Raw genomic sequence first — 56,151 nt, 5'->3', positions numbered from 1 at the left:
GGACCGTGACGCTGCTTGCCGATGATGACCTCGGCCTTGCCGTGGACCTGGTCCATCTCCGCCTGCCACTTGAAGTATTCCTCGGTGCCGGGCTTCGGCTCCTTGTTCTTCAGGTAGTACTCTTCGCGGTAGACGAACATGACCACGTCGGCGTCCTGCTCGATGGAGCCCGATTCACGAAGATCGGAGAGTTGCGGGCGCTTGTCGTCGCGCGATTCCACCTGACGCGAGAGCTGGGAGAGCGCGACGATCGGAACCGCGAGTTCCTTGGCGAGCGCCTTCAGGCCCGTGGTGATTTCGGTCAACTCCTGCACGCGGTTCTCGCCCTTCTTGGCCGAGGCGGAGAGAAGCTGCAGGTAGTCGACCACTAGAATATCGAGGCCGCGCTGACGCTTGAGGCGGCGCGCGCGCGCGGCAAGCTGCGCGATGGAGATGCCGCCGGTCTGGTCGATGTAGAAGGGGATCGACTGCATTTCCCGGGCGGCTTCGGTGATCTTGTAGAAATCGTCCTCGCGCATGTCGCCGCGGCGGATCTTGTAGGACGCGACGCCCGATTGCTCGGCGATGATACGGGTCGCCAATTGCTCCGCCGACATTTCGAGGGAGAAGAAGCCGACGATGCCGCCGTTGACGGTCTTCACCGTGCCGTCCGGCTGCTTCTCGCCCTGGTAGGCCTTGGCGATGTTGAAGGCGATGTTGGTCGCAAGCGAGGTCTTACCCATCGCGGGACGGCCGGCGAGGATCACAAGATCGGACGATTGCAGGCCGCCGAGGGTGCGGTCCATGTCGATCAGGCCGGTGGAAATGCCCGACAGCTTGCCTTCGCGCTTGTAGGCGGCGGCGGCCATGTCGATGGCATCCGTCAGCGCATCCGAAAACCGCTGGAAGCCACCGTCATAGCGGCCTGTCTCGGCCAATTCGTAGAGACGCCGCTCCGCTTCCTCGATCTGATCGCGCGGAGAGGTTTCGACCGGGGCGTCATAGGCGACGTTCACGAGATCTTCGCCGATGCCGATGAGGTTGCGGCGGATGGCGAGGTCGTAGATCGTCCGGCCATAATCCTCGGCATTGATGACGGTCGTCGCTTCCGCCGCCAGGCGCGCGAGATATTGCGAGACGGTGACGCCGCCGAGATCCTGATCGCCCAGAAAGGTCTTGAGGGTGATCGGCGTTGCGACCTTGCCCGCCTTGATGAGGCTCGTCGCGACCTCATAGACCCGGCGGTGCAGGTCCTCCATGAAATGCGCGGCCTCCAGGAAGTCGGAGACCCGATAATAGGCGTCGTTGTTGACGAGGACGGCGCCGAGAAGAGCCTGCTCCGCATCGATGTTGCTCGGCGCGGCCCGATATTGCGGCTCGGACGTTTCGAGACGGGCAATCAGGGCATTGGCGGTGGCCATCAGGCGCTCCGGAAACAGAGGGAGAAGGTGTGAGCTCTCCTTAAGACAGGACGGCGATTCGGTGGTGGCTCAAGGACCACAGAAGGAAATTCCCATTCATTCGCGCCGACCTTTCCTCACTGTCCCTCTTATTCACACCGCCGACATTTTGGCGGCGAAGGAACTTGACACCAGGTCGCTTCTAAGACCCGCGCTGCGGTTGTGGCACCGGGCCGCTGAACTTCCGGTGGCGGCCTTGCCGTCAGGGCGAATCGCGGGAAGGCATTGTGAACAAAATAGGAACGCAAGGCAAGCGGGCGCGTGCGGCGGTAGAGAAAGGAACCAGGCCAGGAAAACAACACGCCGCCCATCGGAAACCGATGAGCGGCGTGTTTGTCGAAGAAGCGGGGCCGAAACCCCGGTCCTGCAAGTATTAAAGTTCCACGTCGCCGGCGTCGGCGAGAGCGGCGCCGACCTCGAGGCCGAGGTCGTCGAGGTTGGTTTCTTCGCGGGTGGTGACGCTCTCACCGCGCGCCTGACGCTCCGCTTCCTCGGGGCTGCGGGCGATGTTGATCGTCACCTCGACCTCGACCTCCGGGTGGAGGTGAACCGGCACGGTGTGCAGGCCGAGGGTCTTGATCGGCTGGTTAAGCACGAACTGGTTGCGGGCCACCGAGAAGCCGCCCTGCGTGACGATCTCGGCGAGGTCGCGGGTCGAAACCGAACCGTAGAGCACGCCCGTCTCGCCGGACTGGCGGATGATGATGAAGCTCTGGCCGTTCAGCTTCTCGCCGACGGCAGCGGCTTCCTTCTTGCGCTCGAGGTTGCGGGCCTCGAGCTGGGCGCGCTGAGCCTCGAAGTGCTCCTTGTTGGCCTTGGTGGCGCGCAGAGCCTTGCCGCGGGGCAGAAGGAAGTTACGGGCATAGCCGTCACGGACCTTAACGGTCTCGCCCATCTGGCCGAGCTTGGCGACGCGTTCGAGAAGGATCACTTCCATGGGGTTTCTCCTTGTGAGCTGTGATCAGGTTGAAGGGGTTCCGGGGAGGTTCGGCTGCCCGCCGGCGCCGGAGCGACGACGAAGCTGGAACACCGAATCCACGATGCCGAAGAGGGACAGGGCCACCATCAGGATGCCCTGCGTGACAAAAACGAGCAGGTAAAGCCCGATCAGGATCGCGACGCGGCCCGCCTTGCCGCGCGTGCGGTCATGAATGGCGGCGAGGCCTTGCAGCGCGAACGCGGTGAAAAAGGCTCCCGCCAGCGCAAAGCCGAAGACGCCGACAAAGTTCTCGAAAGTCGCCAATCCAAGGCCGAGGACAAGCGCAAGCGCGCTCGCGCGCGGCATCGCCAGTTCGGGGATCGGTGGCCAGGAGCGGGGAAGCCGCCCGGAATACGAGACGATCTTGGCGGCGGTCCAGAGATAGAGCGCCAGCACCGTCGTGAAGCCCTGAGCCGAGAGGAAGGGCGTGAAGGAGGCGAGGGCGTCGATGAGGTCGCCGCGTGTTTCCGCTTCCAGCGCTCGGGGGCCGGTGAATTGCATGTCGACGAAGGCTTGCGCGACCTCGCGGGCGTTTGCCTGAAACGCCTCATAGGTTCCGGCCGAGATGATGCCGGCGGCGACGACCGTCAGCGTGGCGGTTCCGGCGATCCAGGCCAGAAGCCGCCCGACCGGATACCATTCCATGACGCCGTTCGCACCGGCGCGCCCGAGCAGGGCGAGATAGGAAAGCCACCAGGCGGGCAGGGCAGTCACGAGAACGAAGCCGAGGCCGCTCATCGGCGACAAGAGAAGCGCGATCGCAGCGCCGCCGACCGCGCCTGCTACGAGGCCGGCACGATGATCCCAACCGAGGGAGACGATCAGAACGGGAATGGGAGCAAGAATGTACAGGAAGAAGGCGAGCGCCGTCGCTTTCACGACCACCGCCATCAGAAGCGCCGAGACGAGGCCCGCGCCAATTCCTGTCACAACAAAATTCATCGGTCTTGCTGTCCCGCTGCTCTTTGCAGGGTTAGGGGCCTTTGCCCCAGCAGACCCGGAGGATTTTCACCGCCGGGCGAGATGTAGGGAACGGGGCCACCGGAGCGGCCCCGTGGAATTCTTAACGGATCACGTAGGGCAGCAGGCCCATGAAGCGGGCGCGCTTGATCGCCTGGGCGAGTTCACGCTGCTTCTTGGCCGAAACGGCCGTGATGCGCGAGGGCACGATCTTGCCGCGCTCGGAGATGTAGCGCGAAAGGAGCTTCGTGTCCTTGTAGTCGATCTTCGGAGCGTTGGGGCCCGAGAACGGGCAGGTCTTACGCCGACGGAAGAACGGACGACGGCCACCGCCGCCACCAGCACCGAATGCCATGATCAGATCTCCTCGCCTTCGTAGCCACCGTCGCGCTCACGGCGCTCGCGGTCCTTGCGCTCGTCGCGGTCGCGCTTCTGCATCATCACGGAGGGCTCGCTCTCGAGCTCATCCACGCGGATGGTCATGAAGCGGAGGATGTCTTCGGAGATGCTCATCTGGCGCTCCATCTCGGCCAGGGCCGGAGCCGGGGCGTCGATGTTGAAGAGCGTGAAGTGCGCCTTGCGGTTCTTCTTGATGCGGTAGGCGAGGGACTTGACGCCCCACATCTCGGTCTTCTCGACCTTGCCACCGTTCTGCTCGATGACGGACTTGTAGGTCTCGACCATCGCTTCGACCTGCTGGGACGTAACGTCCTGGCGAGCCAAAAAGATATGCTCGTAGAGAGGCATAGTGGGCCTTTCTCAAAGTTGAGTTCAAGCTGAAGACGCGAATGCCGCGTCAGGAGCCGGTTTCGCGCGTCCGATCGGCGCCAAGCCCTTCGAGCCTGCAAGGCCCGAGCGGTTGTCGAAGGCGGAGACACGGGACGACGGGTTCCTTAAAAACCCTGTCTGGCAAGCCAGACCGTCCGTTCAGCCCCCGGCCGGAGCGAACGCGAAGTGGGGCCTATAACCGCTTTCCCTCCCTGGCACAAGGCCAATCGGGCGCAGCGTGCTTGGGAGCACATCGGAAAAATGGACTTTCGAGGAATATCTAATTATTGAAACGATATAACGAATCTATAAAGGCATTATTCTCTTGAAAAGGCTCTTGGATACTCTGGCTTCCGAGAAAATCTGGGTTGCGTATGGCTGTGCGGTCACGGCTGCCGTCGCACTTTTTATAGCTCAAAGCGTCCTCATTGCCGTCTTTTGGCGAGCCAAGACCGTTTTCGAGCTGTCGCAGCCATTCGAGAGCGCCATTTTGCTGACGGCACGGGCCGTCTTCCTCTGGACGACGGCATTGGCCTCAAACTTCGTCCCTTTCTTTATCGTCGTTTTCGCGGCGCAGGTCTGGGCGATCCGCAGTTTAACTTATTATATCTTATGCGCCCTTTTGATCGGGCTCGTCATGACTCCGCTCTTTTCCGCGCTCCTCCCGTCGACGGTGGCGTTCACTGGACCCTCGACGGGCGTCTGGGAAAGGTCGCTGTCCATCGGGCCCTGCCTGCTCCTGAGCTATGTCGCGGGTGCTCTGGGGTTTTGGTGGCAAGCCGGCCGCTTCATCGGTGAGAACAACTGACTTCAAGCGTAAGAAGGTCTTAAGTCTCGCAAGCGTTTGCGGGATGTTCATCTCGACAGCGGCCGTGCTTGGTCTAAAACGGTCACATGACAACTCTTCCTCTTCGCCTCGGCGTCAATATCGATCACGTCGCGACCGTCCGGAACGCGCGCGGCGGCACTTATCCCGATCCGATCCGTGCGGCGCACATGGCGGTGCTCGCGGGAGCCGACGGCATTACGGCCCATTTACGGGAGGACCGGCGGCATATCCGCGACCTCGACATGGAACGCCTGAAGCGGCAGCTTTTCGTGCCGCTCAACATGGAAATGGCGGCGACCCCGGAGATGATCGGCCTTGCCGTCGCCCTTCGTCCCCATGCGGCCTGCCTAGTGCCCGAAAAACGCGAGGAGCGGACCACCGAAGGCGGGCTCGACATCATCGGCGGTGAGGCCGCCCTGCGCCCCGCCATCGCGGAATTGAAGGCCGCGGGTATTCGCGTGTCGCTCTTCGTCGAGCCGGAAGTCGACGTGATGGAGGCGGCCCACAATCTCGGCGCTCCCGTGGTCGAGCTTCATACCGGCACGTATTGCGAGGCGGCCCTGGCCGGGGATGAGGAGCGCCTGGCCCACGAGCTTGAGCGCGTGCGCCGTGCTGCCGCGCATGGGGCGTCCCTCGGCCTCGAGATCCATGCCGGGCACGGGCTCACCTTTGACACCGTCGGCCCCATTGCGGCCATTCCCCAGATCGCCGAACTGAATATCGGCCACTTCCTGATCGCCGAGGCCATCTTCATGGGGCTCGACGAGGCCGTTCGCGCCATGCGCGCGGCGATGGATGCGGGCAGGGCGCAGGCCGCATGATTCTCGGCATCGGCTCCGACCTCTGCGACATCCGCCGCATCGAGCGCTCCATCGAGCGGTTCGGGGATCGTTTCACCCACCGCGTCTTTACAGAGGGCGAGCGCGCCAAGAGCGACCGCCGCCGGGCCCGCGCGCCATCCTATGCCCGCCGTTTCGCCGCCAAGGAGGCTTGCTCCAAGGCCTTGGGAACCGGGCTGAACCAGGGTGTGTTCTGGCGCGACATGGAAGTGGTCAATCTTCCCGGCGGCCGGCCGACCATGCGGCTGACCGGCGGCGCGCTGAAGCGTCTCGAGGCGATGACCCCGCCGGGGCATGAGGCCATCGTCCATGTCTCGCTGACGGACGATCCGCCCCTCGCTCAGGCCTTCGTCATCATCGAGGCCCTCCCGAAGAGGTGAAACGGGCCGCGTTGCGGCGAGCCCCGCCATAGGTTAGACCCGCGACGGATCCGATTGCGGGCTGGCCCCCGGCAGGGTCATGCAAAAGTCAGAACTTTGGAGCGGGATGATGTTCCGGTGGGACATGATCCCGCTCCAAACCTCCGCGCGGCCTATTGGCCCGCAAAATGGGTGGTTGCTCGTGAACGAAAACGTCAAGGTGAAGAAGGAAGAGGGCGGCCTTTGGGAGACCATCAAGGTCATCTTTCAGGCCCTGCTGATCGCGGTGGTCGTCCGCACAGTCCTGTTCCAGCCCTTCAACATCCCCTCCGGGTCGCTCATCCCGACCCTGTTGATCGGGGACTATCTCTTCGTTTCCAAATATTCCTACGGCTATTCGCGCTATTCGATCCCCTTCGGCCCGCCGGTCTTCTCCGGCCGCATTTTGGCGTCGGCTCCCAAGCGGGGCGATATCGCCGTGTTCAAGCTGCCGAAGGACAATTCGACCGATTACATCAAGCGCGTCGTCGGCCTTCCCGGCGACAAGATCCAGGTGATCGGCGGCATTTTGCAGATCAACGGCCAGCCCGTGAAGCGCGAGCGCGTCGAGGATTACCAGACGACGGATCTCTATGGCCGCACGATCTCCGTGCCGCGCTACAAAGAGACCTTTCCCGAAGGCACAACGCACTACGTCATCGAGCGTGACGGCGACCGGGGCTATTGGGACAACACCAATGTCTACACGGTTCAGCCAGGCCATTACTTCATGATGGGCGACAACCGCGACAACTCGACGGATTCCCGCGACGAGGCGAGCGTGGGGCAGGTGCCCTTCGAGAACTTCGTCGGCCGGGCCGAGATCATCTTCTTCTCCATCGACGAGAACGCGTCCCTCTGGCGGCCGTGGGAATGGCCGCGCTATATCCGTTGGAACCGCATGTTCGACCGGATTCACTAGGCCCGTGGCACGCCGCAAGACAAATCTCGCCGACTTGCAGGATACAGTCGGCTATCGGTTCAAGGACGAGACTTTGCTCGATCTGGCGCTGACCCATGTCAGCGCCCAGCGCTTGTCTGTCGGGCCGAGCTATCAGCGCCTCGAGTTCTTAGGCGATCGCGTGCTCGGGCTGTCCGTTGCCGACATGCTCTATGCCGGATTTCCGAAGGCTCCCGAGGGTGAGCTTTCGCGCCGCCTGTCGGAACTCGTGCGCCGCGAGACCTGCGCGGAAGTGGCGGCGAAATGGGACGTGGGACCCTATCTCAAGCTCGGTGCGGGCGAGGCGCATTCGGGCGAGCGCCGCAACCCGACGATCCTTGCGGATGTCTGCGAGGCGATCATCGGCGCGGTGTTCCTCGATGGCGGGTACGATGCGGCCAAGGCCGTGATCGAAGGCTCCTTCAAGGATCTTCTGGATTCCCCGCGCCGTCCGTTGCGCGACCCGAAGAGCGCCTTGCAGGAATGGGCGCAAGGCAAGGGGCTGCCGACCCCGGCTTACGCCATTGTCGAGCAGACCGGCCCGCATCACGCGCCGCGTTTCCGCGTTGTGGTGAAAGTGAAGGGCACCGAGAACGAGTTCGGCACCGGCACATCGAAACGCATCGCCGAGCAGGCGGCAGCGCGCAGCATGCTGCTGCGTGAAAAAGTTTGGACGGAGGAAGAGCATGGCTCAGCCTGAAGACGTGAAAACAAAGGCTGGCTTCGTTGCTTTGATCGGCGCGCCGAATGCCGGCAAGTCGACGCTGCTCAACTCGCTCGTCGGCTCCAAGGTCTCCATCGTCTCCCGCAAGGTGCAGACGACGCGCGCCCTCGTGCGCGGCATCGCGATTGAGGGCGATGCGCAGATCGTGTTCGTCGATACGCCCGGCATCTTCAAGCCGAAGCGCCGTCTCGATCGCGCGATGGTGACCTCCGCCTGGGGCGGAGCGGCGGATGCCGACGCGGTGGCTTTTCTTCTCGATGTGAGAAAAGGCATCGACGAGGAGGCCGAGGCCATCCTTGAGAAACTCCCCGAGGTGAAGCGCCCCAAGATCCTCATCCTCAACAAGATCGACCTGATCGAGCGGTCGGTGTTGCTGGCGATGGCGGCGAAGCTGAACGAGAAGGTACAGTTCGCGCACACCTTTATGATTTCCGCCCTCAAGGGCGACGGCCTCGAGGCCTTGCGGCGCGAGCTTGCGAAGATGATGCCGGAAGGGCCGTGGCTCTATCCGGAAGACCAGATCTCCGACGCGCCGCTGCGCATGCTCGCCGCTGAGATTACCCGCGAGAAGATCTACGAACGCCTGCACGAAGAGCTGCCTTACGAGTCCACCGTCGAAACCGATCAGTGGCAGCAGCGCCCGGATGGCTCGGTGCGCATCGAGCAGACGATCTTCGTGGAGCGTGACAGCCAGCGCAAGATCGTGCTCGGCAAGGGCGGTCAGACCATCAAGGCCATCGGCCAGGCGGCGCGCAAGGAAATCACCGAGATCGCCGAGACACAGGTGCACCTCTTCCTGTTCGTGAAGGTGCGCGAGAACTGGAGCGATGACCCGGAACGCTACCGCGAAATGGGGCTGGAATTCCCGAAGGGCTGAGAACGGGCTAGGCGCGGGAAGGGGAAACTATCGAATCCTGACCCGTGCATAATCGCTCTTGATGCTCACCGATGGCTTGGCGCCTGGACTGTTAGCGAGGGATGAGTCGACCAGGGACGCCTTCGCCTCAACGGTGTAGCTGATCGGCGTGGTTCTGCCGAAACCGAGAAGGACGTCGAGGGCGTAGGCGTCTACAGTGATAGTCTCGTTTTGGCGAATTTCATCGAATGAGAAGCGAGCCTTGATCGCTCCACCTCTTACCGAGACGTTCCGGGCATGACCGTCGAAAGAGATGTCGGCGGCTTTGTTGTCGAGCGCGATGGATGAGAAGTCTCCGCTCAACCTTGCCTGCGATGCGGCCTGCTCAATCGAGACGGCGGTTTCCTTTCTGACGTTGGCCTTGATCTCGACGACGCAGTCCGAAGTATCCAGCCATTGGGAGCTGTCCGCCTCCACGAAAAGGGTCGAGCCATCCACCCACATGCGGCTGGACGTGCGGCATTCATTGGGGAACCAGCTCGAAGACCACCGTGCGAACCACCCGGAATGCCGCCCGGCAAGTGTTGCCTGATAGGGCCCTTCATCCGTCGTCAGGCGGATCGAACTCGCGTTGCCCGTAATTGCCACCGCGCTCACGTTGGAGAGGTCGATGGGTTGCCTGATCGTTCCGGCCTTTGCTGGAGTTGATGAGGCGATCATGAGAAGAGTGATGACGATCGATACCGGTTCCATGTCCTCAGTTCCGTTGATGAAACCGGATTCGTTATCCGGCATCGGGAAACTGGCCGGAAAGAGGATATTGCCGCGACCTTGATCACGTTCGAGGTCGACCTGAAGCGCGATCCGGGGCAAAGTCCGCGCTGTCTGTTGTCATCCTCTGTCTCCATGCTTTTCGTTCCCCTGCCTTTTGTCGTTTCGCTTTTTCTGGTCGCTATCCTTGTGCGGATGATGCGGCGGGGCGAATTGCATCTGCGCGAGAACCGCCTCTTCGTGCTCCTGATCGCCGCTTATGCCTTACAATCCATCCTGATCGGGCTGCGGTGGGGGTACGATATCCTTGAGACCCTTTGGGTTCAGCCGGTCCTGGCCACCTTTATCGCCTCACTCGCTTGGGTTTGCTTCAGGGGGCTGGCGCATGAAAAGCCGATCATCTGGCCACACCTTCTGCCGACCTGCCTCGTCGCGCTGCTGCTTCTCGTCTGGCGCGAGCCTGTCGGCGCGGTGATCATCGTCGTCTTTCTCGGGTATGGAGCTGCTTTGCTGTGGCTGGCGCGTCTCGGGCCCGACGGTCTTGTCTCTTCGCGTCTCGATGGCGCCATGCGCTCCTACCGAGCCTTGCAGATTACGGCGCTGGCCCTGATCGGGTCGGCGGTCTCGGACATCATCATCAGTTTCGATTTCGCCTGGACCGGCGGCGTGCATTCGGCGGCGGTGATTGCCGGGGGCAACGTTGTGGCCTTGCTCATCCTCGGTGGCGCTGCTTTCGTCGCCAGCTCCGACACGGCGGCGGAGGACATGGCGGCAGAAGAGATGCCGGAAGGAGACGAAGCGGCCAGTCCGGAGCCTCTTCGGGCGACAGAGGAGGATTCCACGATCGCTGCCTCATTGGACGTGCTGATGCAGTCCAAGAACCTGTACAGGGATGTGGAGCTCAATCTCGGCAAGATCGCGCGTCGCCTTGGGTTGCCGGCGAGAAGCGTTTCCAGTGCCGTCAACCGCGTCCACGGCATGAGCGTTTCGCAGTACGTGAACAACTATCGGGTCCGCGAAGCGTGTCGTTTGCTGGAGCAGACCGACGACCCGATCACCCGGATCGTCTTCGATGCAGGCTTTCTGACAAAGTCGAATTTCAATCGTGAATTCTTGCGCATGACCGGGGTGAGCCCCACCGTTTGGCGGCAGAGGCAGCGCTAAACTTCGCAAACGAGCAGCGCGAAGGCCTGCGTTTGGCAGGCCTTCGCGGGTGAGCAAACTCCTTAACGCTGCTGCCCTTGCAGCAACGGCGTGATGCGGCGGATCGTGACGCGGCGGTTCCGGCGTTCGGGGCCTTGCGTGTCGATCTTCAGATATTGCTCGCCATAGCCCTGTGTCGTCAGGTTTTCCGCCGGAATGCCAAAGTGCTGCGTGAGCACGGTCGCCACGGTTTCCGCGCGGCGGTCGGAGAGGGTGAGATTGTCCTCGTCCGAGCCGACCGCATCCGTGTAACCCTCCACAAGGAAGATCTCGTTCGGATTGTTGGCGAGCACCCGGCGGATCGCCTCGCCGATGCCCGTCAACGCGCCGTATTGTTCCGGCGAGAGCACCCATGATCCTGTGTCGAAGGTAATCGTATCGACATCGACGCGGCGCACGCGCTCACGCAGCAATTGGCTCTGGCGGATCTCGTCGAGCGTGTAGGGGCGGGCGATCCGCATGATCGGCGGGGCAGAGAAGGCTTGATAGAGCGCGTCCTGCGACGCGCCTTCCACGTCCACGATGTATTCCTCGCGCGGGATGACGACCACCGGCGGCGGCAGCTCCATGACATCGCGCGGCAGGTAGCCATAGGGAAAACGCGGACGGCCCATGATTTCGTTCTGGATCAGGATCACCTCGCGCCCGTCGCGTGCACGCCTGATGCGCCGCACCAGATTGCCGTATGGATCGCGCTCGGTGATGATTTCCTCGCCGTTCGGCTGGCGAATGACCGTCACCTGATTGCCACCGCGTTGCAGCACGCGCACATCCGCCCCGCCATAGCTGCGGCGAAAACGCTCCGTCTCGTCATGGCGGATGATGAGACGCCCGCCGTCGCGGATGATCATGCGGGCATCCGGCTCCTCGATGATGACGCGTCGTCCGCCGTCTTCCGCGCGCTCGCGACGCTGACGACGCAATTCGTCGAGATTGCCGCCGGGGAACGCGCCAGGAAACACGCCGGGAGCCGGCGCGCCGGGGGCGAAGCCGGGGCGCTGGCCCTGATCAAACGGCGGGCGTCCGAATTCACCGGGGCGCTGGGCACCGGGGGGCAATGGCTGCCCGACCGGAGGGGGGCGCATACCGGGTTGCGGCATGGGGCGCGGCATGCCTTGTCGGTTCGGCGCAATCTCGACGGGCACTGGTGCTCCCGGTACCGGGCGCGGCGCCTGGGGTTGCGTCTGCGGTGCTGGAACCGGAGCGCCCGGTAAGGGCATTGCCGGTCCCGGTCTTCCAGGCTGCGGCTGGTGCAGGGCCGGCGGTGCCGAGGGCATGGGCGGCTGTGGGCGACCAGCTCCCGGCGGCTTCATGGGGTGTTGCCTCTCCGGCTGTGGCGCTGGTGCGGCTTGGTGCGGAGCCGGGGGCATGGGCCGGAGTGGTTGAGCTGGCTGCTCCATACGCGGAGGGCGCATCTGCGGCATTTCGCGAGGCGCTTCGGGGCGCTGCTGGCGCGGGCCGCCCTGTCCCTCCGGGCGTCCGTGGGCGCCGGGGGCCCCTTGCGGGCCCTGTCGGGGGTGCTGCTGCCTGCCCTGATCTTGCTCATAGGGCCGCTCCCCGGGCCGCTTCCGATGCGGCGGCTGATCCGGCTCGGCCTGCGCCATTTGCCAGTGGTGTCGGGAGCCGTCGATACCGTTATCGGCGGTGGCCATCGGGGCGAATCCGAGAAGAGAGATCGCCGTGGTTGTCAGCAGCAGAGAATGAAGTCGCATGGTACCCTGGTTTGAAAAGGCGCGAATCTGGCAAATTATAAGCGCGGGTGTGCTTGGGCGCGAACCGTGGCAATTGCGTGTTCAGAAAAGGCAAAGCGTCTTGAAAACGCATGGAAAAACGGTTGTGCGGCCCTTAGATTGAAACACCGGGTTGAGGCTTCTCCCGCTCAGGCGAAATCTTATGCAATGGTCCGACGAGGGCATCGTTCTCGGTGTCCGCAAACATGGCGAGTCGAGCGTTATCCTCGAGGTGATGACGCGCGATCACGGCCGCCATCTGGGCCTTGTGCAGGGCGGACGCTCCAAGGCGCAGAGGCCGGTTCTGCAGCCCGGCAACGGCGTGCAGGTGACATGGCGCGCGCGGCTCGATGAGCATCTCGGCAATTTCCATGTGGAGGGCCTCGATCTGAGGGCGGCGCGGTTCATTCCCGAGCCGCTCGCGCTCTACGGACTGGCGACCCTGTCGCATTTCCTGCGGATGCTGCCCGAACGCGACCCGCACCAAGATCTCTATGAGGCGCTGGCGGTGTTGGTGGACCATCTTGACGATACGGATCTCGCGCCCGCGCTCTTCGTGCGCTTCGAGCTGGCGCTCCTCGCCGATCTCGGCTTCGGGCTCGATCTTGGCTCCTGCGCCGCCACGGGGCGGACGGACGATCTGGCGTATGTCTCGCCGAAGAGCGGCCGCGCGGTGAGCTCGGCGGCGGGGGAGCCTTACAAGGACAGGCTTTTCAGGCTGCCCGGCTTCCTGATCGGACGGCCCACCGGAAACCGCCCCGCCTTGCCCGACATCCAGGCAGGATTTGCACTCACCGAATTCTTCCTGCATCAGAGCGTGTTCGAACCGCGCGGGCAGGCCATGCCGGCGGAGCGGGCTCGCTTCATCGCGCTGGCGATGGCGGACGAAGGATAGTTTTGTTTTCGATATGTTCTTGTTAAACGTCACGTTGACCGATTCGAATCCGGGGATTCCTGTTCATGGGTAAACTCGTCAATCCGCCCTCCGGCGGGGAGATTGAGAACATCAATCTCAAGGAGGCGCTGGAAGAGCGCTACCTTGCCTATGCCCTGTCGACCATCATGCACCGGGCCCTGCCGGATGCGCGGGACGGCCTGAAGCCCGTCCACCGCCGCATTCTGCACGCCATGCGCTTGCTGCGGCTCGATCCGAAGTCAGCCCCGAAGAAATGCGCCCGCATCGTCGGCGACGTGATGGGTCAGTATCACCCCCACGGCGACCAGGCGATCTACGATGCTCTCGTGCGCCTCGCGCAGGATTTCGCGCAGCGCTATCCGCTCGTCGAAGGGCAGGGCAATTTCGGCAACATCGACGGCGATAACGCCGCCGCCATGCGTTACACCGAGGCGCGGCTGACCGAGGTCGCGCGCCTCCTGCTCGACGGTATCGACGAGAACGCGGTCGATTTCCGCGAGACCTACGATCAGGCGAACGAAGAGCCCATCGTGCTCCCGGCGGCGTTCCCGAACCTGTTGGCGAACGGTTCGCAGGGCATCGCGGTCGGCATGGCCACTTCGATCCCGCCGCACAACGCCGCGGAACTGTGCGACGCCGCGCTCTATCTGATCTCGCACCCCAACGCGACGTCAGAGCAGCTCATCAACTTCGTTCCGGGCCCGGACCTTCCGACCGGCGGTATCATCGTGGATGGGCGGGACGGGATTGCCGAGACCTATCGCACCGGTCGCGGCTCGTTCCGCGTTCGCGCGCGCTGGCAGAAGGAAGAGGGCGGTCGCGGCACCTGGAATATCGTCGTTACCGAAATTCCCTATCTCGTGCCGAAGTCGCGGCTCATCGAAAAGATCGCCGAGCTTCTGCAGGAGAAGAAGCTGCCACTTCTCGCCGACGTCCGCGATGAATCGGCGGAGGATGTGCGCATCGTTCTCGAGCCCCGCTCGCGCACGGTCGACCCTGTCATCCTGATGGAGTCGCTGTTCAAGCTCACCGAGCTTGAAAGCCGCGTGCCGATGAACGTGAACGTGCTCTCGCGCGGCAAGGTGCCGAAGGTGCTTGGCCTTGCCGAGTGTTTGCGCGAATGGCTCGACCATCGCCGCGAAGTGCTGATCCGACGTTCGCAGTTCCGGCTGGACGCCATCGACAAGCGCTTGGAGATTTTGGGCGGCCTGCTCATCGTCTATCTCGACCTCGACAAGGTGATCAAAATCATCCGCGAGGAGGACGAGCCGAAGGCCGAGTTGATGAAGGTCTTCAAGCTCACCGAAATTCAGGCCAACGCCATTCTCGATACGCGCCTGCGCTCGCTGCGCAAGCTCGAGGAGATGGAACTGAAACGCGAGCAGAAAAGCTTGCAGGAGGAGAAGGCCACTATCGAGAACCTGCTCGGCTCCGAGAAGGTGCAGTGGCAGACGGTGTCGTGGCAGATCCGCGAAGTCCGCAAGTCTTTCGGGCCGGACACCGCGCTCGGCAAGCGCCGCACGGAGTTCGCCGAGGCGCCCGACACATCGGACATCGATTTCGCGGAGGCGATGGTCGAGCGCGAGCCGATCACCGTCATCGTCTCGCAGAAGGGCTGGATCCGCGCCATGAAGGGGCACCAGACCGACATTTCGGCGGTGCAGTTCAAGGGCGACGACAATCTCAAGACGGCCTTCTTCGCGGAGACGACATCGAAGATCATCGTGGTCGCCACGAATGGGCGCTTCTTCACGCTGGACGCTTCCAAGCTTCCCGGCGGGCGCGGCTTCGGCGATCCGATCCGCTTGATGGTCGATCTGGAGGAGGGCGAAGACTTCATCGCCGCGTTCCCCTACAGAGCGGGAACGAAGCTCCTCGTCGCCGGCACGGACGGACGCGGTTTCGTCGTGCCGACGGACGATGTGATCGCCAACACGCGCAAAGGAAAGCAGATCCTCAATCTGGACGAGCCCGCGAAGCTCACGGTCTGCGCGGACGTGCAGGGCGATCATGTCGCCATCGTCGGCGAGAACCGCAAGCTCCTGCTCTTCCCGCTCGATCAGGTTCCGGAAATGACGCGCGGCAAGGGTGTCCGCCTCCAACGCTACAAGGATGGCGGCGTCTCCGACGCCAAGGTCTTCGCGCTCGATTCCGGTCTCACCTGGAAGGACACGTCGGGTCGCACCTGGACGGTGGAGAAATCCGAACTCGCCGAGTGGATCGGCAACCGTGCGGAAGCGGGCCGGCTGCCGCCCAAGGGCTTCCCGAGGTCGAACAAGTTCGAGTGAGGACTGCGCTTCAACAAACTACCGCCTTGCGGGCCCTTGAGGGGAACTCGCAAGGCGAGGCGGATGAAGTTGGGATCCCTGGGCGCGCGACATGCTGATACACATCGCTTTCAGAATTGCCCTCCTGCTCGCAATCTGCGGCTGGGTCGGAATGCTGATCGGAACGGCGCTGTCGGTGATGACCTTCGACGCGGCGGGCTCGCAGGGGCGCTGGCAGGCATGGGCGTTCGTGGGCGGAATGACCTTGCTGACGGTGGTAAGTCTCGTCGCGATCTTTGCCGCGAAGTCCCTGTTTCAGGCCGAGAGCGCGGTGCTTGCCTTCGTGCTCCTCGCAGTTCCGGCAATTGTTGGTGCAGTGTTCGTCGTTATGCGGCTTCTGGCCTGACGCTCAATCCACCCGCACCCAGCCGTTCGGCATCAGCCGCTCCTGCGGGCGGAAGCGCGCCTTGTAGCCCATCTTCGGCGAGCCATCGACCCAGTAGCCGAGATAGAGGTAGGGCAGGCCCATCGCCCGCGCGCGGCGGATGTGGTCGAGGATCATGAAAGTGCCGAGGCTGCGGTCCGTCAGATCCGGGTCGTAGAACGAATAGACCATCGACAAGCCGTCGCTCATCACGTCCGTCAGGCCCATCGCGATCAACTCGCCTTCGCCGCGCCCCGTAATGCCGCTGTCGATGCCCCTGCGGCGATACTCGACGATGCAGGTATCGACATGGCTGTCCTCCACCATCATGGCGTAGTCGAGCACGCTCATGTCTGCCATGCCGCCATCCTTGTGGCGCGCGTCGAGGTAACGGCGGAACAGGGAATACTGCTCGGAGGAGGGCCGGTTCTGGATCGCGGTTCCGATCAGGTCGCGATTGTGCTTCAGAACGCGGTGCAGGTTGCCGGAAGGCTCGAAGTCGTCGACGACGACGCGCACGGAAATGCAGGCGCGACAGGTTTCGCAGGCCGGACGATAGGCGATGGTCTGCGAGCGGCGAAAGCCGCCTTGCGTGAGAATCTCGTTCAGGTCACGGCCGCGCCGGCCCACGATATGCGTGAAAACTTTCCGCTCCTCCTTGCCGGGCAGGTAGGGGCAAGCGGTGGGAGAGGTGAGGTAGAACTGCGGCGGATCGCGGGGCTGGCTCGTCACGCTTACTGGCCTTGGTTACGGACCCTGGAGCATGATCAGAACAAGTGGGAACCGGTTGTTCGCCCGGATCATGCTGCAAATAAAAGAATCGGGAGGCTGATTGTGTTTCAAAGAGGCACGATCAGACTCTGGACGCAGACAACAACGCTTCACGATAGCATTGGTGCCGCGCCCGTCCAGTGTCGAAACGCTGCGGCATCGCGGCACCGTATTTTTCCCGCATTACGGCCGGATAACTGTAATGCCGGTCAAAAGATCGTGCCCGAAGCGGCTGTCGTTCCTGAACAGGCCGATCAAGATATCGAGCGCCCAGAGAGCGAAGGTTCCTACCGCTACGTAGAACAGGAGCGCATGCACCGCTGCGGTAATGACGTGGACGGGGCCGCCCGTCAGCGTGTCGACGGCACGCAGGCCCATGACGCGCATGCCGACGGTCGCCTGGGAGCGGCCACCGATGGTGAGCGCATTGTAGGCAATGGCGGTGAGCGGCACGAGCGAGAAGAGAACCCAGCCGAAGCCTATCGTCAGAAGGCCGAACATGAAGATGCCGATGCTGACGATGACGGACCAGATCGCGATCATGACGATATCCACGATATACGCCCAGAAACGCCGCGAGATGACACCCCGGGTCAGCCGGGGGTTGATTTCGTAGGCATTGATGATCGTGGACTGTACAACCGGCCCGCCCGTCATGGCTTTCTCCTCAATAAGCTCTCTCTGAGAGGCATTGCTGGCCGACCCGTTTCGGCTCCAGGCCGTCCTTCGCCAGCGCCTCGAAGATCTCAGATGTATGTGCTGAATCCCGCGTTTCGATAGTGATGTCGATGGAAACGCCTTTCGCCGGCACGTCGAGGAACAGGCGTCCGTGCGAAACCTCGAGGATATTGGCTCCGAGCTGGCCAAGGCGGCTCGCCACGCTGCCGAGAAGGCCGGGGCGATCCTGCGAGGTGATGCGCAGGGAAACGATGCGGTTGTCGCGTTCGAGTTCACGCACCATCACGGAGGCGAGGATGCGCGCGTCGATGTTGCCCCCACTGAGCACGAGGCAGACCGTCTTGCCGCGGAACTTGTCAGGCTGCGTCAGCATGGCGGCAAGCCCCGCCGCGCCCGCGCCTTCGGCCATGGTGCGCTGAAGGGTGGCGTAGTCGTTGACCGCACGCTCGATCAGCGCTTCCTCCACGAGGATGATCTCCGACACGAGGTCCTTGACGACGGGGAGGGCTATCTGCCCCACGGCCTTCACCGCGATGCCTTCGGCCAGCGTCGCACCGCCGATGGGGCGATCCTCATGGGCAAGCACGTTCTGGAACGAGGGGTAGAGCGCCGCCTCGACGCCGATGACCTCGACCCCTGGCTTCAGGGCCTTCGCGGCGATGGTGATGCCGGAAATCAGCCCTCCGCCGCCGATGGGCACGACGATCTGCTCCACATCCGGCAAATCTTCGAGGATTTCGAGGCCGCAGGTGCCCTGGCCGGCCATGATGAGCGGATCGTCGTAAGGGTGGACGAAAACAAGGCCCTTCTCCGCCGCGATGGCGCGGGCCTTGTCGGCGGCTTCATAGAGCGTCTCTCCGTAGAGGATGACGTTCGCGCCATAGGCGCGGGTGTTCTCCGCCTTCACCAGCGGCGCTGTCTCCGGCATCACGATGGTGGCGGGGATGCCGAGCCGCCTCGCATGGTAGGCCACAGCCTGGGCGTGATTGCCCGCCGACATGGCGATGACGCCGCGTTTGCGCTCCTCTGCCGTCAAGCTCTGCAGTTTGTTGACCGCGCCACGTTCCTTGAAGGAACCGGTCGGTTGCATGTTCTCATGCTTCACGAAGACTTTCGCGCCGGTGATCTGTGACAGGCGCGGCGCGGGAACGAGCGGCGTGCGCAGGACCTGCCCCTTGATGGTCGTCGCTGCTTTCTTCACGTCCTCGATCGTGATGGCGTATTCGGCCAAGATTTCCCTCCAGATATTCCTTGAGCCTTTTTGGCTTCGGATTTTTAGTTTCAGACCGTTCTTGGCGTTGGATCCCTCAAACCGAGCAAGCCGCCCGGCCTGAAGATCAGAAAGACGACGAGCGCTGCATAAAGAGCGATGTCCCGCGCCTCGATAGGTAGATAAGCCGACCACAATGTTTCGAACAACCCCACGGCGAGCCCGCCGAGAAGCGCGCCCGGGACGGAGCCGATGCCGCCGATAATGGCGGCGATGAGGGCCTTGAGGCCGTACTGGAAGCCTCCAGCGAAGCCGAGCCCGCCATATTGCACGACGATCAGAAGCCCCGAGAGCCCCGCCGTGGCGCTGGCAAGGCCCAAGGTTGCCAACAGGAGTTTTTTGCTGTCGACGCCGAAAAGCGCCGCCGCGCGCGCATCGTCCGCATAGGCTCTCCAGGCGCGCCCATAAGGCGTTGCCTTCATCAGCCATAGAAGCTTGAGCGCCGTGACGAGGCCGATGCCGGTGGTGATGAGCGATATCGGCGTCAGGCTGACAAGAAAATCTCCCGCCCGCGCGAGCGGCAGGGCCTCGGCCCAGATCGGCGGCAGCCAGACCGTCACCGGGCTTTGCACCAGCCGCAAATACTCCATGAGGAACAAGGAGAGGCCGACCGTCGCGATCAGGCTCGGCTGTGTGCTGGCGCTTCTGACGCGGCCGATCGTGAAATAGCCGCCGACCATGCCGTGAAGAGCGCTGGCGAACAGGGTGGCGAGCACGCCGAGAGCGAGCCCCACGACCGGCGAGGTGATGGACAGGCCTATCATTGCAAACGCCGCTCCCGCCACCGTCGCCGCAGCGCCGACCGCCGCCAATTCCCCGAAGGCGAGATTGATGCGCCCGGTCATGCCGAAGACGAGAGCATAGGCCACTGACAGGAGCGCGTAGATGGCGGTCCGGGGCAGGCTGACGAGAAGCTGCTGGAGCGAATAGGCGATCTCCGGCGACAGCTCCAGGACACCCGCCTCCGGAACGCCGCCGGGATCGCCCGCAACACCTTCAGGCGTGTCGAGATAATAGCGCTTCAGCAAATAGAGATTCGCGCCGGAAAGCAGGTTGTACTCGGTGGCAAGCCCGATCAGATCCGCCTTTCTGGCTGCAAGGCCCTCCGCCGCGAATTGGCAGATTACGAACCTGTCGAGAAGAGGGCGGCCCGGGCGCTTGACCGTGTATTCCACGCGCACAGTACGTGGCAGAGGGCCGGGCGCGATGCGCGTGACGGTGATGTGCGTGCCAAGGTTGAGAGCGGGCAGGGTGCTTCTGCAAACGCGCGCCTGTTCCGCATCGACCCGTGAGCCGCATCCCCCGAGAAGAGCCAAACCTATGAGACACGCGGCGATGCGCCACGTAAACAAGGCTCCAGCCCGGGAAACGAATGGCGGAATGTTCAGTCCTGCGTTTTAAGCCTCTCGGCGACCTGAGGGGCGAAGTAAGTCAGAATGCCGTCGGCTCCGGCGCGCTTGAAGGCGAGGAGGCTTTCCATCATGGCGCGCTCCCCATCAAGCCAGCCATTGGCGGCGGCGGCTTTGATCATGGCATATTCGCCCGACACTTGGTAGGCGAAGGTCGGCACCGCGAACGTGTCCTTCACGCGGCGCACCACATCGAGATAGGGCAGGCCGGGTTTCACCATCACCATGTCCGCGCCCTCTTCGAGATCGAGCGCGACCTCGCGCAGGGCCTCGTCCGAATTGGCGGGGTCCATCTGGTAGGTGCGCTTGTCGCCGACGAGCGTCGCGTTGGTACCGATGGCGTCCCGGAACGGGCCGTAGAAGGCCGATGCGTATTTCGCCGCATAGGCCATGATCTGAACGTCGGTGAAGCCCGCTCCATCGAGCGCCTCGCGGATCGCGCCGACGCGCCCGTCCATCATGTCGGATGGCGCGACGATGTCCGCGCCGGCCTCTGCATGGGCGAGCGCTTGGCGCACGAGAACGGCGACCGACTCGTCGTTGAGAATGCGGTCACCATCCATCACGCCGTCATGGCCATGGCTGGTATAGGGATCGAGGGCCACATCGGTCATCACGCCGATCTCAGGCACGGCGCGCTTGATGGCGCGGATGGTGCGGCAGACCAGGTTGTTGCTGTTGACGGCCTCCGAGCCGACGGGATCGCGCAAGGCGGGGTCGGTGTTCGGAAACAGGACGATGGCGGGGATCTTGAGCGCCGCTGCGCGCTCGGCCTCGCGCACTGCGTCCTCGATGCTCAGGCGGTCCACGCCCGGCATGGAGCCGACGGGCACGCGGCCCGAACCATCATGCAGGAAGACCGGCCAGATCAGATCGTCCACCGTCAGGTGGTTCTCCTGCACCAGACGTCGCGCCCAGTCGGCCTTGCGGTTGCGGCGCGGGCGGTGGGTGAGCGAAAGAGCCGATTCTTCGGCTTTCTGAGCGATGGTGCGGGGCAAGGGAGACAGCTTCGACATGATCCTGATCCAACGCCGACGGGTCCGCCCCGCCGGCTCGCAGGACGGGTAGCATATTTGAACGGGTCTAAAAAAGAGAAAGGAGACAGGCATCCCAAGGCCCCATGGTCGCAGCGGCCCCGTGGTTCGAGAAAGAATGTGGACAAGCGCGAGGGCAAGAGGACGTGGATCCTCAATCTGAGGTTATGTAACTCAATTTCGCCTCAATTCCGCGCAGGGAAAGGCGAAGCATTGTGGAGAGCCTCATGATCGTATCGAAAAGCCTTTCCACCGTCGTGCGCGCGGCCTTGTCGGGGATTGGGCGATTTCCGCTGGCGGCTCTTTGCGGCGTCATTTTTTGTGTTCTGACCATCCTTTCGGACATGCTCCGGGACTGGGAGTACAAAGGCTACGCTCCACTCTTGGCGGTCTACGGATATTTCTGGTTCATCTCCATGAGCCTGTATGCGGAGCGGGCAAGGCGCCCGATACTAGTGCACGGAATCGGCATCGGCCTGTTCGTGGCTCTCGCGCTATTTCTCCACATGACACCGGACCGGATGACGAGCTTTGCCTTCCTCGTCCCGGCATCTTTTCTTCTCGTATTCGCAGCGCCCTTTCTGGGGCAACGAAAGGCGGATCCCGACGCACTCTGGCGCGATAAAGTGCATCTTCTGGGGCACGTACTGTTCACGATTGCGATTTCCGGCGTTCTCTTCGTTGGGTTGGTCGCGATTGCCGCGAGCTTCGAATATCTTTTCGACGTCGGCTACATGCGCCGCTTTTATGACAAGCTCTTCTATCTGGTTGGTTTCGGCTTCGCTCCGCTTCTGGCGCTCGGCGGTTTCTCGCCGTCGGCGCAGGAGAGGAATGGTGACCTGCCGCGTCCGGTGCTTGTCCTGCTCAACGTCTCCGTCGTTCTGCTCCTGACTTACGCGCTGCTGCTTCACGCCTACATTGTAAAGGTTCTGCTTTCCTGGTCTCTGCCACGGGGAGGTGTCGTGCATCTCGTCCTGTGGTTCGGTGGGATCTGCGTGGCGATTTATCTTCTTTGTGCCCCTCTGCGAAATCCGGCTCTGCCTGTCGCCTTGCTCCGCCGCCGATTTTTCTGGCTTTTGCTTGCGCCGCTTACCCTCCTGTCCGTCGCCATCGGTGTCAGGGTCCAGGCCTACGGCGTCACGGAGGAGCGCTATGCGATTTTGCTCTTCCTGTTCTGGCTCGTATTGTCTGTCCTCCTCGTCATGTCGGGAAACACGGCCAGGGCACGGGTTCTCATTCTTGGTAGTCTCATCGCAATGCTTGGAGCCGCAGCCCTCGGCCCGTGGGGAGCCTCGAACGTATCGCTCTGGAGTCAGGTGAGCCGGCTCGAAGTCCTTCTGGAGAAGAACGGCGCGCTGGTGGACGGGAAACTGAAAACGACCTCTGGCTTGAGCGCCGGTGACCGTGAGCAGATCTCATCCATCGCATATTACCTCGAGAGGTCCAGGAAGATGGAGAAAATCCAATCCTGGTTTCCCCAGCCCCCCGAAAATTGGCGTGCCGGAGCTTCGGCAGTCTTTCTCAACGCCATCGGGGCGAAGCCGGGGAGTGGTAGGGCTGTTCTGGTCGAGGGCGATCGTCCCGGAAAGAATGGTCGCGCATTCAGCGTGCAGGGTTTCGACTATGTTCTGACCGGCGGTAACACGACCCGCCTCGAAGAGACCTCCATCCTCGCGCGGGAGGGGGCGGCCAGGATCAGAACTGCGCTGGACACGGAGCGGCTCGTTCTTTCCGCGACTATCGATGAGGTGGAAGCCGTCACCTTCGATCTAAAGCCCCTTTTGCAAAGAGTTGCCGACAAGAGCGGCACCAGCAATGATTCAGCCCTCGATGCCTGGGATTTGGATGCTCAAACTCCACAGGTCGCCGCGCGGCTGCGCATACGCAACTTCCGCGCGTTTTACGACCCGGCTGACGGTAGGTTTAACCCGTCGTACATCAATTTCGACCTGCTCATCAGACGAAAAGACAAGTTCTGAAAGCGGCCTGATGCTTGCGGAGCCGATGGTCCGTGCCATGCTCAGGTGATTACTCGTTCACAAGGAGCCCCCATGTCCAGCATCGGCGAAGTGATCTGCGAGCGTCAGGGCTCGGCGGGAATCGTGACCCTGAACCGGCCCGCCGCCCTGAACGCGCTGACCCTCGGCATGGTGCGGGAGATGCGCAAGGCCCTCGATGCCTGGGCCGGGGACCCCGCCGTCACACGGATCGTCGTCACCGGGGCGGGTGAGAAGGCGTTCTGCGCCGGGGGCGATGTGCGCCGCCTGCATGATCTCGGCAAGGCCGGAGAGAAGGCCGAAGCGCTGGTCTTCTGGCGGGAGGAATACCAGCTCAACACGCTCATCAAGCGCTACCCGAAGCCCTACATCTCGCTCATCGACGGCATCTGCATGGGCGGCGGCGTCGGCCTCTCATTGCACGGGACCTATCGTGTGGCGGGCTCCCGCTACCTCTTCGCGATGCCCGAAGTGGGAATCGGGTTCTTCCCCGATGTCGGCGGAACTTACGCCCTTCCGCGCCTGTCGCACCGGGCGGGGATGTACCTAGCCCTCACGGGAGAGCGTCTGCGCCTCGCCGACGGCGTGCTGCTCGGCCTCGTGACCCATGCGGCGGCCTCCGAGGCCATGCCGGAGATCAAGGAGGCGCTGAGCGCGGGTGGGCCAGTGGGCGATATTCTCGCCCGCTATAGCATCGATCCCGGCGCCGCGCCCCTGCAACCTCATCTGCCCCTGATCGAGGAGTGCTTCTCGGGCGACAGCGTCGGAGAGATCCTTGACCGGCTCGACCGCGCCGCCGCGACGGGTTCGGAATTCGTGGAAAGGACCGCCGCCACGATGCGGACGAAATCTCCGACGAGTTTGCGCCTCGCTTTCGAGCAAGTGAGGCGAGGGGGCTCGCTCACTTTCGAGGAGGCGATGCAGCTCGAATTCCGCATGGTCTCGCGGATTATCGACGATCACGATTTTTATGAGGGCGTCCGGGCGGCGCTGGTGGACAAGGATGGAAAACCCGTCTGGAAGCCGGCGACCCTTGACGCGGTGGAGGCTGAGATGATCGAACGGCATTTCGCGCCGCTTCCTCCCGGCGACGAGTTGAAAGTGATTTGATGGCTCTCTCCCTGCTGCCCCGGCGTCTGATCGACGCCTCGAAGGAAAAGCTCTCCGACGCGATTCAGGAAAAATCCGCGACGGCAGCCACGATGCGCTGGAGCTTCGTGCTGACGTGGTTCATGCGCATCCTCGCGGTGCTCTGGATCATGAAGGGGCTGAGCGCCTGGGCGGTCATCCTCGGGGCGTGGACGCCTGCAGGGCTCTTCGAGGCGCGCTCCACGGGTTATCAGGCCACCATCGTCTATTTCGCCGTGATCGACCTCATCGCCGCCGTAGGGTTGTGGATGGCCAGCGCCTGGGGCGGCGTGATGTGGCTCCTCGCCGTGATGAGCCAGCTCATCCTCGCCGCTTTCTTCCCGCGGATCGTGGCGACGAGCCCGCTGATGCTGTTTCTCTCGATGGCGTTCATCGCGACCTATCTCGCGATTTCGTGGCTGGTGGCTCGGGAAGAGCAGCGTTCCTCCCAGTCGTAGGATGGGGCCCCTGGGTGTGGTTTCAAACACACACCTGAGCGCGCATTGATTTATAAGGACAGCTTTCGGGTGAAAGGGGCACACGCTTTCGTGTTTTGCCACAATCCCGCCCCTATGTTCTTCACTTTCGATACCGTTCCTTAATCGTCTCCCGGCATTTTCCGCTGAGAACGAGAGGATTTGCGCCTCTATCTGTCTGGTTACGATCCGAAAGCCCGCGCCTATGTTGTCCCGCCGCCGCCTTCTTTTGACCGGTTCGCTTGCCCTTGTTTTCACGCCGGCAGCCGCCTTTGCCCAGAGTCAGGCCGAATGGTCGCAGAATTACGAGGCTGTTTCGCGCAGCCGCGTTCAGCGAACCTCGACCCCGATGCTCTCGCCCGAGGCCCTCGCCGCGACCGACGAGATGATCCAGCGTTATCGCGACATCGCCGCGAGAGGTGGCTGGCAGCAGGTTCGTGGTGCGGAGAGACTGCGCGTCGGCTCCAAGGGGGCGGAGGTCGTGGGCCTGCGCCAGCGCCTCATCATCACCGGCGATCTCGATCCGACTGCCGGCGAATCCCCGATTTATGACTCCTACGTCGAGGCGGGCGTGCGCCGCTTCCAGGCTCGCCACGGCCTGAGCGCCACGGGCGCGATGAACCCCGTGACGGTCGCCGCCATGAACGTGCCCGCCGATGTGCGCATGCGCCAGCTCGAGATCAACCTCGTTCGCCTTCGCACCTATTCCGGCAATCTCGGTAGCCGGTTCGTCACCGTGAACATTCCGGCGGCTCTGGTCGAGACGGTGGAAGGCGGCGTCGTCCATACCCGTCACGCGGCGGGCGTCGGCAAGATCGACCGCCAGTCGCCGCTCCTGAACTCCAAGGTCGTCGAGATCAACTTCAATCCGTTCTGGACCGTTCCGGCCTCCATCATCCGCAAGGATCTCATCCCCAAGATGCAGAAGGAGCCGAACTACCTGACGGAAAACAAGATCCGCATCTTCAACGGCGCGGGGCAGGAGCTCAACCCGAGCCAGGTCAACTGGTTCTCGGACGAGGCGACGCGCTATCGCTTCCGTCAGGATTCGGGCGGCGAGCTGAACTCGATGGGCTTCGTGCGCATCAACATTCCGAACCCGCACGGCGTGTACATGCACGACACCCCGTCCAAGGGCATCTTCGGCGACGATTTCCGCTTCGTGTCCTCGGGCTGCGTGCGCCTTCAGAACGTGCGCGACTACATCGAGTGGCTGCTGAAGGACACCCCCGGCTGGAGTCGCGAGCAGATCGACGCGACGTTCAAGGCCGGTTCTCGCACCGATGCGCGCCTCTCCGTTCCGGTCAACATCTACTGGGTCTACATCACTGCCTGGGCGACTCCCGACGGTCTCGTGCAGTTCCGCGACGACATCTACAACAAGGATGGCCTTGGCGCGTCTATCCCGGTTGCGAGCCGCGTGCCGAACGAGCCGGATCAGGAAATGTTCCTGCAGAACTAAGCGTTTAGCGCCTTTTCGAAGACCGACGGCCCGCTTTTCAGCGGGCCGTTTTGTTTTTACGTGCTGCGGCTGTTAAATAGCTGAGTCGGCGGCGTCGCTAGAGCATGATCAGAACAAGTGGAAACCGGTTGTTCGCCCGGATCATGCGGGGGCCTCGATTGGATTTGTACAGTTTGAGGAGGAAACCATGATCGTCAGGGACAGCAACGGCACGCAGCTCAACGAGGGTGACTCCGTCACGCTCATCAAGGATCTCAAGGTGAAGGGAACCTCCGTCACCCTGAAGCGCGGCACCCTCATCAAGAGCATCCGCCTCACCGACAATGAGGACGAGGTCGAGTGCCGGGCGGAGAAGGTGAAGGATCTCGTGTTGCGGACGGAGTTCCTGAAGAAGGCCTAAGGGCCTGTTGGGAAGCTGTGTCGTCCAAGAGATCTCCCCGAAGCCTCACCCTGAGGAGGGCCGAGAAGGCCCGTCTCGAAGGGCGAGGCGTCTCCAGCGGGCGCTGGACACTCCTTCGAGACGCAGGCTGAGGTCTGCATTTCAAAACAGGCTCTAAGTTTCCGGCCTCTAGCCGGATCAACGCGTGTGATCTTCGAATCTGCGCCTTCCGATGTTAGTCTTCCCTTAGGGGAGGCTTCCTTGAAATTACCTGCAATGGCCTTGGTTGCGGCGCTGGCCTTGAGCGGCTGCGCGCCGACGACATATTCCAACCTCGCGATGGCGTGCTCCGAGCATGTCGGAAAGCCGATCTCGGAGCGCATCGCCGCGCTCGGCCCGCCTGCGGCTATCGTACGGCTCAGCCCGACGCAGGTGGGGTACAAGTTCGTCTCGACCGCGACGATCTATTTGGGCGGTGATGTTTATTACACGGTCAACTACATGCGCGGGGCCGACGCCAACCGCACCCCGATTTATCCCGTCACCGGGACATGCCGAGGGATGTTCGTCGTCAACGCGCCGTCGGATGCGATGCCGCTTACGAAGCGGATCATCATCGAGGTGCGGCCACTGTAACGGGGCGGGCGCGTAATCGCGGCAAAGGGCGGCTTGGCGCGCTCCTTGTCGGCGTGATAAAGGCCTGAGCGCGGGTTTAGGGAATCCGTTTTCCAAGGCGGCAAAAGGTTCAGAACGAGCATGAGCGACGCGGCACAAGGTCATCTTTCCAATAGCTTTTTTTCGGCAAGCCTTGCCGATTCCGATCCTGAGATCGCTCGTGCGATCCAGCTGGAGCTTGGCCGTCAGCGCGACGAGATCGAGCTGATCGCCTCGGAAAACATCGTTTCCCGCGCTGTCCTGGAAGCCCAGGGCTCGATCATGACGAACAAGTACGCGGAGGGTTATCCGGGCCGCCGCTACTATGGCGGCTGCCAGTTCGTGGACATCGCCGAGGAGCTGGCCATCGATCGCGCCAAGCGCCTGTTCGACTGCAAGTTCGCCAATGTCCAGCCGAATTCCGGCAGCCAGGCCAACCAAGCCGTGTTCATGGCGCTGATGAAGCCGGGCGATACCTTCATGGGTCTCGATCTCGCCTGTGGCGGCCACCTCACGCACGGCTCGCCGGTCAACATGTCCGGCAAGTGGTTCAACGTGGTGAGCTACAAGGTCCGCGAGGACAGCCAGCTCATCGACATGGACGAGGTCGCCGAGCTTGCCCGCACGCACAAGCCGAAGGTCATCGTCGCCGGCGGTTCGGCTTATTCCCGTTTCTGGGATTTCGCCCGCTTTCGTGAGATCGCGGACGAGGTCGGTGCGCTCTTCATGGTCGATATCGCGCATTTCGCGGGCCTCGTGGCCGGCGGCGCGCACCCGTCGCCGTTCCCGCACGCGCATGTCGTCACCACCACCACCCACAAGACCCTGCGCGGCCCGCGCGGCGGCATGATCCTCACCAACGACGAGGACCTCGCCAAGAAGATCAATTCGGCGATCTTCCCCGGCCTCCAGGGCGGTCCGCTCATGCACGTCATCGCCGCGAAGGCTGTGGCCTTCGGTGAGGCACTGCGTCCCGATTTCAAGGTCTATGCCCGTCAGGTGGTCGAGAACGCCAAGGCCCTTGCCGACACGATGGTTTCGAATGGCTACGCCATCGTCGCGGGCGGCACGGACAACCACCTGATGCTGGTGGATCTTCGCCCGAAGAAACTCACCGGCAAGGCCGCCGAGCAGGCGCTCGGCCGCGCGCACATCACCTGCAACAAGAACGGCGTGCCGTTCGATCCCGAAAAGCCGATGGTGACCTCGGGCATCCGTCTCGGCACCCCCGCCGCCACCTCGCGCGGCTTCGGCGTCGCGGAATTCCGCAAGGTGGGCGAGTTGATCGTCGAGGCTCTCGATGGTCTGGCCCGCAACGGTGAGGGGAACAACGGCGCAGTTGAGGAATCCGTGAAGACGCGGGTTCACGAGTTGACCCGCCGCTTCCCGATTTACGCCTGAGGATCGCGGCTTAAGAGATGCGCTGTCCCTATTGCGGAAGTCTCGACACGCAAGTGAAGGATTCTCGTCCGACGGATGATGCTTCGGCCATCCGTCGGCGGCGCATCTGCCCGGATTGTGGCGGGCGCTTCACCACTTTCGAGCGCGTGCAGCTGCGCGAGCTTTTCGTCCTGAAGAAGTCCGGCCGCCGCGTGCCGTTCGATCGCGACAAGCTGGAGCGCTCCGTCGAGGTGGCCCTGCGCAAGAGGCCGGTGGATCCTGAGCGCGTCGAGCGCATGGTCAACGGCATCGTGCGGCAGCTTGAAAGCCAGGGCGAGCCGGAAGTGCCGAGCGAAATGGTGGGCGAGCTCATCATGGAAGGCCTGAAAGGGCTCGATGATATCGCCTATGTGCGGTTCGCTTCCGTCTATAAAGATTTCCGCAATGCCAAGGATTTCGAGGAAATTCTTGACAAATTGGGCGATGACGAGGGCGGGGAGCAGGATGCGCCGCCATCCTCCCGTGCCGGCGAATGAGGCCACCTCGTTCGAGTGACGGGCCGGGCCGATGACCGCCGCCGCTAACGATGAACGCTTCATGCGCCTCGCGCTCGCCCTGGGCGCGCGCCACCTCGGCCTGACCGCGCCCAACCCCTCCGTCGGAGCCGTTGTCGTTCGCGAAGAGGGCGGCAGTCCGCTCATCGTCGCGCAGGGCATCACACAGCCCGGCGGGCGGCCTCATGCGGAGCGGGTGGCGCTCGGCGTCTCGGGAGAGGCGGCGAAGGGCGCGACGCTCTATGTCACCCTCGAACCCTGTTCCCATCACGGCAAATCGCCTCCTTGCGTGGACGCGGTCATCGCTTCCGGCATCGCGCGGGTCGTCTCGGCCATCGAAGACCCGGACGACCGGGTCGCGGGCGAGGGGCATACGCGGTTGCGGCAGGCGGGAATTCGCGTCGATGTCGGGTGTCTTGCTGAGCAAGCGCGCCGGGATCATCGCGGACATATCATGCGGGTCACGAAGGGACGTCCTGCCATCACGGTGAAGCTCGCGCGCACCACGGAGGGGCTTGCGGGTACGCGCAACGGCCCGCGCCTGATGATTACGGGCGATCTCACCAATGCTCGCGTGCAGATGATGCGCGCCCATGCGGATGCGATCATGGTCGGCGTCGGCACGGTGCTGACGGACGATCCGCTCCTCACCGTGCGCCTTCCTGGCCTCGAAGACCGCTCGCCGGTCCGCATCGTCATCGACAGCCATTTGCGCACGCCTGCCGATGCGAAGCTCGTCAAAGGCGCACGGAATATGCCGTCCTGGATCGTCACAACGGTCGCGGCCTCCGTTGAGGCGGAAAAGCGACTCGTGCAATCCGGCATCGAGGTTTTGCGCGTGGGCGCGGATGCGCAGGGCCGCGTGGCTCTCGCCGAGGCGATGCGCCTTCTCGGCACGCGCGGCCTGACCCGCGTTTTCAGCGAGGGCGGACCGGGACTTGCGGATGCGCTGGCGAGCGCCGACTTGATCGATGAACTCGTTCTGGCCACGGGCCGTTCGGCGCGGGGGCAGGGCGATGTGCCTGCCCTTGGCCCGGTGCTGCAGGACAGAATGGACGAAATGCGTTTGATCGGAGACGAGATGCTCGGTCCCGATCTTTTAATGTCTTGGGAGAGAGCTTGATGTTTACGGGCATCGTCACGGATGTGGGCCGCGTCGCTTCGATTTCGGATGCCGGCAAATTGCGGCGCATTCGCATCGAATCCGTCTACGACCCCGCGACCATCGCGCTTGGCGCGTCCATCGCCTGCGGCGGACCGTGCCTGACGGTGGTGGATGTCGGCTCGCGCGGCAACGGCTGCTGGTTCGATGTGGATGCCGCCTTCGAGACGCTGGAGCGCACCAACGTGCCAAGCTGGCAGGTCGGCACGCGGGTCAATCTGGAACGCGCTCTCAAGATCGGCGACGAGCTTGGTGGCCATATCGTGACGGGTCATGTGGACGGGGTTGCCACGATCATCGCCCGCGAGGCCATCACGGCGGGCGACAACCCGTGGGGGCCGACGGCCCGCTTCGAGATCCAGGCGCCGAAGGAGCTTGCGCCCTTCATCGCGGAAAAGGGCTCCATCACCCTCGACGGCACCTCGCTGACCGTGAATGCGGTCAAGGGTGACGTGTTCTCGGTGCTCATCATTCCCCATACGCTCAGCGTCACCACCTGGGGCGAGCGGCAGGTCGGCGATACGCTCAACATCGAGGTCGATACGATGGCCCGCTACGCCGCGAGGCTGGTGGAGGCGCGGGCGGGCGGCTGACGAGCCTTGCCTGTACCAAGTCTTGCGGCCTATTCCCTCTCAACATGCCACGTCGCTTGCGGTGGCGCGCGCGGCGGGGTAGGTCAGCCGCAGCTCATTCTGACAGATGCGGCGCCTTTCCAGGGGCGCCTGCCATAAACGGTTCTCCTCATGGTCGCCACGCACGCAAAGCCCACCAACCGCCCGCCCGTTCCCGGAGCGCGCATTCTCATCGTCGAGGCGCGGTTCTACGACGACATCGCCGATGAACTGCTGCGCGGCGCGAAGGCCGCCGTCGAGGCGGCGCAGGCGACCGCGGACGTGCTGACGGTAGACGGCGCGCTCGAAATCCCGACGACGGCGGTGATCGCGCTCGAAGCGGCGGATGAGGCGGGCAAGCCCTATGACGCTGTCGTTGCGCTGGGCTGCGTCATTCGCGGCGAGACAGGACATTATGACATCGTGGCGGGCGAGAGCGCCCGCGCCCTGATGGATTTGTCCCTGTCCTTGAGTCTTCCCCTCGCCAACGGCATCCTGACGGTGGAGAATGACGAGCAGGCCTGGGCGCGTGCGCGCGTCAACGAGATGAACAAGGGTGGTGGTGCAGTCGAGGCGGCTCTGGCCGTGCTGCGGATCAAGCGCCGTCTTTGGGGAGTCTGAGAGCCATGTCGAAACCCGCAGAACGCGCGGCGGCCCGTCTCGCCGCCGTCCAGGCCCTCTACCAGATGGACGTATCGGGCAAGAGCGTCGTGGACGCGCTTGCCGAGTTCGAGGCGCACTGGCTTGGCCGTGAGGTCGAGGGCATCGAGTTCCAGCCGTCCGATAACACTTTCTTTCGCGATATCCTCAACGGCGTTGTCAGCAACCAGCGCGCCATCGACGTAAGCGTGGACAAGGCGCTGGCCGCCGGCTGGCCGCTGGCGCGGATCGAGGCCGTCATCCGCGCCATCCTGCGCGCTGGTGGCTACGAGCTGATGTTCCGCAAGGACGTTCCCGCCCGTGTGGTCATCACCGAATACGTGGACGTGACGCACGGCTTTTACGGCGACGATGAGCCGGGCCTCGTGAACGCGGTGCTCGACGCCGTGGCGCGCGAAGTCCGCCCGGGCGAGTTGGAAAAGAAGGCGGGCGGCCAAGTAAAGCGATAAGCTCATGAGCTCTCACCGTTCCTCCGAAGACGATCTCATCGCGAATTATTTCGCACCGATCGCGGGCGAGGGCGCTTATGAGCTGAAAGACGACGCCGCTTCCTACACGCCACGCCCCGGCCACGATCTTATCCTGACGACGGATGCTTTGGTCGAGGGCGGGCATTTTCTCCCTGACGATCCTCCCGGTTCGCTCGCGCGCAAGGCGCTCGGCGTGAACGTATCCGATCTCGCCGCCAAGGGCGCGGAACCGCGCGGGTTCCTGCTCACGCTCGCGCTGCCTGAGAACTGGACCGAGGAATGGCTCGCGGCCTTCGCGGCTGGCCTGAAGGAAGCATCTGCCGATTTCGGTTGCCCGCTCCTCGGCGGCGATACGGTGAAGGCGAGAGGAGCGCTGACGCTCTCTGTGACCGCCATCGGCGAGGTTCCAACCGGACGAATGGTCCGCCGCACCACGGCACAGGCGGACGACCTGATCTGCGTGACGGGCACCATCGGGGATGGGGCGCTCGGCCTCGACCTGCGGTTCTCTCCTGCCTGGGGCCCGCTGCTCTCGTCCGAGGAGCGCACCTTTCTGACCGGCCGTAACCGGAACCCGCAACCGCGCTTCGCCCTCGCGACAGCGCTGCGCGACCACGCCAATGCGGCGATGGATGTTTCAGACGGGCTTGCTGGCGATCTCGCGAAAATGCTCCGTGTGAGCGGCGTCACCGGCATCGTCGAGACGGCAAGCGTGCCGCTTTCACCCGCCGCAGCGCACGCTGTTGCCGTCGAGCCCGCCCTGATGGACCGGGTTCTGACGGGCGGCGATGATTACGAAGTCCTTTGTACCGTCTCGCCGGACAGCATAGAAAGCTTTTCGACCAAGGCCGCGCAAGTCGGGATCGCCCTGACGGTCATTGGCCGGGTGGTTTCTGGGGACGGCTTGCCGCTCTTTCGTGCAGATGGCCGCGAAAGGCGCTACGAGCACGGCTCATTCTCTCATTTCTAATGAAATCCATGTCCCCAATCGCGAACGATGCGCTGGCCCGGCGCAATGCCCTTGTTCTCTCCCTCGCGCAGGCGTTCAGTGGGGCGAACCCGGCCATCGTCGTGTCCCTCGGCGGGCTGGTCGGGCAGATGCTTGTGACGGACAAGCAATTCGCCACGCTGCCCGTCAGTCTGTTCAACCTCGGTCTCGCGCTCGGCACCATTCCGGCGGCGATGATCATGCGCGGGGTCGGTCGGCGCGGCGGATATGTCTTTGCCGGTTCTGTCGGCATTCTGGCGGGCTGCCTCGCCGCGTTCGGCATCGTTACGGCAAGCTTTCTGATTTTCTGTATCGGCACCACTATCGCCGGATTTTGGGGCTCCTTCACCCAGAGTTATCGTTTCGCGGCGACGGATGCGGCGTCGGACAGCTTCAAGGCGCGGGCCATTTCCTGGGTCATGATTGGCGGCCTTGTTGCCGGGATCATCGGCCCCCAGACCGTGATCTGGACCCGCGATGTGATCGTGACGGCTCCCTTCGCGGGGGCGTTCCTTGCGCAGTCGTTCCTTGCTCTTCTAACCATCGCCGTCGTGGTTTTTCTCCGCTCCCCGCCCGTGTCGGCGCAGTCGCAGACTGGCGGCAGACCGCTGCGGGAGATCGTGACCCAGCCGCGTTTCATCGTGGCGGTGACGAGCGGTGTCGTTTCCGCAGCGCTGATGACTTTCGTGATGACCGCCGCGCCGCTCGCCATGATCGGCTGCGGCCATTCCGTCAGCACGGCGGCGCTCGGCATCCAGTGGCATGTGCTCGCCATGTACGGCCCGAGCTTCTTCACGGGGCGGCTCATCCAACGCTTCGGCAAGGAGCGTGTGACCGCGGTCGGCCTCGTCCTGATCGCTGTATCCGCGACCGTTGGTCTATCGGGCTTGACGGTCGCCCATTTCTGGGGCGCCCTGATCCTGCTCGGCATCGGCTGGAATTTCGGTTTCATCGGCGCGACCGCCCTTGTGACCGATTGTTACCGCTCCGAGGAGCGGGCGCGGGTTCAGGCCATCAACGATTTTCTCGTCTTCGGCTTTGTCGCGCTGGCGTCTTTTTCCTCTGGAAATCTCCTGAGCACGGACGGGTGGGGGACCTTGAACCTCCTCGTCTACCCGCCGGTCGCCGTCGCCCTGGGGCTGCTTGCCTGGCAAAGCAAGAAGAACGCAGTCGTCGCCGCCTGAAACTCTTCTGTGAATGTCATCCTGAAGTCTCGTTGCTTCCTGCCCAAAGTTTTGCCACCAATTAAGGCCTTCCCCGGAGGTAGAGGCCAGTCAAGGCCAGAATACGGGCTTTGATGATCGGTCATCTGCCATCCATCACAAGGACGGCACTATGGCACTTACGTTGATTATCCTCGGCGGCCTGCTCTCCATCGCCTACGGCCTATGGGCCATTTCCGACGTCATGAAGCGAGATGCAGGCTCGCAGCGCATGCAGGAGATCGCCGGCGCGATCGCGGAAGGGGCTAAAGCCTATCTCCGGCGGCAATACTCCACCATCGCCATCGTCGGCGTCGTCCTCTTCCTTGTCATTTCATATCTGCTCGGCGTGCGCGTCGGCGTGGGCTTCGCCATCGGCGCAATCCTGTCCGGAACGGCCGGTTTCATCGGCATGAATGTGTCCGTGCGCGCCAATGTCCGCACCGCCCAGGCGGCGACCAAGTCGCTCGGCGGCGGGCTCGATGTCGCCTTCAAGGCAGGGGCCGTCACCGGCCTGCTTGTGGCCGGTCTCGCGCTGCTCGGCGTTGCGCTCTACTACACCTACCTGACGCGGGGAGCGGGCCTTGCGCCCTCCGACCGTCAGGTCATTGACAGCCTCGTGGCCCTCGGCTTCGGCGCTTCGCTGATTTCGATCTTCGCCCGTCTCGGCGGCGGTATCTTCACCAAGGGTGCGGATGTCGGCGGCGATCTCGTCGGCAAGGTCGAGGCCGGCATTCCGGAGGACGATCCGCGCAATCCCGCGACCATTGCAGACAACGTGGGCGACAATGTTGGTGATTGCGCGGGCATGGCTGCCGACCTGTTCGAGACCTACGCGGTGACCGTGGTCGGCACGATGGTTCTCGCGGCGATCTACTTCGCGGGGCAGCCGCTGCTCGAAACCATGATGCTCTATCCGCTTTCCATCGGTGCGGTGTGCATCGTCACCTCCATCATCGGCACGTTCTTCGTGAAGCTCGGACAGAACGAAGCCATCATGGGCGCGCTCTACAAGGGGCTTGCAGCAACGGGTGTTCTGTCTCTCGCCGCCATCGCGCTCGTGACCTCGCAGACCATCGGGTTCGGGCCTGTGGCAGGCGCGACCTTCACGGGGCTCGATCTCTTCTGGTGCGCTATCGTCGGCCTTGCCGTCACGGCGCTCATCGTCGTTGTCACGGAGTTCTACACCGGCGTCGGCTTCAGGCCCGTGCGTTCCATCGCGCAGGCCTCGGTGACGGGGCACGGCACCAACGTGATCCAGGGTCTTGCGGTGTCGCTTGAATCGACGGCGCTTCCCGCCATCACGATCATCGCGGGCATCATCATCGCCTTCAAGCTCGCGGGGCTGTTCGGCATCGCGGTCGCCGTGACGGCGATGCTCGGCGTCGCCGGCATGATCGTGGCGCTCGACGCCTTCGGCCCGGTGACGGACAACGCGGGCGGCATTGCCGAAATGGCGGGGCTGCCGAAGGAGGTCCGCAAGTCCACCGACGCGCTGGATGCCGTCGGCAACACCACCAAGGCCGTGACCAAGGGCTACGCCATCGGCTCGGCAGGCCTTGGTGCGCTGGTTCTGTTCGCGGCCTATACGTCGGACCTGAACTACTTCACGCAGAATGCGGGCACTTATCCGTATTTCCAGGGCGTGAAGCCGGACTTCTCCCTCGCCAATCCTTATGTGGTCGTGGGCCTGTTGTTCGGCGGGCTCATTCCCTTCCTCTTCGGCGGCATCGCCATGACGGCCGTGGGCCGTGCGGCGGGTTCGGTCGTGGAGGAAGTACGCCGGCAGTTCCGCGAGAAGCCGGGCATCATGGAAGGCAAGGACAGGCCCGATTATGGCCGCGCGGTGGACATGCTCACCCGCGCCGCCATCAAGGAAATGATCGTGCCGTCGCTCCTGCCGGTGCTCGCCCCCATCGTGACCTATTTCGCGATCTACTGGATCGCGGGCAAGTCGCAGGCCTTCTCGGCGGTGGGTGCGATGCTCCTGGGCGTGATCGTCACGGGCCTCTTCGTCGCCATCTCCATGACCTCCGGCGGCGGCGCGTGGGACAACGCCAAGAAGTCATTCGAGGACGGCTTCACCGACGAGGGCGGGGTGACCCATCACAAGGGGTCGGAAGCTCACAAGGCCTCCGTCACCGGCGACACCGTCGGCGACCCCTACAAGGACACGGCGGGTCCCGCCGTGAACCCGGCGATCAAGATCACCAACATCATCGCGCTGTTGCTGCTGGCGATCCTCGCGCACTCGTAGGGTGGGAAACGCCTTGCCGAGGGCTCGCTCCGGCAAGGCGCTTAAAGAGCGAGGCCGCGCAAAAGAAAAGGCCGGGCTGGTGCCCGGCCTTGAACGTTTCGGCTGATTTTGCCGTTAGACCCCGAACGGGTTGAAGTTGTTCGTGCCGCGGAAGAGCTGGCCGATGAAGCTGGCCTCTTCGCCGCCCGAGGGGGTGGAGCGGGAGATGAAGTCGAACACCTTGCCGTCCTGCAGGCCATAGAGCGCGACACGCTCGACCTTGAGGCCATTGTCGAAATAAACGGCGGTCACCTGCTGCTCGACGACTGTCTCTCCGAGGAACTGAAGGTTCCGGCGGGACTTCTGGCTGATGTAATACCAGTTCTTGTTGCCGACCGTGGACACCGTGGAGGGTGTACCCAGAGTCTGCAGGACCTGATCGGCGCTCATGCCCTTCTTGACCGTCGCGAGAGCCTTCTCGTCGACGATATAGCCACGCTGGAAATCCTCGCCGACGGATGAGCAGGCGAGGAGAGGGGAGGCGAGAAAGGCTGCAGCAGCGAGGCGCGCAACAATCGGGGAAACTCGACGCGTCATGTAAAACTTCCACTGGTGAGGCGCAAAAGGTGAGTTGCGCCTTTGGATATGGATGGCGTACCTCGGTGGCGTACCCCGAGGCTTCGATTTTGACAAGGCAGGACAGGCCCAGTGATCTTCAGTCTTTTCCGCAAGGATGAGCGGCGTGTGACGATTGGCACCCTTTATACGCGCGTTGCCGAGGCGTCGCGCGGGGCCGGCCTCTACCTTGCGCTTGGGGTCCCGGACACGCTGGAAGGGCGCTTCGAATCCCTTTCCCTGCATATGATTCTTGTCCTGCGAGCCCTGCGTCGTCTGCCGCCTCCGGCAGACGACGTGGCGGCCGATCTCACCGACGCCCTGTTCAGCGACCTCGATGCGGCTTTGCGCGAAATGGGTGTGGGTGACACCACAGTGCCCAAGCGCATGAAGACGATGGCAAGCGCGTTTTACGGCCGGGCGCAGGCTTATGACGCCCCCCTCGATTCCGGGGATGAGGCTGCTCTGGCGCTCGCTTTGGCCAAAAACGTCACCGCGGACGACCAACCGGCGACGGCTCTGGCGCGCTACGCCCTTGCTGCGGACAGCCTTCTCAAGACCGCCGATCTCGACACAATTCTGAAACAGGGGCCTGCTTTTCCTCAGGCCGAAACCTTCAAGGAGGGCGCATGATGACACCGGATACCGTCGGCCCACTGACGCGGCTCATCGACGTCAGGCACCTGCCGCCCCACGGGCTGGCCCAGCGCCTTGAGGCGACGCCCGAAGAGTGCAAAGCCCTGGCCGAGGATTTCAAGCTCTCGGCTATCCGCTCCCTCGTGGGCGACTACACCATCGCGAAGACCGGCAAGGGAGTGCGGGTGACAGGCCGTATCACGGCGGATATGACCCAGATCTGTGTGGTGAGCCTCGATCCCTTCGATTCAATCCTCGAGGAGGATGTGGAAATCGATTTCGCGGACACGGATACTCGCCAGCCCGAACATGCGGTGGAGGTCAGTGAGTATGACCCACCGGACGAGATCGTAAACGGGCGCATCGACATCGGCGCGCTGACGGCGGAATTCCTCGCCCTCGGACTTGATCCCTATCCGAAGAAGCCGGGCGTGAGTTTTGACGAGAAATACGCCCACGAGGGGGAGGAATCCCCGTTCGCGGCTCTCGGAAAACTGAAGAAAGGCGAGTAGGGTCGCTCCGCTTTCCGGGTTTGGGGGGCGGGACGGTCCGGGACAGGTAGAATTCGGTTGCGGTGCCGTGGCAAACCGGTATTTTCCGCCCCCTGTCTGACCTCCAAGCCCCTTACGGGACTGAGAACCACGAAAGAACTTCCTTTCCATGTCTAAGCCGGTGCGTATTTCGCTTGACGCGATGGGTGGAGATCATGGTGTCTCGGTTGTGGTTCCCGGCGCGGCCCTGGCTTTGGAGCGCCATCCGGACATTAAGTTTCTTTTCTTTGGGAACGAGGCGCTCATCGCCCCGCTCCTGAACGCCAATCCCAAGCTCAAGGCCGCCAGCGAGATCCGGCATACGGACCTCGCCATTTCGATGGACGAGAAGCCAGCCCAGGCGATTCGCATGGGGCGCGGCAAGTCTTCCATGTGGAAGGCCGTCCAGGCCGTGCGGGATGGGGAGGCGGATGCCGCCGTCTCCGCCGGCAACACGGGCGCCTTGATGGCGACCGCCAAGATCTGCCTCAAGATGATGGCGCATATCGACCGGCCCGCCATCGCGGCCATGTGGCCGACCCTGCGCGGTGAGAGCATCGTCCTCGACGTGGGCGCGACCATCGGCGCGGATGCGCAGCACCTCGTCGATATGGCAATTATGGGCGCGGCGATGGCGCGCATCGTTTTCGATCTGGAGCGCCCCACCGTCGGCCTGTTGAACGTGGGCACGGAGGAGATCAAGGGCATCGAAACCGTCAAGGAAGCCGCCCGTATCCTCAAGGAGACTCCGGTTCCGCACCTTGACTATCGCGGCTTCGTGGAAGGCGACGATCTCGGCAAGGGCACGGTGGATGTGGTCGTGACCGAAGGCTTTACAGGCAACATCGCCCTGAAGACGGCGGAGGGAACGGCGAAGCAGATTGCGGAATATCTGCGCGCCGCCATGAGCCGCTCGCTGATGGCCAAGATCGGTTACCTCTTCGCCAAGCAGGCTTTCGCCGCGCTGAAAGAGAAGCTCGATCCGCGTAAAGTGAACGGCGGCGTGTTTCTAGGCCTCGAAGGCGTCGTGGTGAAAAGCCACGGCGGGACCGACGCCATCGGCTTCGCCAGCGCTATCGATGTGGCCTATGACATGGCCCACTTTGAATTGATGAAGACAATCCGCGACATGCTGGAGCATGGTCCGCTGGAACAACCCGCTTGAAGGACGGTCAGCGCTTGAAACGCATTCGTTCCATCGTTCGCGGCATCGGCTCCTACCTGCCGGAGCGCGTCGTCACGAATTACGATCTCGAGAAGGTCATGGATACCTCCCATGACTGGATCGTGCAGCGCACGGGCATCGAGGAGCGCCACATCGCCGCCGATGACGAGCCGACCTCGGCGCTCGGCATAAAAGCTGCGCAGGCGGCCCTGGCGGATGCGGGGCTGACGCCCGCAGACATCGACCTCATCATCTGCGCCACCTCGACGCCGGACTATACTTTTCCCTCGACCGCCACGCAGATCCAGTTCGGTCTCGGCATGTCCCACGGCGCAGCCTTCGACCTGCAGGCGGTGTGTACGGGCTTCGTCTATGCGGTCGCTACCGCCGACAAGTTCCTGGCTTCCGGCTCGCACAAGCGCGCGCTGGTCATCGGCGCGGAGACCTTCTCGCGTATCCTCGACTGGAACGACCGCACCACCTGCGTCCTCTTCGGTGACGGCGCCGGCGCTATCGTGCTGGAGGCGGCGGAGGGCGAGGGCACCTCGGCCGACCGCGGTGTGCTGACCTCGCATCTGCGCTCCGACGGGCGCTATCGGGACAAGCTCTACGTGGACGGCGGCCCGGGCTCCACCAAGACGACCGGCGTTCTCAAGATGGAGGGTCGCGATGTCTTCCGCTTCGCCGTCGGCATGGTGACGGATGTGGTCGCAGACGCCTTCAAGGCCACCGGCACCACGCCGGAGGAGCTGAAGTGGTTCGTGCCGCATCAGGCCAACAAGCGGATCATCACCGCGAGCGCTGAGAAGCTTGGCATTGCACCCGAAAAGGTGGTCATCACTGTCAACAAGCACGGCAATACCTCGGCTGCCTCCATTCCGTTGGCGCTCGATGTCGCCTGCAAAGACGGACGCATCAAGAAGGGCGATCTCGTGATGATCGAGGCCATCGGCGGCGGCTTTACCTGGGGTAGCGCGCTGATCCGCTGGTAGCGGGACACCGCAAAGTGTTTTTGATTACGATTCCAGACCTTTAGATGGTTGACGCTGGGCTCGCCTGTGCCTAGCGTCACCGCTTCGAACAACTTATCAGCAGCATTTCACCGAGCGCTTGGGGGCGTTGATGGCTGGAAAAACAGTCACCAGAGCGGATTTGAGCGAGGCCGTCTATCAGAAGGTCGGCCTTTCCCGTACGGAATCAGCGGATCTTGTAGAGACCGTCCTGTCGGAAATCTGCGGCTGTCTGGCTTCCGGAGAGACCGTGAAGCTGTCCTCCTTCGGTTCCTTCATCGTGCGCGACAAGGGCGAGCGGATCGGCCGCAACCCCAAGACGGGCGTCGAGGTTCCGATCGATCCGCGCCGGGTCATGGTCTTCAAGCCGTCCAACATCCTGAAAGCGCGCATCAACGGCGAAAATATCGACGGTCTGGACGATTAATGGGAGTTGTGAAACGCGATGGACAAAAGTCCTGACGCCTTCCGCACGATCAGCGAGGTCGCCGAAGACCTCGATGTGCCGCAGCATGTGCTGCGCTTCTGGGAGACGCGTTTCGCCCACATCAAGCCCCTGAAGCGTGGCGGCGGCCGCCGCTACTACCGCCCGGACGATGTCGATCTGCTCAAGGGCATCCGTCACCTGCTTTACGGTGAAGGCTACACCATCAAGGGTGTGCAGCGGATTCTGAAAGAAGACGGCGTCCGCTTCGTGCAGTCAGTCGGGCGCGGAGAGGCGGCTGTCACAGCGCCGCAGGCGCATGAGCGGGAAGAAGAATATCCGGCCGAGACTTATGATGCTCCGGGCTCGGTCCCCGCATCTGCCGCTGCGCCGCTGCCGAACGGGGGAGGGCATGGCCCCCAGCCCGGCCTGAATGCTGCCGATCTCAAATTGCTTCGTGCCGCCTTTGACGAACTCGCCGAGTGCGAGCGCGTGTTGAGCGGCCTGAAGGCCCCCGCCGAGGCCGGGGCAAGCGAGTAACGCGCTCGCAAGCGTTCCAGATGCAACCCGCAGTGCCGCTTTTCCGGCATCGGCGTCGAAAGCGTGGGATGCTTCTTCCAAAATCGCATTTTGAGGGGTTGCGAAGCGCCGCCCCGGCGGCTAAATCACCCGAAGCCGAAAGGCGTCGGAGCGTAGCGCAGCCCGGTTAGCGCACTAGTCTGGGGGACTAGGGGTCGGAGGTTCAAATCCTCTCGCTCCGACCATTTATCTCAAGAGTGTCAAAGCTGAGTTCAGGCCGCCCTCCGGGCGGCTTTGTTGTTTCTGGCTGGGTTCAACTGCCTTTGTGGGCAAGATGCAAGAAGGGCCCGCAGCGAGATGCTACGAACCCTTCCGATCATCGAAACGTCACAGGCCCTGCGATGTATGCCTGTGCCGCCGTTCCATGCAGTCACTTGGAGGGAGACGCACCGAGAATGGCGTAGGTTTCGATTTCGATCCGCTGCCACGGCCGCATGAAGGACGAGACCTGCACTGTCGTGCTTGCCGGCCTGATGTCCTTGAAAATTTCCCCGTGCGCGCGGGCGATGTCCTCGAAATCGCCGATGTTCGTCACATAGACGACCGTGCGCACGACATCGGAGAACGATGCTCCGGCTTCTTTCAGCGCCTTCCCGATGATTTCGAAGGCGGCCACCATCTGGGTATAGCTGTCGCTCTCCTCGTGCCCCTTCGGCGCGCAGGTGCCCGAGACATGGATATGGTCGCCATAGCGGACTGCGCGTGAATAGCCGTAGATCGGCTCATACTGCGCCCCGGATGAAATATTCTGGCGTTTGCTGCTCATCAGCTTTTCCTTTTCTGGTGGAGACTTGTGGTGGACTGATCGCCGTGCCGATGCGCGTCAGAAGCATTCCTCGACCGTCCAGTGGACGGGAACCTCGGCAATACTCGCGGTCGGCGGAAGTTCGAGAACCATATGAACGATCCTCGCGAGATCCTCGGGCTGCGTGAGCAGCGAGGGATCCTGTGACGTGAGATCTCGGCTCATGTCGGTAGCGACGAAGCTGGGGCAGATCGCGGTGGTCCGAATGCCAGTGTCGCGCCCGCTCTGGCGCAGGGCGTGCGCAAAGCCCATCAGGGCGAACTTCGACATGCCGTAGAGTCCGGAGGAGGGGGACTTGATCCGCTTTCCCGAAAGCGACGACATCACGACAATCCGACCGGGCCGCTCTTTCGCCAGATGCGGCCACGCCAGTGCGGTCAACCGCATGGGTGAGCGAACGTTGATGGCGAAGGTGCGCGCGAAGTCCTGATCCGTCGCGTCGAGCACATTGATCGGCAACATGACGCCCGCGTTGTGGACGAGCCCGTCCAGCCGCCCGAAACGGGCCACGGTGTCGGACACCCAAACCGCTTCGCTGTCGGGGTCTTCCGCGTCAAAGCGGCAGGCAAGAACAGCCTCGCCGTGCAGCGGCGCATTGGCAGGATCGCGCAGTCCGAGGCTGACGGCCCAGCCGTTCTCCACGAGCCGGTGGGCGATGGCCGCGCCGATCCCCCTCGACGCGCCGCTGATCATGGCGACGGGCCGTCCGCCCATATGCATCGTGCCTGGCACGGTTCCGCTCGGCTGAGTCATGCCGCCAGTGCCGGACGCAGGCGCGAGATCGAGAAGGGAGCCGGATCGACAAGCGGCGATGTTCCCATGACGATATCGGCCATCAACTGCCCCGCTGCGGGCGCAATGCCGAACCCGTGGCCGGAGAAGCCAGAGGCGATGTGGAAGCCGGGTAAGGTCTTCACGGCGCTGATGACCGGGATTGCATCGGGCGTGACATCCATCACGCCGGCCCATTCCCGCACGACGCGTGCTTTTGCAAAGGCCGGGTAGGCGCGGGCGAGGTTGGCCAGGGCTTTGCGATTGAAGGAGGCGGTTGGTTCCGGATCGAGCGTGCGCACCTTCTCGAAGGGCGTGACCTCATTGGCGCTCCAGCGCCGTGGGATCAAAAGATCGCGCACGAAGCTCGGGCCGATGCGCAGCTTCAATTCACGCCATGTCTGGACCAGTGACGGCAAGTATTCGAACATCAGCCGGAAATTGTCAGGCAGCAGCGGTGCAAGATTGGCGTTGCGCAGGGCGATGGTGTAGTCGCCGTCGAGGCGCTTTCTGTAAGCGAAGTTACCCGCGCCGACAGGCATCTCCGCAAGGCCCTCGATGCCACTCACCCGCGCGACGCTGCCGATCACCTTCAACTGCGGAAAATCGATTCCGAGATTGCCGGCGAACAGACGTGACCAGACGCCGCCCGCGAGCACGACGGACGAGCATTTGACCGTTCCATGTTCCGTGACGATGCCGGAAACGCGACCGGCCGCCGTTTCCACCGTACGCACGGCGCAGTTCGTCAGAATGCGGGCTCCGGCCCGGCGTGCTGCTTCGGCAATGGCGGGCGCGGCAATCCACGGCTCGGCTCGCCCGTCGGTCGGCGTGTAGAGGCCGGCCAGAAGGCCACCGGAGGAACCCGGCAGTAGGTCCGTCACCTCACGGGCCGAGAGCATGCGCGCGTCGAGGCCGTGAGTGAGGCCCTTCTCGTACCAGCCGCCCCAATTCTCGAGGTCGTTCTTGTTGTAGCAAAGGTAGGTGATGCCCGTGCGGCGAAAGCCCGTCTCGCTGCCGATGCGCTTGTTCATGTCGCCCCACAGCCGCAGGCTCGCCATCGTCAGTGGCAGTTCGGCGACATCCCGTCCCATCTGGCGCGTCCAGCCCCAATTGCGGGACGATTGTTCGCCCGCGATCCGGCCCTTCTCGAACACGCCGACGGAAACGCCGCGCTCGGCCAGGGTCAGGGCGGTGACGATGCCGATGATGCCGCCTCCGATGATCGCCACGTCGACTTGGCGCGGCAGCTCGGGATCTCCCTGGAAGGGAGCGACGGGGATGGAGATGTCCATAGCGAACCTCGGCTCTCTCAGGCCCATTCGGGGCCGGGCACCTGGACGAGATGGCCAGGTTTGATTTCTTCGTAGTGGCGCTGCGGCGGCACGAAGCCGCGCGGTTTCAACGGGCTTCGGAGTTCGCCGTCGCCTGTCAGGTTGCGGCGATAGTGGCGACGGGCCGGGTCCGGCATCGGCACGGCGTCCAGCAGCCGACGCGTGTAGGGGTGACGAGGATTGCCGAAGACCTCCGCCCGCTCGCCGATCTCGACGATCTCGCCCAGATACATCACCGCGACGCGGTGGCTGATGCGCTCCACCACGGCCATGTCGTGCGAGATGAAGACGATGCCGAGCTTGAGTTCCTGCTGCAGGTCCATCAGCAGGTTGACCACTTGCGCCTTGACCGACACGTCGAGCGCCGAAACCGCCTCGTCGGCAACGAGCATCCCCGGCTGCAAGGCGAGCGCGCGAGCGATGCAGATGCGCTGGCGCTGACCGCCTGAGAATTCATGCGGGTAGCGCTGGGCGACTTCCGGCGAGAGGCCGACACGCTGCAAGAGATCCGCCGCAATCTCCACGCGCTCCTTCGGGCTTGAGAGATGATGGATCTGCAGGGGTTCCTGGATAGCCTTGCCCACGGTCAGGCGCGGGTTGAGGCTCGCGAAGGGATCCTGAAAAACCATCTGCACATGGCGGCTGAGTTCGTGCTGGCTCAATCCGGCAAGATCGCGCCCGTCGAGTTCGACATGCCCGGACGAGGGTTTGCGCAAGCCCGCGATGACGCGCCCCATCGTCGACTTGCCGCAACCGGATTCCCCCACGATCGCCAGCGTTTCACCGCGCGCCAGATTGAACGATACGTTTTCCACCGCATGAACGCGCGTCGTGACCCGCCGCAGCAGCGAAGAGCGGATATCGAAGCGAACGGAGAGCCCCTTGACGTCGAGGAGAGGCGGAGCCTGCTTCTGACGAATGTCGGGCAGCTCGCGCTCCAGCGCGGCTTCGCCTGTGGCGATGTCGAAGATCGGGAATGGATGCGGCTTGGCATGTTCGCGCATCGATCCCAGTTGCGGCACGGCGGAAAGCAGCGCCCGCGTGTAGGGTTGAGCCGGCCTTGCAAACACCTCGGCGGTCGTGCCGGTCTCGATCTGATCGCCGCGATACATGACCAGCGTCCGGTCCGCGACCTCGGCCACCACTCCCATGTCGTGAGTGATGAACAGGACCGCCATGCCCTCTTCCTCCTGCAGCTCCTTGATGAGCGAGAGGACCTGCGCCTGGATCGTCACGTCGAGGGCGGTGGTCGGCTCATCTGCGATCAGCAGGGCAGGCTTGCATGCGAGGGCGATGGCGATCATCACGCGTTGGCGCATGCCGCCCGAGAACTGATAGGGAAACTGGCCATAACGGCGCTTCGCGTCCGGAATGCGCACCCGCTCCATCAGCCTCAAGGCGTCGGCGCGAGCTTGTGCCTGGGTCACGCCCCGGTGGAAGCGAATGGATTCCGCGATCTGGTCGCCGATGGGCATGACCGGATTGAGGCTTGTCATCGGCTCCTGGAAGATCATGGCCATGTCGTTGCCGCGGATCTTCACCATCTCGGTCTCGGGCAATCCCAAAAGCTCTCGTCCGGCAAGCTTGATTGACCCTTCGATGCGACTGATCCCACGCGGCAGAAGCTGCATGGTCGAGAGTGCGGTCACGCTCTTGCCGGAGCCGGATTCACCGACGATGGCCAATGTTTCACCCGCAGCGATCTCGAAGTTGAGATTGCGGACGACCGCATTCCAGGCATCGCCCCGTTTCAGGGAGACGGTCAGGTTCGAAACGGCGAGGATCGGTCCGGAGGGGGCCGCGGAGCGCGCTGGAACAGTCAACACGGTAGCTCCTTCTCTGGGTACGGAGACACGGGTTTGCACGAGCGGTTTCAGTTGCCGGTTCCGTGAACGTGGCGCGGATCGAACCAGTCGCGCAGCCGGTCACAGAAGGCATTGAGAACAAGGATCAGCAGCGAGAGGACGAGGCACGGCCACACCAGAAGCATGGGCGCCTGTGCCAGCGTCGCACGGCCGGTGCCGATCATCAGGCCGAGGGATGGGGCAGGGGGCAACACGCCCAGCCCCAGGAAGGACAGGCCCGATTCAAGGACGACTGTCACTGCCATCACGAAGCTGAACTGCACGATCAGCGGGCCGAGAATGTTCGGCAGGATGGTGCGGAGCATGATCCGCCCGGCGCCCGCGCCCATGCCGCGGGCGGCATCGACATATTCCTGCGAACGGACCGTCAGGACGCTGGCATGAGCGACGCGGGTGAAGGACGGAACGAACACCAGCGCAAGAACCGGGATCAGCGTCAGCGATCCGGGGCCGTAGAGCGTCACGGCGAGCATTGCGAGGAGGAGCGGCGGGAAGCACAGAATGATGTCCATGCTGCGCATGGTCAGCACTTCCGTGGCGCCACGGCTGAAGCCGCCGATGATGCCCAGCGCGCTCCCGATGGCGCCTGAAAGCAGGGCCGCGCTGATCGCGATGAACATGGCGCTGCGCAGAGCCCAGACGAGGCGGGAGAGGATGTCGCGGCCATATTCATCCTGGCCCAGCGGAAACGCCCACGAGGGAGGAGCGAAACGCGAGGCGATGTTCATCGCCAATGGATCGTGAATCGGAAGCAGTGGCGCAAGCAGGCTCAACGCAATGAGACACAGGAAGAGCGCTGACGGCCAATTGCGAAAAGCGGAGATCATTTGCGGACCCTCGGATCGGCAAGGCCGTAGAGAATGTCGACGACAAGGTTGAGCCCGATGAACAGCGCGGAAATGACGAGGATGACGGCCGTCACGGTCGGGTAGTCGCGTGCGCTCACGGCGCTGACCAGCATGCCCGACAGGCCGGGCCAGTTGAACACGTACTCCACGAGCACGGTGCCGCCGAGCAACCCGCCCAGCTGCAGGGCGAAGACGGTTATCACCGGCATCAGCGCATTTCTCAGAACATGCCGGACGATCACGTAGCGCTCCGGCAATCCTTTGGCGTGCGCGGTGCGAACGAAATCGAGGGGCAGGACGTCCTTCATCGAGGCGCGCGTGATGCGGAACAGGATGGCGGACAGGCCGATGCCGATGGCTACCGCCGGCATGAACAGCAGCTTCAGATGGCCGATGGGGTCGCTTGCGTAGGCGACAAACCCGCCCGCCGGCATGAGCTTGAGAAGCTGCGACAGGACAAGGATCATCAACGTTCCGACCACGAAGACCGGCACGCCTTGAGCAAAGCCCGTGACAAGGGATGCGAAGCGGTCAAAAGCGCGGCCTTGCTTGAGAGCTGCCACGACCCCCGCCGGAAGTCCGATGAGGAGGCTGATGAGAGCGGCTGCCCCGATCAGTTCGAGCGTGCGCGGGAGGCGCAGCGCAATCTCTCGCCCGATTGGGCGGTCGTCGACCATCGAACGTCCGAGATCTCCCCGAGCCAGCGCGGACATCTTCTCCACATACTGAACATGGATCGGCTTGTTCAGGCCGAGATCCTCGCGGATCAGTTCTATCGTGGCGCGATCCGGAGCCGCCCCATCCTGCGACAGAAGAAGTTCTACGGGATCGCCCGGCACCATGTAGATGGACAGAAAGACAAGGGTCGTCACGACCCAAAGAAGAACGATGCTCAGCGCGACACGTTGCAGGAACCATGCCATCGAATGCATTTCCTTGTTGGGCCACGGCAGTGGCCGGCGTTGCGCCCGGATGCCGATATGGGCACCCGGACGAGCGCGTTTGACGTCAGGAGATGGTCAACTGGTCGAACAGGGTTGCCGAGAAGGGCGAGAGCTGTTCGGGCAGCAACGTGAGGCCACTCACAGCCTTTGACCGTGCATACCCCGTCGCGCGGTAGGCCACGCCGCAGAAGCTGGCGTTCTCGCACACCAGTGTGTCGATCTCGGCATAAATCGCCTTGCGCTTCGTTTCGTCGAATTCCGCGCGACCTTTCTCGAGAAGCTCGGACAATCCCGGAACCTCGAAATTCCGGCTACGCAGGAACGTCGGCGACAGGGAAGGATCGATCAGTGTGGTCGCGGCATCCGGGTCGAGACTGTCGATGCCGATGCCCTGAACGGCAAAGTCGCCTTGGCCGCGATTGCCCATCGTGACGCGGGTCGCCCAATCGGGCATGACCGTCTTCACGGTAATTCCCACCTCGGCCAACTGGTTCTGAACCAGAACCGCAATGTCGCGGTGCATGGTGTATTGCGAGGTTGCCAGCAAGGTCACGGTCAGACCCTTCTCCTGGCCCGCTGCCTTCAGGAGCGCGCGCGCCTTCTCGGGATCGTAGGTCCAGTAGTTGGCGAGCTTCTTGTCGAAATACGGCGAAACCGAGGGGCGAGGCACGCCGGCAAGCGGCGCGCCGTGTCCGAAGAACACAGCCTTCACGATATCTTCGCGGCGCAGGGCGTAAGATACCGCCTGTCGCAAACGCTTGTCCGCGAACGGGCCCGAGCCGTTGAAGCTGAGATACATGAAGGCGCCTGCGGCGACCGCATCCAGTTTCAGTTGCTGGTTGGCGGCGATGGCGTCCATCGCATTCCACGGAACGTAGTCGATGAGGTCCACATCGCCCGACTGCAGGGCCGCCACGCGCAGGTTCTCGTCGATGTAGGGGACGACGCGAATTCTCGGAATGGCCGGAAGCTTGTCCTTGAAATAATGCTTCGAGGCGGTGAGCATGATCTCCACGCCCTTTTCCGCACTCGTCAGAACATAAGGACCGGCGCCAATGCCCTGTTCCTTTTCGTCCGTCGAGCCGGCCTTGAGGATCGCCAGGTACGGATAAGCCAGCAGCGCCGGGATCGTCGCGGAAGGGGTCTTCGTGACAATGCGGAAAGTACCCGCATCGGCGATGTCGATGCGCTCGATCGGCAGGGCGGCGTCGCGCATATAAGCGCCGGTATCCTTCGCGAGGATCTTGTCGAAGGTCCACTTCACGTCCTGCGACGTCACAGGCGAGCCGTCGCTGAAGAGGGTCTTGCGCAGGGTGACGCGCCAGACAAGATCACTTTCACGCGCCCAGCTCTCCGCCAGTTCTCCGACCAGAGCGCCCTTGGTGTCGTAGGCAAGGAGGTTGCGGTTGAGGAGCGCGGAGATGAGATGACCGGCATAGCCGACATTGATCCACGGACGGAAATGGGCCGGGTAGGTCGAAAGGCCGATGCGCAGCGTCTTTTCAGGGGACTGCGCGAAGGATGCACGCGAGCCGAGCGGAATTGTCGCGGCTGCTAGGGACTGGATGAGGACTCGACGGTTCAGGATCATGGATTTCCCTCTGTTCTGTTCAAGTGCCATTGCACTGCCCGGGTTGCAGTTCGCGCCGCATCCTCAGACGGGAAGTCATGCTGTGCGGCCAAGCCGTTAGTCAGCAGCTCCCTATGGATTGAACGCTAGACTCCAACCTTGCGCAGCGTCAAACGAATTCTGATTATTATTTTTTGAAAGTCTTAGTATTCCGATTATCAGAATAAAACGAGTTTTCGTGGACGTTCATTTGGCAATATCGCACAGCTTTTAGGCTCTTAAAAACCGATAATCAGAATATTAAAAAATATATGATCCACATATTGGAATTGAATTGACAGTGGGTCGAGCTCCCTCTTAGCTGACGATCAGCTTTTGCAGAGGAACTGCACTGTTGAGGGAGCTACTGATGGCATGGCGAATCGGAGTTGATTCCGGGGGCACGTTCACGGACGTCTGCCTCTTCAACGATGCAACCGGGGAGGTGGTGATCTGGAAGGTCTCCTCCACTCCCGACGACCCGTCGCGAGGAATTACGCAAGGTATCGATGAAGGCTTGAAGCGCGTGGACGGTGCTGCGTCGGACGTAACGTTCGTCGGCCACGGCACGACGGTTGCGACGAACGCCCTGATCCAGAGGCGCGGCGTGCGCACCGGCCTGATTACGACCGAAGGTTTTCGCGATCTGCTGGAAATCGGCCGCCAGAAGCGCCCCGATCTTTACGACCTCCAGGCCGACAAGCCGGAAACGCTCGTCACGCGCGATCTGCGCATCGGCGTCAATGAGCGCGTTCTCGGTAACGGGAAAACGGAGATCGTGCTGAATGAGGACGAGATCCGTGACGCGGTTCGCAAGCTCAAGGCGGAAGGGGCCGAGGCGATTGCGGTCTGCTTCCTCTATAGCTTCCTTGATCCCGCGCACGAGGAACTGACGGCGCGCATTCTTGCCGAAGAATTCCCCGAAGGCTTCGTTGCGGTTTCAAGCCGCATCGCCCCGGAATTCCGCGAGTTCGAGCGTCTCTCGACGACGGTCGTCAACGCCTATCTCGGGCCTGTGATGCAATCCTACGTGCGGGCCTTGAAGCGCAAGATCGTCGATCTCGGGATCACGGTCGCGCCGCAACTCACGCAGTCGAATGGCGGCGTGATCGGGTTCGATGCGGCTGCCGATCTTCCTGTGCGCACCGTGTTGTCCGGCCCGTCGACGGGCGTCGTGGCCGCTCAGGCAATCGGCCGTATGACCGGTATCTCCAACCTGATTACCTTCGACATGGGCGGCACAAGCTCGGACGTCGCGCTCTTGTCGAATGGGCGCTGCCGGGTCGTGAACGAGGCGGTGGTGCATGGCTATCCGCTCAAGACGCCGATGCTCGACATCCACACGGTCGGCGCGGGCGGCGGCTCCATCGCGTATGTGGACAGCGGCGGGCTCCTCAAGGTCGGTCCGCGCAGCGCCGGCGCCAATCCGGGACCGTCCTGCTACGGCCTCGGCAACGATGAGCCGACGGTGACGGACGCCAACGTGCTGCTGCAGACGCAGAACCCCGAATATCTGCTCAACGGCCGCATGAAGATCGACCAGGAACTGTCGCGCGCCGCCGTTGCACGCCTTGCCGAAAAGCTCGGCATGGGTGTCCTCGAGACCGCCAACGGCATTCTCGACATCGTCACGGCCAACATGGCCAAGGCCATCCGCGTCATCAGCGTGCAGCGCGGCCATGATCCACGCGACTATGCTCTTGTCGCTTTCGGTGGCGCGGGTCCCGTTCATGCCGCGCGTCTTGCCCGCGAGCTCGGCATGTCTCGCGTGTTGATACCGCGCACGCCGGGCGTGCTTTGCGCCCTGGGCCTGCTGATGACCGATCTGCGGACCGATTTCTCGGCGACGCAGATGACGCGGCTCGATGAAGCCAGTCCCGAGGCGATCGGCGCGATCTTCGACAATCTCGCGGAACAGGCCAGCCAATGGTTCACGCAGGAGAATATCCTGCCCGAAGAGCGGCGCATGGAGCGCAACGTCGACCTTCGGTATGCCGGCCAGAACTATGAGATCTCCGTGCCGGTACCACCCGGCCCGGTGACACAGGCGAGCTTCGATGCGATCCGCCAGGGCTTCCTGGATGCGCACCGGCAGCTTTACGGCTTCGTTGCGGATGGAGAGCCGATCCAGATGGTGACCTTCCGCCTGTCCGCCAGCGGTCTTGTCGACAAGGCGGAGTTCCGTCCGTTGCCTGATGCGGGACCCGATGCGTCAGCAGCGATCACCGGGCATCGCGATGTCTGGATGGTGGAAGCCAAGGGCTTCGTCAAAGCCGCCTTGTACACCCGCGATGCGCTTCGCCCCGGCAATGTCGTCGCGGGGCCCGCGATCATCGACCAGATGGACACCACGACAGTGGTGCCGCCCGGCATGGCCGCGACCGTCGACAACTATCTCAATCTCATCCTGGAGGCCCGGTAATGTCCGACACTCTGCAAAATCCCGTGCCCGACGTGGCCGACGCGCGCCTCAACCCCATCACAGTGGAGGTGATCGGCAGCGCGTTCGCCTCCATCGTCGAGGAAATGGGCGAGGCGCTCGTTCGCGCGAGCTACTCCACCAACATCAAGGAGCGGCGCGACTGCTCCACGGCGTTGTTCGACGCGGATGGGTTGATGCTGTGCCAGGCCGAGCACATTCCGATGCACCTGGGCAGCTTCATCGACTTCGTTCCCTATGTGCTGCGGCATTTCGGGCTGGAGAACATCGCGCCGGGCGACATTTTCATGGGCAACGACGCCTATGAGGGTGGCGGGACGCACCTGCCCGATATCGTGATCGCCGAGCCGATCTTCGCCAAGGGTCGGTTGATTGCGTGGGCGATCAATACTGCCCACCATTCCGATTTCGCGGATCGCGGGCACGCTCATATCTATCAGGAAGGCCTGCGCATCCCGCCGGTTCGGCTGTTCCGCGCGGGTGTTCTGCAGGAGGATGTCCAGCGGCTTTTCCTGCTTAACTGCCAGGTGCCTGCCGAACGCATTTCCGACCTGCGGGCGCAGATTGCCGCGAACAGGCTCGGCGTCGCGCGCATGTCGGAGCTTTGTGCGAAATACGGCGTACCGACGGTGCTGGCCGCCGGCAAGGAGCTGATGGACTACGCGGAGCGCAAGATGCGTGCCGGTATCGCAGCAATTCCGGATGGCACGTATCGCTTCGCGGACATCTTCGACAGCGAGTCACTGGACAAGCCCCTCGAGATGTCGGTGTCCATCACCGTGTCAGGCGACGAGATCCACCTCGATTTCGTCAGCCCGCCGCAGGTCCGCGCCGGCCTGAATGTGGTTTACACCGCGCTTCTCGCGACGGTCTATTACGCGGTGAAGACCGTCGTTGACCCGACGATCCTGCCCAATGCCGGTCTGGCGCGGCCCATCCACGTCACCGCGGAGGAAGGGACGATCCTGCGTTGCTCTCATCCCGCAGCGGTCGATGGGCGCATCACCGCTTGCCAGAGAGCGGTGGACCTCATTCACGGGGCCTTCGCCCAGGTGGTGCCGGAGCGCGTTACCGCGGCGTCGAATGGCTCGGTGGCTGTGGCGAGCTTTAATGGCCGCCGTCCTGACAAGTCGCTGTGGGTCTATCTGGAGACGATCGGCGGTGGCAGTGGCGCGCGCCACAGCAAGGATGGTCTCGACGGCGTCCACGTCCACATGACCAACACGTCGAACCTGCCGGTCGAGGCGCTTGAAGGGGAATATCCCATCACGCTTCTGCGCTACGAACTGGTCGACGGTTCCGGAGGAGCGGGGACATGGGTCGGGGGGCTTGGGCTCCGCCGTGTCTACCGCGCCGAGGCTGAGTGCCGCGTTCAGGTGATGGGCTCGCGCCTGACCTCGCGGCCCTGGGGACTTGCCGGAGGTGAAGCGGGTGCACCGGGATACTTCACCGTCAACGGACGTGAGAATGTCTTCGACACCGGCTCGGTCGATCTCAATCCAGGCGATGTCCTCGAGATCGTGACGCCGGGCGCTGGAGGCTACGGCCTTCCATCCCGACGCGGAGCCGAAGACGTGGCGCGTGACCTGCGCGAGGGACGGCTTTCCGCCCCCGCGGTTGCGGCTTAGCGCGAGGCCGCTGGCTGCGATGCGATTCCACGCGCAAATCCGGGCGACCGGGGGGAGGGTGATTGACACTCAACTCCCGGTCAGGGCACACGACAAAGGGAAGGGCAGCCCGGCCTTTCCCTATTGTCGGGATTTGGCGTGAACAAGAAATCCTCATCGAACGTCCAGCGCGCAGCTGAGATTCTGATCGCTCTCGGGTCCGCCGGGGGCGCGGGGATGAGCCTTGCCAGTCTCGCCACCGTCATCGGAGACACGAAGTCGGCGGTCCACCGGGCTCTGGTTTCGCTCGCCGAATTCGGACTGGTGAGCCAGACCGGGCGGCGCGGCAACTATCGGTTGGGACCGGCCATTTATGCCCTGGCCAACCGGACACCGTCGATCAACGACATGGTGACATCCTTCCGCCCCGTCCTGATCTCGATCAGCGCGGAGACGGGTCTGTCGAGCTATCTCATGGTTGAGGCGGGACAGGATTCCATCTGCCTGGATTTCCAGCCCGGCGTCGTCATGGCTCCTGCGCTGGTGGACGGCGTGGGCGGGCGGGTGCCGCTCGGTATCGGTCTCGCAGGCGTGTGCATTCTGGGCATGATGGATGAGGCCTCGCGAAAGCGGATCATGGAGATCAACGAACCTCAGTACGAGAGCTGGGGAGTCGATCCCGCTGTCATTCTTGGCGAGATCGAAGCGTTTCATGAAAAAGGTTATGCCGTTGGCTATCGGACGGCGAGAAACCTGCCGAGCTTGACCATTGCACTGCCGGCCAAGACCGAGGACTTCGTCAACTGCAAGGCTGCCGTGTCCGTTCTTGCGCCGATGAACGGCCTAGACGATGAAGAGATTGAAAAGGTCGTGAGCACGATGCGTCGCTACCTTACTCCGGGCCTTGAAAAGAAGGCAGTCCGTTAGGCCGCAGCGAATGATGCGGGCTCCGGAAGAGCCCGCCGCATGACACGCCTTTCCACTAGGCTTGTTCCTCCACCGCAATTACATGCAGGCGATGCTCCTCACCGGTTCTCGTCGGCCAGGTAATGGACTGGCCTTCGCTGAGACCGATGAGCGCCGCACCGATGGGCGTGAGGATGGATATGCGCTTCTCATCGATATTCGCCTGTTCGGGGAAGACGAGAGTCACGCGCTCGGTGCGTCCGGTCTGCTCGTCACGAAATGTCACGGTCGATCCCATTGCGACCAGCGACGGTATCTTGGAGCCGTCCGCGATGATGCGCGCCCGCTCGAGCTCATTCAGCAGGTAGTCGGAAACCTCCGGCATGCGGCCGGCGGCGACTTCGGCAAGCTTGAGCAGGCGCTCGTGATCCATTCTGTTGATCTTGATCGGTGGCTTTTTGGACTGCGAGCGGCTTTTCGCAGGAAGCGTGGCGGTAGACATAGTGAGACTCCACAAGGTTCTGGCTGCGCTCTGTGCCCTCGGGCACGCGAAGCGAAATTGTTAAGCGGGGGATGAACCGTTCCGGGGAGGGGCGCGACGACGCGCTCCTCGGCCCCGGGGCTTAGGAGTGTGCGATCAGCAATCCTGCGGCGAGCAGGCCTCGAGGCTTGACGGCATATCGGTTCATGCGCGGCATGGTAGCCAGCGAACACCGGTTGTCAAATCCGTGAGGCCGACCGGCTAAGGCGCAACGCCGCGCCATGCTGTCGCCTTTCCCCATCTGATGCCACGCCTAGTTTTCTTGCGGGGGCTTACGGAGGACATCATGAAAGCGATTGTTCCTGTCGCGCTTGCGTTTCTGGCCTTTTCGGCCGCCACCGCGAGTGCGCAACAGCTCACGCCTCAACAGGAGCGCATGAAAACCTGCAACACCGAGGCTTCGTCGAAGCATATGGCGGGCGGCGCCCGCAAGACGTTCATGTCGGATTGTCTGGCTGGAAAAACAGGCAGCACAACGACATTGACGCCTCAGCAGGAAAAAATGAAGACCTGCAACACCGAGGCGTCTGCGAAGAAAATGATGGGCGACGCTCGTCAGAAATTCATGAGCTCCTGTCTCAAGGACTAGAGCCAGGTGTCAGACGGCGCGACCACAACAGGGCCGCGCCGGCACGATTGTGGTTACGGAGTGCAGACGTAGCGCATTCCGTTCGTGGCGAGGTACGTGCCCGTCGCTGGGTCGTAAGAGCGATACTTGCGCGCGCAATAGGCTGCGACCGAAGGACTCACTGTTCCGGGAGGGGCGGGCAGGGCCGATTGGGACGGCTGGCTCGCAATCGCACCGCCGATCAGAGCTCCGGCGGCGAGGCCTGCGGCACCGGCGGCGAGAGCGGCACTCCCATCATCGTAGCGCCGGTAGTAGCGCGGGCCGTAGTAGGGACCGTAATAATACCCCCGGCGATAGTAATACTGAGTGTAGCCTTCGTTGGGATAGGGC

General features: G+C 63.1%; 57 protein-coding genes and 1 tRNA gene (2 of these 58 only partly in view). 36 read left to right on the top strand and 22 right to left on the bottom strand.

Translation table 11 applies throughout. The annotated features are described in order from the left end of the window. From DQW91_RS10635 to rpsF, 5 genes are all read right to left on the bottom strand, one after another. Positions 1-1,400, bottom strand: the 5' portion of a protein-coding gene (locus tag DQW91_RS10635) for a replicative DNA helicase (RefSeq protein WP_112663611.1). The gene continues 94 nt to the left of window position 1, outside the view; 1,400 of the gene's 1,494 nt are visible here — the first part of the coding sequence; its start codon is at positions 1,398-1,400; its stop codon lies beyond the left edge, outside the window. Between the two features lie 412 nt (positions 1,401-1,812). Next, complete coding sequence (gene rplI / locus DQW91_RS10630) at positions 1,813-2,376, bottom strand: 50S ribosomal protein L9 (protein ID WP_112663610.1); 564 nt, start codon at positions 2,374-2,376, stop codon at positions 1,813-1,815. A 24-nt stretch (positions 2,377-2,400) separates the two neighbouring features. After that, positions 2,401-3,360 carry a DUF2232 domain-containing protein gene (locus tag DQW91_RS10625; RefSeq protein ID WP_112663609.1) on the bottom strand — a complete coding sequence of 320 codons (960 nt, stop codon included), beginning with the start codon at positions 3,358-3,360 and terminating at the stop codon, positions 2,401-2,403. A gap of 121 nt (positions 3,361-3,481) precedes the next feature. Next, positions 3,482-3,733 carry a 30S ribosomal protein S18 gene (rpsR, locus tag DQW91_RS10620; protein ID WP_112663608.1) on the bottom strand — a complete coding sequence of 84 codons (252 nt, stop codon included), beginning with the start codon at positions 3,731-3,733 and terminating at the stop codon, positions 3,482-3,484. Between the two features lie 2 nt (positions 3,734-3,735). Then, complete coding sequence (gene rpsF, locus DQW91_RS10615) at positions 3,736-4,125, bottom strand: 30S ribosomal protein S6 (RefSeq protein ID WP_112663607.1); 390 nt, start codon at positions 4,123-4,125, stop codon at positions 3,736-3,738. A 358-nt stretch (positions 4,126-4,483) separates the two neighbouring features. Between rpsF and DQW91_RS10610 the strand changes: the two genes are divergently transcribed. From DQW91_RS10610 to era, 6 genes are all read left to right on the top strand, one after another. After that, positions 4,484-4,954 (top strand): hypothetical protein, encoded by a 471-nt coding sequence (locus tag DQW91_RS10610; RefSeq protein ID WP_112663606.1) that lies wholly within the window; start codon positions 4,484-4,486, stop codon positions 4,952-4,954. An 86-nt stretch (positions 4,955-5,040) separates the two neighbouring features. Then, complete coding sequence (locus DQW91_RS10605) at positions 5,041-5,796, top strand: pyridoxine 5'-phosphate synthase (RefSeq protein ID WP_112663605.1); 756 nt, start codon at positions 5,041-5,043, stop codon at positions 5,794-5,796. Beyond that, the gene (gene acpS, locus DQW91_RS10600; protein WP_112663604.1) at positions 5,793-6,194 is read left to right on the top strand and encodes a holo-ACP synthase; all 402 of its coding nucleotides are present in this window, start codon (positions 5,793-5,795) and stop codon (positions 6,192-6,194) included. Before DQW91_RS10605 ends, acpS begins: the two co-directional genes overlap by 4 nt. A 181-nt stretch (positions 6,195-6,375) precedes the next feature. After that, positions 6,376-7,134: a signal peptidase I gene (lepB, locus tag DQW91_RS10595; RefSeq protein WP_245410984.1), complete on the top strand. Its 759-nt coding sequence runs from the start codon at positions 6,376-6,378 to the stop codon at positions 7,132-7,134. 4 nt (positions 7,135-7,138) lie between these two features. Next, the gene (gene rnc / locus DQW91_RS10590) at positions 7,139-7,852 is read left to right on the top strand and encodes a ribonuclease III (RefSeq protein WP_112663603.1); all 714 of its coding nucleotides are present in this window, start codon (positions 7,139-7,141) and stop codon (positions 7,850-7,852) included. Continuing rightward, complete coding sequence (era, locus tag DQW91_RS10585) at positions 7,839-8,753, top strand: GTPase Era (RefSeq protein ID WP_112663602.1); 915 nt, start codon at positions 7,839-7,841, stop codon at positions 8,751-8,753. The genes rnc and era overlap by 14 nt, the downstream gene beginning before the upstream one ends. 27 nt (positions 8,754-8,780) lie before the next feature. On the opposite strand, the gene DQW91_RS10580 is transcribed toward era, so the two are convergent. After that, positions 8,781-9,485: a hypothetical protein gene (locus tag DQW91_RS10580; protein WP_157961416.1), complete on the bottom strand. Its 705-nt coding sequence runs from the start codon at positions 9,483-9,485 to the stop codon at positions 8,781-8,783. Between the two features lie 78 nt (positions 9,486-9,563). Between DQW91_RS10580 and DQW91_RS10575 the strand changes: the two genes are divergently transcribed. Continuing rightward, the gene (locus DQW91_RS10575; protein WP_245410983.1) at positions 9,564-10,667 is read left to right on the top strand and encodes a helix-turn-helix domain-containing protein; all 1,104 of its coding nucleotides are present in this window, start codon (positions 9,564-9,566) and stop codon (positions 10,665-10,667) included. A 62-nt stretch (positions 10,668-10,729) separates the two neighbouring features. Here the strand turns inward: DQW91_RS10575 and DQW91_RS10570 are convergent, their stop codons facing one another. Next, complete coding sequence (locus DQW91_RS10570; RefSeq protein ID WP_245410982.1) at positions 10,730-11,851, bottom strand: OmpA family protein; 1,122 nt, start codon at positions 11,849-11,851, stop codon at positions 10,730-10,732. Positions 11,852-12,599: 748 nt separating this feature from the next. On the opposite strand from DQW91_RS10570, the gene recO reads away from it, so the two are divergent. The 3 genes from recO to DQW91_RS10555 all read left to right on the top strand — a co-directional run bounded on the left by recO (position 12,600) and on the right by DQW91_RS10555 (position 16,025). After that, a complete protein-coding gene (gene recO / locus DQW91_RS10565; protein ID WP_112663598.1) occupies positions 12,600-13,331 on the top strand; it encodes a DNA repair protein RecO in 732 nt (243 codons plus the stop codon). A 65-nt stretch (positions 13,332-13,396) separates the two neighbouring features. Next, complete coding sequence (gene parC, locus DQW91_RS10560) at positions 13,397-15,640, top strand: DNA topoisomerase IV subunit A (RefSeq protein ID WP_112663597.1); 2,244 nt, start codon at positions 13,397-13,399, stop codon at positions 15,638-15,640. Positions 15,641-15,731: 91 nt separating this feature from the next. Then, complete coding sequence (locus DQW91_RS10555) at positions 15,732-16,025, top strand: hypothetical protein (protein ID WP_112663596.1); 294 nt, start codon at positions 15,732-15,734, stop codon at positions 16,023-16,025. A gap of 3 nt (positions 16,026-16,028) precedes the next feature. On the opposite strand, the gene DQW91_RS10550 is transcribed toward DQW91_RS10555, so the two are convergent. From DQW91_RS10550 to hemB, 5 genes are all read right to left on the bottom strand, one after another. Further along, positions 16,029-16,775, bottom strand: a complete 747-nt coding sequence (locus tag DQW91_RS10550) for an arginyltransferase (protein ID WP_112663595.1) — start codon at positions 16,773-16,775, stop codon at positions 16,029-16,031. Positions 16,776-16,997: 222 nt separating this feature from the next. Continuing rightward, a complete protein-coding gene (locus DQW91_RS10545) occupies positions 16,998-17,471 on the bottom strand; it encodes an RDD family protein (protein WP_112663594.1) in 474 nt (157 codons plus the stop codon). A 10-nt stretch (positions 17,472-17,481) separates the two neighbouring features. After that, complete coding sequence (locus DQW91_RS10540; protein WP_112663666.1) at positions 17,482-18,726, bottom strand: threonine ammonia-lyase; 1,245 nt, start codon at positions 18,724-18,726, stop codon at positions 17,482-17,484. Positions 18,727-18,773: 47 nt separating this feature from the next. After that, on the bottom strand, positions 18,774-20,114 hold the full coding sequence (locus tag DQW91_RS10535) for a branched-chain amino acid ABC transporter permease (RefSeq protein ID WP_157961415.1): 1,341 nt from the start codon (positions 20,112-20,114) through the stop codon (positions 18,774-18,776). 32 nt (positions 20,115-20,146) lie between these two features. Then, positions 20,147-21,187 carry a porphobilinogen synthase gene (hemB, locus tag DQW91_RS10530; protein WP_112663592.1) on the bottom strand — a complete coding sequence of 347 codons (1,041 nt, stop codon included), beginning with the start codon at positions 21,185-21,187 and terminating at the stop codon, positions 20,147-20,149. Between the two features lie 245 nt (positions 21,188-21,432). Between hemB and DQW91_RS10525 the strand changes: the two genes are divergently transcribed. The 15 genes from DQW91_RS10525 to DQW91_RS10455 all read left to right on the top strand — a co-directional run bounded on the left by DQW91_RS10525 (position 21,433) and on the right by DQW91_RS10455 (position 36,585). After that, positions 21,433-23,184: a DUF4153 domain-containing protein gene (locus tag DQW91_RS10525; RefSeq protein WP_157961414.1), complete on the top strand. Its 1,752-nt coding sequence runs from the start codon at positions 21,433-21,435 to the stop codon at positions 23,182-23,184. Between the two features lie 72 nt (positions 23,185-23,256). Next, on the top strand, positions 23,257-24,312 hold the full coding sequence (locus DQW91_RS10520; protein WP_112663590.1) for an enoyl-CoA hydratase/isomerase family protein: 1,056 nt from the start codon (positions 23,257-23,259) through the stop codon (positions 24,310-24,312). Beyond that, positions 24,312-24,788, top strand: a complete 477-nt coding sequence (locus tag DQW91_RS10515) for a DUF6163 family protein (RefSeq protein ID WP_112663589.1) — start codon at positions 24,312-24,314, stop codon at positions 24,786-24,788. Before DQW91_RS10520 ends, DQW91_RS10515 begins: the two co-directional genes overlap by 1 nt. A 223-nt stretch (positions 24,789-25,011) precedes the next feature. Further along, on the top strand, positions 25,012-26,268 hold the full coding sequence (locus DQW91_RS10510) for a L,D-transpeptidase family protein (RefSeq protein ID WP_112663588.1): 1,257 nt from the start codon (positions 25,012-25,014) through the stop codon (positions 26,266-26,268). Positions 26,269-26,455: 187 nt separating this feature from the next. Then, positions 26,456-26,668 (top strand): alkylphosphonate utilization protein, encoded by a 213-nt coding sequence (locus DQW91_RS10505; RefSeq protein WP_112663587.1) that lies wholly within the window; start codon positions 26,456-26,458, stop codon positions 26,666-26,668. A gap of 240 nt (positions 26,669-26,908) precedes the next feature. Next, a complete protein-coding gene (locus DQW91_RS10500; RefSeq protein ID WP_157961413.1) occupies positions 26,909-27,283 on the top strand; it encodes a hypothetical protein in 375 nt (124 codons plus the stop codon). Between the two features lie 120 nt (positions 27,284-27,403). Next, a complete protein-coding gene (gene glyA / locus DQW91_RS10495; RefSeq protein ID WP_112663585.1) occupies positions 27,404-28,702 on the top strand; it encodes a serine hydroxymethyltransferase in 1,299 nt (432 codons plus the stop codon). Positions 28,703-28,719: 17 nt separating this feature from the next. After that, a complete protein-coding gene (gene nrdR, locus DQW91_RS10490) occupies positions 28,720-29,217 on the top strand; it encodes a transcriptional regulator NrdR (RefSeq protein WP_112663584.1) in 498 nt (165 codons plus the stop codon). 31 nt (positions 29,218-29,248) lie between these two features. Further along, the gene (ribD, locus tag DQW91_RS10485) at positions 29,249-30,358 is read left to right on the top strand and encodes a bifunctional diaminohydroxyphosphoribosylaminopyrimidine deaminase/5-amino-6-(5-phosphoribosylamino)uracil reductase RibD (protein WP_245410981.1); all 1,110 of its coding nucleotides are present in this window, start codon (positions 29,249-29,251) and stop codon (positions 30,356-30,358) included. Further along, complete coding sequence (locus DQW91_RS10480) at positions 30,358-30,990, top strand: riboflavin synthase (RefSeq protein WP_112663583.1); 633 nt, start codon at positions 30,358-30,360, stop codon at positions 30,988-30,990. The genes ribD and DQW91_RS10480 overlap by 1 nt, the downstream gene beginning before the upstream one ends. Positions 30,991-31,140: 150 nt before the next feature. Continuing rightward, complete coding sequence (gene ribH / locus DQW91_RS10475; RefSeq protein WP_112663582.1) at positions 31,141-31,629, top strand: 6,7-dimethyl-8-ribityllumazine synthase; 489 nt, start codon at positions 31,141-31,143, stop codon at positions 31,627-31,629. 5 nt (positions 31,630-31,634) lie between these two features. Further along, positions 31,635-32,117: a transcription antitermination factor NusB gene (gene nusB, locus DQW91_RS10470; protein ID WP_112663581.1), complete on the top strand. Its 483-nt coding sequence runs from the start codon at positions 31,635-31,637 to the stop codon at positions 32,115-32,117. 4 nt (positions 32,118-32,121) lie between these two features. Further along, positions 32,122-33,108 (top strand): thiamine-phosphate kinase, encoded by a 987-nt coding sequence (thiL, locus tag DQW91_RS10465; protein WP_112663580.1) that lies wholly within the window; start codon positions 32,122-32,124, stop codon positions 33,106-33,108. Between the two features lie 8 nt (positions 33,109-33,116). Continuing rightward, a complete protein-coding gene (locus tag DQW91_RS10460) occupies positions 33,117-34,310 on the top strand; it encodes an MFS transporter (protein ID WP_112663664.1) in 1,194 nt (397 codons plus the stop codon). A gap of 151 nt (positions 34,311-34,461) precedes the next feature. Beyond that, on the top strand, positions 34,462-36,585 hold the full coding sequence (locus DQW91_RS10455) for a sodium-translocating pyrophosphatase (protein WP_112663579.1): 2,124 nt from the start codon (positions 34,462-34,464) through the stop codon (positions 36,583-36,585). A 114-nt stretch (positions 36,586-36,699) separates the two neighbouring features. Here the strand turns inward: DQW91_RS10455 and DQW91_RS10450 are convergent, their stop codons facing one another. Beyond that, on the bottom strand, positions 36,700-37,161 hold the full coding sequence (locus tag DQW91_RS10450) for an outer membrane protein assembly factor BamE (protein WP_112663578.1): 462 nt from the start codon (positions 37,159-37,161) through the stop codon (positions 36,700-36,702). A gap of 111 nt (positions 37,162-37,272) precedes the next feature. On the opposite strand from DQW91_RS10450, the gene DQW91_RS10445 reads away from it, so the two are divergent. The 7 genes from DQW91_RS10445 to DQW91_RS10415 all read left to right on the top strand — a co-directional run bounded on the left by DQW91_RS10445 (position 37,273) and on the right by DQW91_RS10415 (position 41,708). Then, positions 37,273-37,812, top strand: coding sequence for a ubiquinol-cytochrome C chaperone family protein (locus DQW91_RS10445; protein WP_112663577.1), 540 nt, complete (start codon positions 37,273-37,275; stop codon positions 37,810-37,812). Beyond that, positions 37,809-38,327: a YceD family protein gene (locus DQW91_RS10440; RefSeq protein ID WP_245410980.1), complete on the top strand. Its 519-nt coding sequence runs from the start codon at positions 37,809-37,811 to the stop codon at positions 38,325-38,327. The genes DQW91_RS10445 and DQW91_RS10440 overlap by 4 nt, the downstream gene beginning before the upstream one ends. 148 nt (positions 38,328-38,475) lie before the next feature. After that, positions 38,476-39,510, top strand: a complete 1,035-nt coding sequence (gene plsX, locus DQW91_RS10435; protein ID WP_112663576.1) for a phosphate acyltransferase PlsX — start codon at positions 38,476-38,478, stop codon at positions 39,508-39,510. Positions 39,511-39,524: 14 nt separating this feature from the next. After that, positions 39,525-40,502, top strand: coding sequence for a beta-ketoacyl-ACP synthase III (locus tag DQW91_RS10430; protein ID WP_112663662.1), 978 nt, complete (start codon positions 39,525-39,527; stop codon positions 40,500-40,502). A gap of 130 nt (positions 40,503-40,632) precedes the next feature. Then, on the top strand, positions 40,633-40,947 hold the full coding sequence (locus DQW91_RS10425) for an integration host factor subunit alpha (protein ID WP_112663575.1): 315 nt from the start codon (positions 40,633-40,635) through the stop codon (positions 40,945-40,947). Positions 40,948-40,965: 18 nt separating this feature from the next. Beyond that, positions 40,966-41,484 carry a MerR family transcriptional regulator gene (locus DQW91_RS10420; protein WP_112663574.1) on the top strand — a complete coding sequence of 173 codons (519 nt, stop codon included), beginning with the start codon at positions 40,966-40,968 and terminating at the stop codon, positions 41,482-41,484. 146 nt (positions 41,485-41,630) lie between these two features. After that, a tRNA-Pro gene (locus tag DQW91_RS10415) sits at positions 41,631-41,708 on the top strand. Between the two features lie 185 nt (positions 41,709-41,893). On the opposite strand, the gene DQW91_RS10410 is transcribed toward DQW91_RS10415, so the two are convergent. The 7 genes from DQW91_RS10410 to DQW91_RS10380 form a co-directional block, all read right to left on the bottom strand. After that, positions 41,894-42,289, bottom strand: coding sequence for a RidA family protein (locus DQW91_RS10410; RefSeq protein WP_112663573.1), 396 nt, complete (start codon positions 42,287-42,289; stop codon positions 41,894-41,896). 57 nt (positions 42,290-42,346) lie between these two features. Further along, the gene (locus DQW91_RS10405) at positions 42,347-43,081 is read right to left on the bottom strand and encodes an SDR family NAD(P)-dependent oxidoreductase (RefSeq protein ID WP_245410979.1); all 735 of its coding nucleotides are present in this window, start codon (positions 43,079-43,081) and stop codon (positions 42,347-42,349) included. After that, a complete protein-coding gene (locus DQW91_RS10400) occupies positions 43,078-44,394 on the bottom strand; it encodes an NAD(P)/FAD-dependent oxidoreductase (protein ID WP_112663572.1) in 1,317 nt (438 codons plus the stop codon). Before DQW91_RS10400 ends, DQW91_RS10405 begins: the two co-directional genes overlap by 4 nt. Before the next feature lie 17 nt (positions 44,395-44,411). Further along, a complete protein-coding gene (locus DQW91_RS17000) occupies positions 44,412-46,259 on the bottom strand; it encodes an ABC transporter ATP-binding protein (RefSeq protein ID WP_112663571.1) in 1,848 nt (615 codons plus the stop codon). 47 nt (positions 46,260-46,306) lie between these two features. Continuing rightward, on the bottom strand, positions 46,307-47,125 hold the full coding sequence (locus DQW91_RS10390) for an ABC transporter permease (RefSeq protein ID WP_112663570.1): 819 nt from the start codon (positions 47,123-47,125) through the stop codon (positions 46,307-46,309). Further along, complete coding sequence (locus DQW91_RS10385; protein ID WP_112663660.1) at positions 47,122-48,069, bottom strand: ABC transporter permease; 948 nt, start codon at positions 48,067-48,069, stop codon at positions 47,122-47,124. Before DQW91_RS10385 ends, DQW91_RS10390 begins: the two co-directional genes overlap by 4 nt. An 85-nt stretch (positions 48,070-48,154) precedes the next feature. Beyond that, positions 48,155-49,681 (bottom strand): ABC transporter substrate-binding protein, encoded by a 1,527-nt coding sequence (locus tag DQW91_RS10380; protein WP_112663569.1) that lies wholly within the window; start codon positions 49,679-49,681, stop codon positions 48,155-48,157. Between the two features lie 388 nt (positions 49,682-50,069). On the opposite strand from DQW91_RS10380, the gene DQW91_RS10375 reads away from it, so the two are divergent. The 3 genes from DQW91_RS10375 to DQW91_RS10365 all read left to right on the top strand — a co-directional run bounded on the left by DQW91_RS10375 (position 50,070) and on the right by DQW91_RS10365 (position 54,673). Then, complete coding sequence (locus tag DQW91_RS10375) at positions 50,070-52,121, top strand: hydantoinase/oxoprolinase family protein (protein ID WP_112663568.1); 2,052 nt, start codon at positions 50,070-50,072, stop codon at positions 52,119-52,121. After that, positions 52,121-53,767: a hydantoinase B/oxoprolinase family protein gene (locus tag DQW91_RS10370; RefSeq protein WP_112663567.1), complete on the top strand. Its 1,647-nt coding sequence runs from the start codon at positions 52,121-52,123 to the stop codon at positions 53,765-53,767. Before DQW91_RS10375 ends, DQW91_RS10370 begins: the two co-directional genes overlap by 1 nt. Before the next feature lie 138 nt (positions 53,768-53,905). Then, the gene (locus DQW91_RS10365) at positions 53,906-54,673 is read left to right on the top strand and encodes an IclR family transcriptional regulator (RefSeq protein ID WP_112663566.1); all 768 of its coding nucleotides are present in this window, start codon (positions 53,906-53,908) and stop codon (positions 54,671-54,673) included. Positions 54,674-54,728: 55 nt separating this feature from the next. On the opposite strand, the gene rnk is transcribed toward DQW91_RS10365, so the two are convergent. Beyond that, entirely contained in the window at positions 54,729-55,154 is a 426-nt protein-coding gene (gene rnk, locus DQW91_RS10360) for a nucleoside diphosphate kinase regulator (RefSeq protein WP_112663565.1), read from the bottom strand. Between the two features lie 325 nt (positions 55,155-55,479). On the opposite strand from rnk, the gene DQW91_RS10355 reads away from it, so the two are divergent. Then, complete coding sequence (locus DQW91_RS10355; protein WP_112663564.1) at positions 55,480-55,782, top strand: PsiF family protein; 303 nt, start codon at positions 55,480-55,482, stop codon at positions 55,780-55,782. Between the two features lie 53 nt (positions 55,783-55,835). Here the strand turns inward: DQW91_RS10355 and DQW91_RS10350 are convergent, their stop codons facing one another. After that, positions 55,836-56,151 carry the 3' portion of a BA14K family protein gene (locus DQW91_RS10350; protein WP_112663563.1) on the bottom strand. The gene runs 107 nt beyond the window's last position, so only the last 316 of its 423 coding nucleotides appear in the window; its start codon lies off the right edge, out of view; its stop codon occupies positions 55,836-55,838.

Source organism: Microvirga flavescens (genome assembly GCF_003290125.1).
Taxonomy (GTDB): Bacteria; Pseudomonadota; Alphaproteobacteria; order Rhizobiales; family Beijerinckiaceae; genus Microvirga; species Microvirga flavescens.
This window is presented reverse-complemented; position numbering and strand designations above follow the sequence as displayed.

What these genes read in the sequence shown, in the direction of transcription:
- DQW91_RS10505 (WP_112663587.1), top strand. Translation starts at nt 26,456, where the DNA reads ATGATCGTCAGGGACAGCAACGGCACGCAGCTCAACGAGGGTGACTCC.
- recO (WP_112663598.1), top strand. Translation starts at nt 12,600, where the DNA reads ATGCAATGGTCCGACGAGGGCATCGTTCTCGGTGTCCGCAAACATGGC.
- thiL (WP_112663580.1), top strand. Translation starts at nt 32,122, where the DNA reads ATGAGCTCTCACCGTTCCTCCGAAGACGATCTCATCGCGAATTATTTC.
- DQW91_RS10375 (WP_112663568.1), top strand. Translation starts at nt 50,070, where the DNA reads ATGGCATGGCGAATCGGAGTTGATTCCGGGGGCACGTTCACGGACGTC.
- DQW91_RS10515 (WP_112663589.1), top strand. Translation starts at nt 24,312, where the DNA reads ATGGCTCTCTCCCTGCTGCCCCGGCGTCTGATCGACGCCTCGAAGGAA.
- DQW91_RS10625 (WP_112663609.1), bottom strand. Translation starts at nt 3,360, where the DNA reads ATGAATTTTGTTGTGACAGGAATTGGCGCGGGCCTCGTCTCGGCGCTT.
- DQW91_RS10520 (WP_112663590.1), top strand. Translation starts at nt 23,257, where the DNA reads ATGTCCAGCATCGGCGAAGTGATCTGCGAGCGTCAGGGCTCGGCGGGA.
- DQW91_RS10425 (WP_112663575.1), top strand. Translation starts at nt 40,633, where the DNA reads ATGGCTGGAAAAACAGTCACCAGAGCGGATTTGAGCGAGGCCGTCTAT.
- era (WP_112663602.1), top strand. Translation starts at nt 7,839, where the DNA reads ATGGCTCAGCCTGAAGACGTGAAAACAAAGGCTGGCTTCGTTGCTTTG.
- DQW91_RS10420 (WP_112663574.1), top strand. Translation starts at nt 40,966, where the DNA reads ATGGACAAAAGTCCTGACGCCTTCCGCACGATCAGCGAGGTCGCCGAA.
- nusB (WP_112663581.1), top strand. Translation starts at nt 31,635, where the DNA reads ATGTCGAAACCCGCAGAACGCGCGGCGGCCCGTCTCGCCGCCGTCCAG.
- DQW91_RS10370 (WP_112663567.1), top strand. Translation starts at nt 52,121, where the DNA reads ATGTCCGACACTCTGCAAAATCCCGTGCCCGACGTGGCCGACGCGCGC.
- DQW91_RS10460 (WP_112663664.1), top strand. Translation starts at nt 33,117, where the DNA reads ATGTCCCCAATCGCGAACGATGCGCTGGCCCGGCGCAATGCCCTTGTT.
- acpS (WP_112663604.1), top strand. Translation starts at nt 5,793, where the DNA reads ATGATTCTCGGCATCGGCTCCGACCTCTGCGACATCCGCCGCATCGAG.
- DQW91_RS10400 (WP_112663572.1), bottom strand. Translation starts at nt 44,394, where the DNA reads ATGGACATCTCCATCCCCGTCGCTCCCTTCCAGGGAGATCCCGAGCTG.
- DQW91_RS10455 (WP_112663579.1), top strand. Translation starts at nt 34,462, where the DNA reads ATGGCACTTACGTTGATTATCCTCGGCGGCCTGCTCTCCATCGCCTAC.
- DQW91_RS10410 (WP_112663573.1), bottom strand. Translation starts at nt 42,289, where the DNA reads ATGAGCAGCAAACGCCAGAATATTTCATCCGGGGCGCAGTATGAGCCG.
- rnk (WP_112663565.1), bottom strand. Translation starts at nt 55,154, where the DNA reads ATGTCTACCGCCACGCTTCCTGCGAAAAGCCGCTCGCAGTCCAAAAAG.
- DQW91_RS10555 (WP_112663596.1), top strand. Translation starts at nt 15,732, where the DNA reads ATGCTGATACACATCGCTTTCAGAATTGCCCTCCTGCTCGCAATCTGC.
- DQW91_RS10480 (WP_112663583.1), top strand. Translation starts at nt 30,358, where the DNA reads ATGTTTACGGGCATCGTCACGGATGTGGGCCGCGTCGCTTCGATTTCG.
- DQW91_RS10440 (WP_245410980.1), top strand. Translation starts at nt 37,809, where the DNA reads ATGATGACACCGGATACCGTCGGCCCACTGACGCGGCTCATCGACGTC.
- ribD (WP_245410981.1), top strand. Translation starts at nt 29,249, where the DNA reads ATGACCGCCGCCGCTAACGATGAACGCTTCATGCGCCTCGCGCTCGCC.
- DQW91_RS10450 (WP_112663578.1), bottom strand. Translation starts at nt 37,161, where the DNA reads ATGACGCGTCGAGTTTCCCCGATTGTTGCGCGCCTCGCTGCTGCAGCC.
- DQW91_RS10390 (WP_112663570.1), bottom strand. Translation starts at nt 47,125, where the DNA reads ATGATCTCCGCTTTTCGCAATTGGCCGTCAGCGCTCTTCCTGTGTCTC.
- rpsF (WP_112663607.1), bottom strand. Translation starts at nt 4,125, where the DNA reads ATGCCTCTCTACGAGCATATCTTTTTGGCTCGCCAGGACGTTACGTCC.
- DQW91_RS10510 (WP_112663588.1), top strand. Translation starts at nt 25,012, where the DNA reads ATGTTGTCCCGCCGCCGCCTTCTTTTGACCGGTTCGCTTGCCCTTGTT.
- DQW91_RS10385 (WP_112663660.1), bottom strand. Translation starts at nt 48,069, where the DNA reads ATGGCATGGTTCCTGCAACGTGTCGCGCTGAGCATCGTTCTTCTTTGG.
- DQW91_RS10580 (WP_157961416.1), bottom strand. Translation starts at nt 9,485, where the DNA reads ATGGAACCGGTATCGATCGTCATCACTCTTCTCATGATCGCCTCATCA.
- hemB (WP_112663592.1), bottom strand. Translation starts at nt 21,187, where the DNA reads ATGTCGAAGCTGTCTCCCTTGCCCCGCACCATCGCTCAGAAAGCCGAA.
- rplI (WP_112663610.1), bottom strand. Translation starts at nt 2,376, where the DNA reads ATGGAAGTGATCCTTCTCGAACGCGTCGCCAAGCTCGGCCAGATGGGC.
- ribH (WP_112663582.1), top strand. Translation starts at nt 31,141, where the DNA reads ATGGTCGCCACGCACGCAAAGCCCACCAACCGCCCGCCCGTTCCCGGA.
- DQW91_RS10380 (WP_112663569.1), bottom strand. Translation starts at nt 49,681, where the DNA reads ATGATCCTGAACCGTCGAGTCCTCATCCAGTCCCTAGCAGCCGCGACA.
- glyA (WP_112663585.1), top strand. Translation starts at nt 27,404, where the DNA reads ATGAGCGACGCGGCACAAGGTCATCTTTCCAATAGCTTTTTTTCGGCA.
- DQW91_RS10525 (WP_157961414.1), top strand. Translation starts at nt 21,433, where the DNA reads ATGATCGTATCGAAAAGCCTTTCCACCGTCGTGCGCGCGGCCTTGTCG.
- DQW91_RS10355 (WP_112663564.1), top strand. Translation starts at nt 55,480, where the DNA reads ATGAAAGCGATTGTTCCTGTCGCGCTTGCGTTTCTGGCCTTTTCGGCC.
- rpsR (WP_112663608.1), bottom strand. Translation starts at nt 3,733, where the DNA reads ATGGCATTCGGTGCTGGTGGCGGCGGTGGCCGTCGTCCGTTCTTCCGT.
- nrdR (WP_112663584.1), top strand. Translation starts at nt 28,720, where the DNA reads ATGCGCTGTCCCTATTGCGGAAGTCTCGACACGCAAGTGAAGGATTCT.
- parC (WP_112663597.1), top strand. Translation starts at nt 13,397, where the DNA reads ATGGGTAAACTCGTCAATCCGCCCTCCGGCGGGGAGATTGAGAACATC.
- DQW91_RS10405 (WP_245410979.1), bottom strand. Translation starts at nt 43,081, where the DNA reads ATGACTCAGCCGAGCGGAACCGTGCCAGGCACGATGCATATGGGCGGA.
- DQW91_RS10605 (WP_112663605.1), top strand. Translation starts at nt 5,041, where the DNA reads ATGACAACTCTTCCTCTTCGCCTCGGCGTCAATATCGATCACGTCGCG.
- DQW91_RS10545 (WP_112663594.1), bottom strand. Translation starts at nt 17,471, where the DNA reads ATGACGGGCGGGCCGGTTGTACAGTCCACGATCATCAATGCCTACGAA.
- plsX (WP_112663576.1), top strand. Translation starts at nt 38,476, where the DNA reads ATGTCTAAGCCGGTGCGTATTTCGCTTGACGCGATGGGTGGAGATCAT.